We start from the raw sequence: 57,671 nt of genomic DNA, 5'->3' as shown, positions 1-57,671 counted from the left end.
AATTGTATTAATTAGTTTGCTGTTTGGTTCGTTGATCGGTGAATACTTACAAATCGAACGTGCCTTCCACCGATTTGGGGAATGGATAGGCAGTAAAATTAACCGTAAAGATACCGGAAATACACCGAACAAGATTTCAGAAGGCTTTGTAACAGCTACATTAATATTCGGGATTGGGGCCATGGCGATTGTGGGTTCTTTAAATAGTGGCCTTCGTTTAGACCATGAAGTATTACTGACGAAAGGGATTATTGATGGTTTTACAGCGGTTATTTTAACTTCTACGCTTGGGATTGGTGTTTTAATATCTTTCGTTCCTATCGTGCTCTATGAAGGGACAATTACATTATTAGCAACCGTGATTGAAAGGGTTGTACCAGAAGTGATGCTAAATGGCATTGTCGTTGAGCTAACTGCTGTAGGTGGGGTTATTATCATTGCAATTGGATTGAATATGTTGAAGATAATTCAAGTAAGAATTGCAAATCTACTACCAGCAATTATCGTAGTTATTATCTTACAGGCGCTCTATCAAATCTATTAAAATACTGAAACTGGTTATGCAAAATGTGCATGACCGTTTTTTTAGGTTGTCTATTAAAAAAGTGTTATTACTTAATAGAACCAAACTGTCTCGTAACTATCTTTTTAGTAGAGGAGCATATAACTCGCTCCGAAAAATACACTTCGCTTTCCGCGGGCGGCTGATGAGCCTCCGACGCACAGGACGTGACCGCTTTTAGCCGACCTCCCACAGGACAAGGAGCGCTTCGGCAGCATGACATCGTACGAGGAAAAGACGTTTTATCTTTTTCGAGTCTCCGTGTATTTTCTCCGCTAGTATTTGTATTTTAAATTGTGAAATTTATTGCTCATTAATTAATTATATACTCGGATTTTACACATTAAAATGCGAAAAAAACTGCATTTTATCGTGCGATGCTTCGCTGTCGTAGTGTCCTGCGGGAACAGCACGAGATGAACGCAGGGCTAAGTTCACCACGTCCTGTGCGTCGGAAACCCCACAGGAAAAAAGTTAAGGAGGGCCGACTAAATACGGCCTTTGCGGCCAATGTCGGCATACCCCAGTGTTGGGGCAAGGCCGTGACCGCGGAAAGCGAAGTATTCTGCCGAAGCGATGCAGCGAGCTAATTAAGTATAAAGGCAAATATTCACTACTGAACAGTTTAGGTCTACTACGCAAGTTAAAAAGGTAATAGAATGAGGGGAGTGCATTTAAAAATATACTTAAGAAAGTGTTCGTAAATGAGTTGCGCGATTCAATCGAGATAAAACAGCAGGGGTATAAGCCTGATACGTTAACTGTTTATCAATATGCTCCAATACATTTGCAATATTTTTAGCCATATTAACAACAATTGCAAGGCGTGTATTTTGTAAAACTTGATACTCCATAAAGCCACTTACATTTACAACACCAGTAATATTGATGTCCCCAACTTTCGGAAGCGACTTATTTAAGGCTGCACCAGGCTTTAGCGGACCTTCACTTGCAATCACTTGCCCGACAGATTCTGTTTTCCCTAAACTTGCGTCTATTGCAATGATAAAAGCATTACGATGATTCTTTTTAATGCTTTCCATATAATCTACTAGATTCATTGCATGTACAGGATCGTGCAAGGTGCCATAAACTGTCATATGTCTTGGCCTTAATTCAGAAAGAAACGTACCAACGAGCGGTCCAAGTGAGTCACCAGTAGAACGATCTGTACCAATACAAACAACAACGTACTCTTTTGGTGTATCAGGAAGCCACGAAATTAATCTTTCTGTTAACGCATGCCGTGATGCCGGGTCAGTATGTAACATACGAATAGAGTCAAAATTCTTTTTAAATCTGTTCATGAAATTCATAGCTTATCCTCCACATACATATTGATATAAGTATACCGACTTATACGTGCTTTTATACGTGTTAATTTAAAATATTGGGGGATGCAACATGATAAGATCAGGGTTAAAATGGATGTTTTTGATTATCGGGACTACAATAGGGGCGGGTTATGCATCTGGAAGGGAACTGTGGGAGTTTTTCGGCCATGAAAGTGGACTAGCCATATTGTTATTTGTTATTTTCTTTTCTGTTTCATGTTTGGTAATAATGAAAGTGAGTTATCGCAGACAGTCAACAGAATATCGGCCGGTATTACGAGAGGTTGTCGGGAAAAGACTCACACGATTCTATGATTTTATGATTTTTATTTACTTATACACGACTACGATTGTTATGCTATCCGGTAGTGGAGCAACCGGACAAGCGTTTGGTTTACCTTATTGGTGGGGAATTATATTTATCGTGCTCATGCTTATTTTACTGTTTTTGAAGGATATAAGAGGGGTTTTATCTATTAATGAAATCCTCATTCCAGTTTTACTAATCGGGCTACTGTATGTCTTGCTACAATTTACAATAGATGAGGGGTTGGCGTTGTTTTCTCATTGGCATGAACAAAGAAACTGGATGGCGGCATTTCCCTTTACTGCTTTAAACATATTACCACTAGTTGCTGTATTGGGGGCAGTTGGTAATAAGGTGAAATCATTAGGGGAAATATGGATTGCGAGCATCGGTAGTGGTGTGATTCTCGGTGTTATTTCCTATATTTATAATAATAGTTTGATACAAATTGCAGATGAACTGTTATTATATGAAATCCCGTTATTCGCTATTTTGAAAAACTATTCATTTGGTATGCTTACTTTTATGTCCTTATTGTTATGGTTTGCAATATTTACAACGGCTGCTGCGGGTATACTAGGCATTGTGACGAGAATCAAAAGTATCGTTCATTATCCATTGTGGGTAATTGTGAGTGTCATATTGATTTCAATGATACCTTTAACGTTTATTGGGTTTTCCTCACTTATTAGCATTACATATCCGCTTTATGGGATTTTAAATTTATATGTTTTAACGAGGTTGTTGTTGTTCCCGTTATGGTTAAAGAAGACTTAGAAGAAACATGCGATTGTAGTAGAATGGATAGAAATATAGTAAAATGAATGATAGAAGTTACTTAGCGTGTCGTACGTGTCATAAAAATGTAGGAAGGAGAAATAGGAGATTGAAAGAATATGGATTAAATGATGTAGTAGAGATGAAAAAGGCACACCCATGTGGTGAAAATCGATGGAAAATTATTCGAATGGGAATGGATATCCGAATAAAGTGTCTTGGCTGTGATCATAGTGTAATGTTGCCAAGAAAGGAATTTACAAAGAAAATTAAAAAGGTAATCGAAAAAGCTGGAGAAGCAGAGTAATCATGCAAAGCAGTTCTAGCAAATTAGCGATTTAGGATAGAAAGTTAGCGGATAAATGCAAAACAACATACGAATTTATAAAAATAGGCATCGTGATGATGGCTATTTTTCACTTTTACTTGCTTGTCTTATTTTCGTGTAATCTCTATAATAAAGCTATCGATGCATTCATATGAATGGAAATCCTTAAGGAGTGGAATATACATGTCTTTGACAGCAGGAATAGTCGGGCTTCCGAATGTAGGTAAGTCAACTTTATTTAACGCAATTACACAAGCAGGAGCAGAATCAGCAAACTATCCGTTTTGTACGATTGATCCCAACGTTGGTATCGTGGAAGTTCCCGATGATCGCTTAAATAAATTAACAGAATTAGTGCAACCAAAGAAAACAGTCCCAACTGCATTTGAATTTACTGATATAGCAGGAATTGTAAAAGGTGCAAGTAAAGGGGAAGGTCTAGGTAACCAATTTTTATCTCATATTCGTCAAGTTGATGCAATATGCCAAGTTGTTCGTTGTTTTGACGATGAAAATATTACACATGTTTCTGGAAAGATTGACCCGGTTGATGACATTGAAATTATTAATTTAGAATTAATTTTAGCCGACTTAGAAACTGTAAACAAACGTCTACAGCGCGTTGAAAAGCTAGCAAGACAAAAAGATAAAGATGCTGTGCAAGAACATCAAGTGTTAGTCATGATAAAAGAGGCATTAGAAGAAGAAAAACCAGCCCGGTCGTTATCATTCCATGATGAACAACAGAAAATTGTCCGTGGCTTACATTTACTAACTGCAAAGCCTATGTTATATGTTGCTAATGTTGGAGAAGATGAACTTGTAGATTCTGATGCAAATCAACATGTGAAGACCGTAAAGGAGTACGCTTCAAAAGAAGGCTCCGAAGTGATCGTTATTAGTGCAAAAATAGAAGAGGAAATTTCAGAGTTAGACCAAGAAGAAAAGGAAATGTTCCTTGAAGAGTTAGGAATATCAGAGTCGGGTTTAGATCAATTAATTAAAGCTTCTTATAGCTTACTAGGTTTAGGAACGTATTTTACTGCTGGGGTACAAGAAGTTCGTGCCTGGACCTTTAAAAAAGGAATGAAGGCACCACAGGCAGCAGGAATTATCCATACTGACTTTGAACGTGGCTTTATTCGCGCCGAAACCGTATCTTATGACGATTTATTAACAGCAGGTTCTATGGCACAGGCTCGAGATAACGGTAGAGTGAGACTAGAAGGTAAAGATTACATTGTACAAGATGGAGATGTCATTCATTTTCGCTTTAACGTATAACGAAAAGAAGGTCCCTTAAAACACTTGTTATCTAAAAAATATTTTGGTATAATTAACTATCGTGAGTAATTAAACTTTAAATTACTCCTTGCTCTTATAAGGAAATGTTTTCAAAGCAAGCCTTTTTAAACATATTCCGGATAAAAAATAAGAGCCGCTAAGACCAAAAGGAGGTGTAACGGATGAGAAAATACGAAATCATGTATATCATCCGCCCAGATATCGAAGAGGAAGCGCAGACAAGCCTAATTGAGCGTTTCAATAACGTTTTAACTGATAATGGAGCGGAGATTGAAAAAGTAAATGAAATGGGCAAAAAACGCCTAGCATATGAAATTAACAATTACCGTGATGGTTATTATGTTGTAATTAACTTTAGCGCAGACGTAGAAGCTGTAAATGAATTCGACCGTCTAGCTAAATTCTCTAATGACATTATTCGTCACATTGCAATTCGTGAAGATGAACAATAAAAAGGGGTGGTTCTGATGTTAAATCGTGTCGTTTTAGTTGGCAGATTAACGAGGGATCCTGATTTACGTTATACACCTAGTGGCGTTGCAGTAGCCAATTTTACTGTCGCTTGTAATCGACCTTTTACAAATCAACAAGGAAATCGTGAAGCTGACTTTATTAACTGCGTAATTTGGCGCAAACCAGCGGAGAACCTTGCGAATTATATGAAAAAGGGTAGTTTAATCGGTGTTGATGGTCGGATCCAAACACGTTCTTTTGAAGGACAAGATGGGAAAATGGTATATGTTACGGAAGTTGTCGCAGAAAGTGTACAATTTCTAGAATCAAGAGGTTCCTCACAACAGCAACAACAACCAAGAGGTGACCAATTCGCATCAGGATTCCAACAAAATAGAAATCAGAACAACCAACAACAACAACAACAACAAAACAATCCAAATCAATTTGAAGATGATCCATTTAAAAATGATGGTGAGCCAATTGATATTTCGGATGATGATTTACCATTTTAAAAATAAACAATTTGTAAGGAGTGAATAGATTATGGCAGCTCGTCGTGGTGGACGTGGAAGACGTCGTAAAGTGTGTTTCTTTACAGCGAACGGTATAACACACATTGATTATAAAGATGTTGATTTGCTAAAACGTTTCATTTCAGACCGTGGAAAAATTCTTCCTCGTCGTGTAACTGGAACATCAGCTAAATACCAACGTAAATTAACAATTGCAATTAAACGTGCTCGTCAAATGGCATTATTACCATTTGTACAAGAATAATATAAAAAGCCCATCAGATTCAGTTCTTAACTGTATTTGATGGGCTTTTTAATTATCAATACTTATCGCTACCTTATAACACGCTGCTAGTTGAAGTTTCGCTTTATCCCCTCTTTCGCTTAGGATAGATTAAGATAATTTTTACTAATAGGAAAAGGGAATAAGGAATAAATAGCATGAGCCATTGGGTATCCGTTCGATAGAAGGAGCTGAAAATAGCATAAAGTAAAAACGGAATTGTTGTTGTGAATGCTACCATCTTCCATAATAAAGAGAAGATTAACTTCCTTTTTAGTAAGTGGGCTATTCCTTTCCCGACATAAGCAATGAGCGATAATAGTAAAAAGATAATGATGGTAAGTGGTAAGTAAGAGAATATGAAAAAGTAAATAAACTTAAAAACAATATTTAGCTTTCCCTCAAAACCCGACGTCGTTGTAAGTAAATCAATGAGAGGTGGTATGGATACGATAGCGAGTAAAACAAATAAATAGAAGACGACAATATCCATTCCAATTCGATTTAACTGAAAGACTGCACGTTTTGAAGGGATTTTTAAACTGAGTTTAAATGTGTGCCAAAGTTGCATATACTCCATTCCTTTGTTGAGATAATCATGTCATGTAAACTTAATACTATTATATATGATACGTTCATAAAGATGGAGTACAATGACGTGAATACCCACATTCGTAACAGGGTAATTCCGCATTCCTAGGATATGATGGAAATATCAGTGTATGGTAACTTCTTTTAATATCTAATTGAAACATGGTATCATATAATAATGACAAGAAATAATAAAGAGGTGCCAGGGAATGAATCAATCTAGGCAAATAACAGAAGGTGCATTATTTGCAGCACTGTATATAGCTTTATTTGTATTTTTTATGTTTGTCCCGTTTTTATCAACGATTGCGTTAATATTATTACCATTTCCATTTGTCCTATATGCTTCGCGATATAATTGGAAACCCGCACTTTTAATGTTTGCGGTTGTTCTTCTTATCACTATTTTGATAACGCATTTTATTATGATACCGTTAGTTGTAGTTACTGCTTTAGGTGGAATAATGATTGGAGCAGCGATACATCAAAAGGTGTCAGCATATGAAACATGGGCACGGGGAACAGCTGGTTTTGTTGTAGGTTTCTTATTTGCTTATTTATTTGCTGTATTAGTATTTGATGTCAATATTATGAATCAAGTGGATCAATTTGTAAATACTGCAAATGAACAGAGTAAAGCGCTCTTACATCAATTTGGTGTAAGTAATATTGACCAACAAATAGAAATAATTGAAGAGCAAATGATGATTATGAAACACCTGATTCCAATGATGCTAGTTGCAATTTCTATTTTCTTTGCATTTATCGTACAGTGGATCAGTTACAAATTATTAAATAGAATTGAAAAGGCAAATTATCACTTTCCACCTTTTCGAACACTAAGTTTTCCAACGGCTATCGTTTGGGTATATTTTGTTGCATTACTTGTGAGCTTTTTCCAGACAGATAAAGAGGGAGTACTATTTTTAGGAGCGCAAAACATCATGATATTGGCTGGATTACTCATGGCCATACAAGGTTTATCATTTGTGTTCTTTTATTGTTATGAAAAAAAGGTATCAAAGGCAATTCCAATTGTAGTGGTCATTTTGACATTGATCTTCTCGCCATTACTACTTCCTTTCATAAGAATCTTAGGTATAATTGATATAGGTTTTGGCTTAAGAAATCGTATCACAAAAAAATGACAGATTCGTTCTTAAATGGAGAAAGACTTTTAATATAAAGGAATGGCAATGGAATGTATGCACCTTTGAATAGGAGCTGAGCAGGATGTCTGATTTGGAGAAAAAGCCATTATTAAGCAAACATATATGGTTTATTTATATATTTGCACTAATATCCATTGGAATTATTGTTTACTACCATTGGATAATAGGACTTATTTTACTTTTACTTTTAGGTGTGTCCCTTGCATATACAGTCATCAGTGAACGGGCCATTTTTGATGAAACAGAAAAGTACATTACAACTTTGTCTTATCGTATTCGTAGAGTCGGTGAAGAGGCTTTATTAGAAATGCCGATTGGAATCATTTTGTTTAATGAAGAGTACCGAATTGATTGGACGAATTCATTCATGAACCAGTTTATCGAAGAAGAAGGTGCAACATTAGCGGGTAAATCATTGAATGAGTTATCTGAGGCATTAATTCCAGCGATTAATGAAAATAAGGATGATGTATGGATTACACTCGATGGCGAAAGATTTGAAGTGTTAGTTCATAAGGAAGAACGGCTTTTGTACTTATTTGATCGAACAGAACAACATAGAATCCAAACGCTTTATGAAAATGAACAGCCTGTTTTAGCAATTATTTACCTAGATAATTATGATGAAGTAACGCAAAACATGGATGACACATCAAAAAGCCAATTGAACACAGAAATAACATCAGTTTTAAATAGTTGGTCACAAGAGTACGGGCTCTATTTAAAACGTACGTCCTCTGATCGTTTCTTGGCAGTAGGTACGTTCGAAATTCTAAATGAATTAGAAAAAAGTAAATTTAATATATTGGATACAATTCGTGGAATTAATGCGGATCAAAACATTCCAGTCACAATTAGTATTGGGATTGGACTAGGTGATACATCATTGCCTGTTCTAGGAGAATTAGCACAATCTAGTCTTGACCTAGCTTTAGGACGTGGCGGTGATCAAGTTGCCATTAAAGACGATAGTGGAAAAGCCCGTTTCTATGGTGGAAAAACGAATCCAATGGAAAAGCGAACGCGAGTAAGAGCACGTGTAATCTCCCATGCACTAAAAGGCTTAGTTGTAGCTAGTGATAATGTCATTATTATGGGGCATCGTGCACCAGATATGGATGCAATCGGATCTGCAATTGGTATATTAAATATTGCAGAGACGAATGGTGTGAATGGATACATTGTTTTTGATAAAGAAGATAATCTAATGGGTGTTTACCGATTAATGCAGGCACTTAAGAAAAGTCCTGATTTATGGAAACATTTTATATCACCAGATGATGCACTAGAAATAATGACAGAGAAAAGTTTAGTCGTAGTTGTCGATACACATAAGCCTTCAATGGTTGTGGATGGACGTATATTGAAACAAACAGATAATAAAGTAGTCATAGACCATCACCGTCGCGGGGAAGACTTCATAAAAAACCCAACACTTGTTTATATGGAGCCATACGCTTCATCGACTGCCGAACTCGTAACAGAATTAATAGAATACCAACCGAAGAACAAAAAATTATCGATGTTAGAAGCCTCTGCCTTATTGGCAGGAATTACAGTAGATACAAAAAGTTTTACACTTCGTACTGGTTCACGTACATTTGATGCGGCATCTTATTTACGTGCAAAAGGAGCTGATACGGTGCTTGTGCAGCAGTTCCTAAAGGAAGACCTTCATTTATATATAAAACGTAGTAAACTTATTGAACAGGCGAAAATCTATCTCAACAATGTTGCAATTGCTAAAGCACAGGCTGGGGAAACTTATGATTCAGTTTTAATTGCACAAACCGCTGATACGTTATTAACATTAACAGGAATTGAAGCCTCTTTTGTTATTTCGGAACGAGCTGATGGCAAAGTAGGCATTAGTGCCCGCTCGTTAGGTGACATTAATGTGCAGTTAGTAATGGAAAAAATGCAAGGTGGCGGTCATCTGACAAATGCTGCAACACAAATAGAAAAGACAACAGTTGATGCAGCGGAAAAGTGGTTAAAAGATATACTTTCTGAAATGTATGAAGGGAGAGAGCAAAAATGAAAGTAATTTTACTTAAAGATGTAAAAGGCCAAGGTAAAAAAGGTGAGGTAAAAAATGTCTCATTGGGATATGCAAGAAACTATTTATTAAAAAATAATTTAGCTGTTGAAGCAACTCCAGGCAATTTAAAACAGCTTGATGCACAAAAGAGACAGCAAAAGGAACAAGCAAAGGAAGAACAACAACAAGCTGAAATGCTAAAAGAAAAACTGGACAAGATAACCGTCGAGATTAAAGCAAAAGCTGGTGAAGGTCGTTTGTTTGGGTCGATTACGAGTAAACAAATTGCAGAGGCTCTTCAAAAAGAACACGGTATTAAGGTAGATCGTCGCAAACTTGAATTAGAGCAACCAATTAAAGCTTTAGGATACACAAATGTACCAGTCAAATTACATCCTCATGTAACAGGTACAATAAAAGTTCATGTTGTTGAAAAGTAATTTCTACTGTAAAATAGAAAAGAAGAATGATGTAAAATGAAATATGATGTAATTTAAATAGAAGTGGAAAAGATGACGAATTGGGGTGAACGATTCGTCATCTCTATTTTGCTTGTAAAGTGCTTGTTTAACTCCCTCACGTCTTTACTGACAACGTAAGGTTAGGGAGTTTTTGAAAAACCTATCAAGTAGGAAAAATGTCTCGTATTGTCATGAAAGAAGGGGAATTAGCATTGAGTACTATGATAAATGATCGTATACCACCGCATAATATAGAAGCGGAGCAGTCTGTCATTGGTGCAATTTTTCTTGAGCCTGAGGCATTTTCGACTGCATCCCAATTTCTTATGCCAGAGGATTTTTATCGCGCTGGACACCAGAGAATTTTTGAAATCATGTTAAAACTGTCAGACCGCGGAGAACCGATTGATATATTAACAGTTACTTCTGCATTAAAAGATACAAAAAGCTTGGATGAAGCGGGCGGCGTATCTTATTTAACAGAAATAGCCCAAAGTGTTCCGACAGCGGCTAATATCGAATACTACTGTAAAATTGTTGAAGAAAAGGCCTTGCTACGTCGTTTGATTCGAACAGCTACAGATATAGTAACCGTGACGTATGATCGTGAAGATGAAGTAGACGATGTTTTAAATGAAGCGGAAAAAAATATATTAGAAGTCTCGAATAGACAAAACGCTGGTGCATTTAAAGCAATTAAAGATGTATTAATTGAAGTATATGATAATATCGAGACGCTGCATAATCAAAAGTCAGATATAACGGGTATCCCAACTGGCTATCGTGACCTAGATAGAATTACATCTGGTTTTCAGCGAAATGACTTAATTATTGTCGCCGCACGTCCTTCTGTCGGTAAAACAGCATTTGCATTAAATATTGCCCAAAATGTTGCGGTTCACACAGATGAAAATGTTGCTATTTTTAGTCTGGAGATGGGTGCGGAACAGCTTGTACAACGTATGCTATGTGCAGAGGGAAATATTGATGCACAAAGAATGCGTAGCGGTCAGCTTGAATCGGAAGACTGGGGACGACTCACGATGGCGATGGGATCCCTTTCTAACGCAGGTATTTTTATCGATGACTCTGCCGGTATCCGCGTAAGTGAGATTCGCTCAAAATGCCGACGATTAAAACAAGAACACGGGCTTGGAATGATTCTTATTGATTATTTGCAACTAATCCAAGGAAGTGCTAATTCGAAAGATAACCGTCAACAAGAAGTATCGGAAATTTCTCGTTCATTAAAGGCTTTAGCACGTGAGTTAAATATTCCCGTTATTGCATTATCACAGTTATCACGTGGCGTTGAACAACGACAAGATAAACGACCTATGATGTCAGATTTACGTGAATCTGGAAGTATTGAGCAAGATGCGGATATTGTTGGCTTTTTATACCGTGATGACTACTATGATAAGGAATCCGAACAACAAAATATTATTGAAATTATTATTGCAAAACAACGTAATGGTCCAGTTGGTACGGTTGAATTAGCGTTTGTGAAAGAATATAATAAGTTCGTTGACTTAGACCATCGCTATTCAAATAGTGATGTTCCACCAGAACCAGCCCACGCATAATAAGATGATAAGAAACAGTCCATCATGGGCTGTTTTTTTATTGAAGGATATTTTAAACAACTACTTAAAATGTACATGTAAAACACGAACATTAAAACTACATACACCTATAATGTACGTATTTTACGTTGACTTTGTCAAATTCTATTGATAAACTTGTGTATGTAAATCGAAATGTACGAAAAAACACGAATAATAGTGGAGGTGCGTCATGTCCTCAGTAGTAGTTGTTGGTACACAGTGGGGAGATGAAGGAAAGGGGAAAATAACGGACTTTCTTTCTCACCATGCAGAAGTTGTTGCACGTTATCAAGGTGGTAACAATGCAGGTCATACGATAAAATTCGATGGCACGACATATAAATTACATTTAATTCCTTCGGGTATATTTTATTCAGAAAAAACGAGTGTATTAGGAAATGGAATGGTAATAGATCCCAAGGCGTTTGTTGCTGAGATAAAATATTTGCACGAACATGGTGTCTCAACAGAAAACTTACGTGTAAGTAATCGGGCACATGTTATTTTGCCATACCATATTAAACTTGATAAATTGCAAGAAGAAGAAAAAGGTGTAAATAAAATTGGTACTACGAAAAAAGGGATTGGACCTGCCTATATGGATAAAGCGGCGCGTGTTGGTATTCGTGTTGCAGACCTCCTAGATGCAAATATATTCCGGGAGAAACTAGCGCAGAACATAGAGGAAAAAAACCGGTTATTTACAAAATTGTATGATGCAGAACCATTAGAAGTCGATGAAATATTTACCGAGTATTATCGCCATGGGCAAGAAATGAAAAAGTATGTATGTGATACATCTGTTGTGCTAAATGATGCACTTGATGAAGGAAGGCGCGTCTTATTTGAAGGGGCGCAAGGTGTTATGCTTGATATTGACCAAGGAACATATCCCTTTGTTACATCGTCTAATCCAATTGCGGGTGGTGTCACGATTGGGTCTGGCGTTGGTCCAACTAAAATTAATCATGTTGTCGGAGTGACAAAAGCATATACAACTAGAGTAGGAGATGGGCCGTTTATAACGGAGTTGCAAGATGAAATTGGTGATCAAATCCGTGAAGTCGGCCGCGAATATGGTACGACAACTGGACGACCACGCCGTGTAGGTTGGTTTGATAGTGTTGTAGTCCGCCACGCCCGCAGAGTAAGTGGTTTGACAGACCTTGCCGTAACTTTACTCGATGTATTAACAGGAATTGATACATTGAAAATATGTGTCGCATATCGCTATCGAGATGAAGTGTTGGAGGAGTTCCCAGCAAATTTATCTGTTTTAGCACAATGTGAACCTATTTTTGAGGAAATGCCGGGATGGACAGAAGACATCACCAATGTCACGAGTTTACATGAACTTCCGAAAAATGCCCGACATTATGTAGAAAGAATTTCACAACTTACTGGTGTACCATTATCTATCTTTTCAGTAGGCCCAGATCGTACCCAGACGGTTGTTGTAAAAAATGTCTATCGTAAATAGAGCTGATCAAAAGAGTAATTTAGCTTCGTGCTATTTACTCTTTTCTTTATGGAGAGAGATAATACCTTCCGCATAACCCAAATAAAGGGAAATATTCCTATGAAAAACACGTACCTCATCTATTCGGAGATTTCAATCATTATTGTTGCAAAGCCACTAATTTTGCGGGAAAGCATCCATTTATCCTATCAGGCATGGTACTAAAAAATACAGCCTGTATACCAAGACATTTATAGTAAAGTAGGGTAAAATAGACAAAAGGTTAATCAATAATCAATAAGAGATTAGTCAAAATTGGGATTTTATTAGACTCATTTTTAATGCAAATGAGAAAAGGATTGAATTAAACGTTAAAATATAAAGAATAAAAAGGGTGAGTTGACATGGCGCAAAAAATATTAGTCGTCGATGATGAACAACCAATTGCAGATATCTTACGTTTCAACTTAGAAAAAGAGGGTTATGAAGTAGTTTGTGCATATGATGGCGATGAAGCAATTGCATTAGCCGAAAAAGAGAAACCGGATCTTATTTTACTAGATATTATGTTACCTAATAAAGATGGAAATGAAGTGTGTCGTGAAATTCGTAAAACACAAATCATGCCTATTATTATGTTGACTGCAAAGGATTCGGAAATAGACAAAGTATTAGGTTTAGAACTAGGTGCCGATGATTATGTGACAAAGCCTTTTAGTAATCGTGAATTAATTGCACGTGTAAAGGCAAATTTACGTCGCCAACAACATGCACCTGAAGAAACAGATGTAGAAAATAAAGATATAGAAATCGCCAATTTAACAATACATCCAAATGCTTATACGGCTACGAGAGATGGAGAGGAAATTGAGCTTACTCACCGTGAGTTTGAATTACTTCATTACTTGGCACGTCATATTGGTCAAGTGATGACACGGGAACATTTATTAGAGACAGTATGGGGATATGATTACTTTGGTGATGTCCGTACAGTTGATGTAACGGTGAGAAGATTGAGGGAAAAAATTGAGGAGAATCCAAGTAACCCGGTGTGGATAGTAACCCGCCGTGGTGTAGGTTATTATTTACGAAATCCAGAGCAGGAGTAGTTTCCCATGGGCAAAATTGGTTTTTTTCGTTCCATTCAATTAAAGTTCATTATTATTTACATTTTGCTATTATTAGTTGCAATCCAAGTGATTGGTGCTTATTTTGCAAGTGAATTTGATAAGGAATTGTTTTCAAACTTTAAATCTAGTATCAATGATCGAATAGAGTTATTAAGTTATAATTTGGAACAAGCATTTAATAAAGAACGTTCAGAGGATGATCAAGGCCCTACTTTAATCCAAGATGTACAAACAATCATCTCAGATATTGATGCAAAAGATTTAACAACACTTCAAGTTGTAAATGATCAAAGACGGGTACTTGGCACGAATGATACGTTAAACATGGATATTATCGGGAAGAAGACAGTTCAGGATTATGTTCAAAAGGCATTAAACGGTGAATCCCCTGAACGGCAATTCTTTGATCAGAAGACAGAAAACCGTTTATATGTCCGAGCAGTACCAATTAAAAATAACCAAGGTAGTATAGTTGGTGCAATATATATTGAGGCATCTGTCGAAGGTGTCTATGATCAATTACAAAATGTAAATGAAATATTTTTTAAAGGATCTATTTTAGCGATTGCAGTTTCCGCCTTTTTAGGAATTTTAGTTGCCCGTACAATTACAAAGCCAATTAAAGAAATGCGTCGTCAAGCCCAAACCATTGCGAGGGGTGACTTTTCCCAAAAGGTTAACGTGTATGGAACGGACGAAATTGGACAACTTGCTGTTTCATTTAATGATATGAATGATCGACTACGACATTCTTATGCGACGATTGAAAAAGAACAGCGTAAGTTAAGTTCCATATTACTGAACATGTCAGATGGTGTCATTGCCACTGACGCTGCTGGATTGGTTACATTAATGAATGACGCAGCGGGGATTATGTTGAACAAAAACCCTGAAGAAAGTAATGGCGAATTATTGTTGAACTTATTACGACTTGATGAAAAACATTTTGATATATCGCGACTCCCTGAGAGTGGCTCGATGATTATTGACTTTGGAACAGATGAAGAAGAATTTTTAATCCGTGCTAATTTTTCAACGATCTCAGATGAAGAAGATGATATTACTGGGTTTATCACAGTTTTAAGTGATGTTACGGAACAGGAAAAACTAGAAAGAGATCGGCGGGAATTTGTATCAAATGTGTCACATGAGTTACGGACACCGCTCACAACAATGCGCAGTTATTTAGAAGCTTTAACAGATGGAGCATGGGAAGATAAGCAAATTGCACCTCGCTTTTTAAATGTTGCCCAAAATGAAACAGAACGTATGATACGAATGGTAAACGACTTATTACAGTTATCAAAAATGGATAATAAGGACTTTATGTTGCAACGAGAACGAGTCGAGTTTATTAGTTATTTCCATCACGTAATCGATCGCTTTCAAATGAACATACCCGAACATATCTCATTTACCCGTGACCTTCAAAGTGGCAAATCATTTGTTTGGATTGATAAAGATAAACTTATGCAAGTGCTCGATAATATCATTTCAAATGCAATAAAATACTCTCCTGAGGGAGGGACAATACGTTTTAAAGTTGCGAAACAACGTAATCAAATTTTAGTTAGCATTTCCGATGAAGGCATGGGAATCCCGTATGATAAAGTAGATAAAATTTTTGAAAGGTTTTATCGTGCAGATAAAGCAAGAAGTCGTAAATTAGGCGGTTCTGGCCTTGGATTAGCAATTTCAAAGGAACTTGTCGAGGCACATCATGGACGCATTTGGGCTAGAAGTGGAGAAGGAAAAGGGACGACAATTTTCTTTACACTCCCGCTAATGGGTAGAAGGCGGAGGGAAGGCAAATGAAAATTGAAGTAGTAAAAACGTATATTTTAGTTGTTTTAGTCGCGATTAGCCTCATATTAACATTTACAATTTGGACGTATAAGCCGAACTTTGACGCAATCATTGATCCGAAAGATAAATATATTAATGAAGAAGAGTTTCATCTTGATGGTGAAGTGCAAACAAAAAAGGACATTATTACTCCGGAGTCCATTATCTTTCAAAATGCAGGAAAATACTTTGGTTTTATAAATCCAAATGAACAGAATAAATTGTATGAAGATATGCAGACATGGGCGATTTATGATTTTAAATTAGATGAATCACATCGCATTCCTGACGATAACTTTCAAGTAGAATTACGTTTCCCAGACACATTACCAATGGAAGTGTTGCCCTCTGTCTTTTCCTTTAATGAGGAACCAGAATCTTTGCCAAGTTGGTCTTTCAGACGTGTCATGATTACATTTAATGATAGTAAATCGATTATGTATTTTCACTTTTTATCAATTGACGGGCAACGGCAGGCTACTGCAACAGTAAATAATGTAACAAAATATGATCTATTAAAAAGTTACGCAACAAATATAGATGACTTTGAGGAATATACCGTTTTTGAAGATGCAAAAACACCAATATTTATTCCAAAGCATGAAAAGGATGCAGTCCGACGTTCATTTACAATTAATATGATGAATCCTAAAAAGCTTGTCAATGCAATGTTTTATGACCCATCATTAGTAAGCCGTAATCTCTCCAATGAGGATATTGCATATTACACAGATGGCAAAAGGCAAATGCTTGTTAGCCCTGATAGACGTTATATGGAGTTTACGGACCCGATTCAAGAAGATGAGATTGGGTTGTTACGACCTTTAGACGTAATTGATAAAAGTCTAGCAAATATCAATGAACATAAGGGTTGGACAAACATTTACAAGTTAGATGAATTGGATATGCAAAAAAATAGAATAAAGTATTTGATGTATTACGCGGGATATCCCGTATTTAATACGAGTCTTACTGCTATTGAACAAGTGTGGCAAGGCCAAAGCTTATTTCAATATAAACGACCATTATTTAAACTTAATAATTCAATTGTAGGAGAACCAGTGACATTACCTTCTGGTCAAAAGGTAAAGCAATATTTAAAAGGCCGTACAAAATATAAATTAGATCAGATTGAAGATATTCGGATTGGGTATGGTGTTTCATATGAAGACAATGCTTCTTATATTATGATTTTAGACCCGGCATGGTTTATCAAATATAACGGAAATTGGATAGCCATCAATCCAGATGAAACCGCTGATAGTAGAGGGGTGAGCTAGGATGCAATGGAGTCAAATAAAATCATTATTTATCATATGCTTCCTAGTACTAGATATTTTCTTAGTCATTCAGTTTCTTGAAAAACAAGAATCATCCGATATTGGCCTTTTAGAACGACAAGATGTTACAGTTGAACAGCAATTAGCTGATGAGAATATTAAAATTAAAAAGCAGCCAAGTGAATTACCTGATGAGTCGTTTATATCTGTTAAACAACGGAAGTTTGAGAAAGAAGATATAGAGCTACTATTAACGAAGGATAATCAAGATGCTGCAATATTAAATGATAATTTAATTGTTTCAGAGCTAAAGAAACCAATTAAATTAGCGAAAGATACTTCAGATGAACAAATAATGGAAGTGATGAGTTCATTCATCATGCATTACCAATCATACCAATTCGGTGAATGGGACAAGGATAACCGTGTTATTTATCTTTTTCAAGTAACCAATCAACGCCCTGTTTACTTTAACAAAAGCGGCATCGTTATTTTGTATATGAATGAGGATAATGAAATTACTTCTTACACACAGACGATGTTAGATGAACCAGAAACGAATAAAGATAAAAAGTCTTTAATTAAGCCGACAGATGCAGTTTGGAAACTTTATGAAAATAACCGATTAAAAACGGGTGAAGAAATAACAGATATGCGAGTAGGCTACCATACGGTTGTGCCATTAGAAAGTGGTGTTCAAGTATTTGTTCCAACATGGAATGTAACTGTAAATAATGAACAACATTATTTTGTAAATGCGATTGAAGGAATGGTTTTTCCAGGAAATCAACTGGAGTTTTTAAAAGATGCCATCAAGACGAATTTAGATAAGATTATCATGCTGCAAGGTAACGATAAATTAAAAGATACGTTAATCGAGCAGCTGGAGGATAAATTGGAACAAATTAATCGGAGTGACATATCATGAGTTTGCGTTTTAGTGTATTAGCATCAGGAAGTTCAGGAAATGCCTTCTATATTGAATCAGATCGGGAAAGATTACTAGTTGACGCCGGATTAAGTGGGAAGCAATTAGAAAGTCTGTTTGCACAAGTACAGGCTAATCCGGCCTCTCTAGGTGGCATATTAGTAACACATGAACATAGTGACCATATAAAAGGTTTAGGCGTTCTGGCACGGAAATACAAATTACCCATTTATGCGAATGAGAAAACTTGGCAAGCAATGGATGGCATGATTGGTAAAATCCCAGTAGATCAGAAGTTTGTGTTTCCAATGGAATCCGTGCAAACCTTTGGTGACATTGATGTGGAATCATTTGGCGTTTCACACGATGCAGCTGAGCCAATGTTTTATACATTCCATCATGACAACCAAAAGGTCGCACTTGTAACAGACTTGGGCTATGTATCCGAACGTATTAAAAAGACAATCGAAGGGGCCGATGCATATATATTTGAGGCGAATCACGATGTAGAAATGTTACGGATGAGCCGGTATCCTTGGAATGTTAAAAGGCGTATTTTAGGCGACTCTGGTCACGTTTCAAATGAAGATTGTGGGCTTGCCCTCTCGGATATTATTAGTAATCGGACAAAAAGAATTTATTTGGCGCATTTAAGTAAAGAAAATAATATGAAAGACTTAGCGCGAATGTCTGTCGATCAAGTTTTAAAGGAACGTGGTATCGACATCGCATTGCACGATACAGATCCAAATCAGGCAACACCAATGTTCGAAGTGGGGTAAAATTTATTTCTAGTCTTCTCGTTAAACATTCATAGAAAGTAGGTCGGTGGGAATAATAAGTTCATATTTGCCTCTATGTGCAATCATACCTGAATAGGAGTGGTAAAATGGGGTATTATGATGATCATTATCCACCGAACCCACATCGGAAGAAAAGTAAGAGTCATGTGGTGCTGACATTAATAGCGGGAGTAATTTTAGGTGTATTGTTCGCGACAATCGTTTTGCCTAATTTAAAAAACCGTGGGCCAAATGTTGTGGATGATGCACAACAGAACGGTGTTACATCACAAAAGGGTACTTCTGAAAATATTAATGTTGATGTGACATCACAAATTACGTCTATTGTTGCAGATGTTGCACCAACTGTAGTTGGAATATCCAACCTACAGCGAAGTAATAATTTGTGGGATCCACAACAAGAAGCAAGTGAAGCTGCTTCTGGGTCCGGGGTAATTTATAAAAAGGATAATAAATATGCCTATATCGTCACGAATTATCATGTTATTTCGGGTGCAGATGAAATTGAAGTTATTTTAAATGACAATACGAGCTTAAAGGCGAATTTATTAGGTGGAGATATATTTTCTGATTTGGCAGTATTGCAAGTGGATGAAAAGAAGATTGACCATGTCATTGAAATGGGATCTTCAGATGATGTCAAAGTTGGTGAACCTGTTATTGCCGTTGGAAATCCTTTAGGTTTAATGTTTGCAGGTTCTGTAACACAAGGTATCATAAGCGGAAAGCAAAGAACCATTCCACAAGATTTTAACAATGATGGACGGGTGGATTGGCAAGCTGAAGTTATTCAAACAGACGCAGCCATTAACCCAGGAAATAGCGGTGGCGCGCTCATTAATATTTCAGGAAAACTTATCGGGATAAATTCAATGAAAATTAATGAGGCGGCAGTAGAAGGAATAGGCTTTTCCATTCCGATTGACACTGCATATCCGATTATCAGTGAATTAGAGAAGACTGGGAAAGTCGTACGACCATATTTAGGTGTGGAAATATACTCACTGCAAGAAGTACCACGTCAAGAATGGAAAAATACATTAAACTTACCAAAACAAATAGATGGTGGTGTCTATGTTTGGAGTGTTGAACCATTTTCACCAGCTGATAAGGCAGGTATGAAGCGATTAGACGTCATTACATCACTCGATGGAAAAGATGTAAACGATATGATTGATCTGCGAAAGATCTTATATCAGGAAAAAAAGATTGGGGATACATTAGATGTCATCTATTATCGTGATGGTAAAAAGCATGAAGCAAAAATTAAATTAGGAAAACAAGAATAAAAACAAGCTATCATCTCGCATGGAAGAGAGGTGATAGCTTATTTTTCATGACTTCTCTGTTTGATGTTGTGTATAAGGTGAAAATAAAAAGCTTTTAATCGGCATAGTTATCCCCAATTATAAAATGTTATGCACATTATGTGGATGCTTTTAAAGGGAAATCAATATTTAGTAGGGAACTTTTATTCGGACACAAAATAATAGAGAACATTTGTGCATATGTGGATAACTTTGTGCATAACTCAGTAATTCTCCATGAAAGTTACTAAAAAATTAGGTTGCTGCATTTCTACGTGGTAAATGGCCGCCAATTAATAATAAGAGGATGAGCATGATCATGTCTAAACGAGCGTCAAAAGCAAATTGTAGCATTCCTTGTTTCAATAAAATGGGGACCTTCGTTAAATAGAGCGCACCAATCATGATGATGATTAAAGGAACAGTAGCCTTTTTAATATGCATATTCGCTATAATGAGTGCTCCACAGCCAATTTCTAAAATTGCTACGATAAAAAGGGTTGTAGCTGGAAAGGGTATGCCATAGTTTGCAAACATCATTTTAAAATCACTTATTAAGAATTTCATGATACTAGATGTAATAAATACGTAGCCAATTGCGTAACGTACCCAGCGATCTAACATATTCTTCTTCTCCCCCCTATTTTTTCTCTTTTTACATGTTTATGCTACGGCTTGACCAATCTTGCTAACTAATTTATATGCTAGTACTTATAATTTTCCTTATAAAATGTAAGCCTGTATAGTAGAGGTTAATAATGAAAAGCTGTTTTCAAAAAGAATGTTGCTTTTAACAAAATAGAACCAAACTGTTTTGCGTGTTAGGTTGTCTTTCGCTACGGACCGTTGCTTTTCGCGGGCAACGCTTCAACTTCCGACGTACAGGAAGTACTAGTGCAGGTTTGCAACAAGACGTTGCGCAATTAACCTGCCTTGCCCCAGTGTTGGGGCAGGAGGCTGAGTCCGTGCCCGCGGAAAGCGAAGTATTCTGCTGGAGCGATGTTAGTGAGGATAGTTTTCACGACTGAACAGTTTTGGTCTACTATGGAGGTTAAGGTGCAGCTAATAATATGAAAAGAGCATCAAAGAAAAAGATGAGACATAAAGGAAGTGCAGGTTAGATGATTAAAAGATTTTTTTCTTACTATAAGCCGCATCGTCGCTTATTTATTATTGACTTTTCATGTGCGGTTTTTGTGGCCTTACTAGAATTAGCCTTTCCAGTTGCAGTACAACATTTTATCGACGATCTACTGCCAGGAAACAATTGGAGTGTGATTATAACAGTAAGTATTTTGTTGCTATTTGTTTATTTGCTCAGTACATTCATGCAATATGTGGTGACATATTGGGGACATAAGCTTGGAACAAATATAGAAACAGATATGCGACAAGAACTTTTTGGTCATGTTCAAAAACAATCCTTTCGATTTTTTGATAATACAAAGACAGGACATATTATGAGTCGTATATCAAATGACCTTTTCGATATTGGTGAATTAGCGCATCACGGACCAGAGGATTTCTTTATCGCCATTATGACCTTCTTTGGTGCGTTTCTCATTATGTTTAATATTAATGCACATCTTGCGATTATTATTTTATGTACCGTTCCAATCCTAATCGCTTTGATTTCGTATAGTAATATCAAAATGAACGCAGCATGGAAAAACATGTATGAAAATATTGCAGAGGTTAATGCCCGTGTTGAAGATTCTGTTTCTGGAGCACGTGTCGTCCAGTCATTTACAAACGAAGATCATGAGATGGCACAGTTTACAAAAAATAATTATAAATATAGAACAGCAAAATTACGCGCATATCGTGTTATGGCTTTTGTTAATTCCAATATTTATATGTTGATGCGTTTAATGGTGCTCGTCGTATTAATTGTCGGAGCTTGGTTAACGTATTCCAATATTTTGTCATATGGGGAATTAGTGTTCTTTGTACTTATAACAAACGTATTATTTAAACCAATAGAAAAAATAAGTGCATTGTTAGAACTCTATCCAAAAGGTATGGCTGGCTTTAAACGATTTACGGAAATGCTAGATGTTGACCCAGATATTGTTGATGATAAAGATGCCATTGATGTACCAGACTTAAAAGGTTTTATATCATTCCATAAAGTAACATTTGGTTATGAAAAGACACAAGGACCGATATTAAAAGCAATGAGCTTTAATATGAAAGCCGGTGAGACGGTTGCCCTTGTTGGGCCATCTGGAGCAGGTAAAACGACGATATCTTCCTTAATTCCACGTTTTTATGATATCGATAGCGGTCAAATTACGATTGATGGCATTGATATTCGCAAAATAAAGAAGCAATCATTACGGAGTCAAATTGGAATTGTGCAACAAGATGTGTTTTTATTTACGGGGACATTACGAGAAAATATTGCGTATGGTAAATTGGATGCAACGGATGAGGAAATTAGACTGGCAGCCAAGCGTGCGCATTTGGAAGAATTTATTGAAGAGTTACCACATGGATATGATACGCAAGTTGGTGAACGAGGATTAAAATTATCTGGCGGACAAAAACAACGCATTGCAATTGCCCGGATGTTTCTAAAAAATCCACCAATCTTAATTCTTGATGAAGCGACATCTGCTCTAGATACTGAAACGGAAAGCATTATTCAACAGGCATTAAGCGAACTAGCGAAGGACCGAACGACCATTGTCATTGCACACCGCCTCGCAACGATAAAAAGTGCAGATCGCATTATGGTCATCACAAAAGAAGGTATCGCTGAAGAAGGTAACCATGATGATTTAATTAAACGCGATGGGATTTTCGCTCATTTGCATAAGGTACAAACGATATAAAATGCTATGCCACTATATGTTTATTCATTGGAAAGGGGATTCTCCTTTGTGATAAGGAGATTCTCTTTTTTTTGTTAAAAATACGTTATAGAAAGGCGTCATGAAGATTGATGCAAATGTAATCAATGGATAGTGGATAACAGCAATCATAACATGTAGGAAAAAGATAAAAGTCCTAGTTAATCTTTGTTCTCGATATGTAAAAGTCGAGAGGGAATTTGAAGATTTCTGTCGTTATTTCCCGGGTAATGAAATCTCATATAGAAGAAAAAGTATAAAAAAAATAAAAAAGTCCATTAAAATCCTTTATTTTTAGTATTTTTTTTATCATAATAAGTCTTGTGGATTTTTTTAAAAGGAGTGGTTGTTTGAAGAAAGTACTTATTTTGGGAACGCTTGTTAGTTCCATCCTTGTAGGGTGTATGGATAAAGAGGTGGAGAAAAGCGATGTCCAAAATAATATTGTCGGAAATAAATCTAGTGTAAGTGAAGCTAAAGATGTGCAAGTTAAAAGTAAAGGTACAGAAACATTAATAGAATACCCGATGTTAGAAGCGAATATTGACACATCTCTCTATGACACACAAGTTGTTGAAGATAATAAAAATAAACGAATTATTTTGTTTAAAGATCAAGAAACAGGGGAGATGGAATATAAAAGTATCTTCGCGAAAAGGGAAAAAAGACTTAAAATTTTATCGACACAAGATGGATTGATTTTTAATGAAATTATTATGTAGTATCTCAAGTTCGTCAGGATGAAATTGGCAAAATTTCGCCATAATTAAAGGAAAAGGCTTAATTGTAGGTTTCATACGGTATGATAGTTTTATTTCTGTTGGGTAAACTATTTACAACATGTCATTTTAAAATAATCTTTGGAAGCTAGGCATGAAATAGGTGTATAATTTTAATTGTACTTAGAGAGGTTATTCAATATATATCGAAGTTTTTCAATAAAATGGAGGGCTACATATGTTTAAAAAGAAGCCGGATAAGTTTGCGTCATACCTCGTTGATTTTGCTAATCACTTGCACGAAACAGCGAAGTACTTTGTTCAGTTTAAAATTAATGATAAGGAAACCTTGCATGAGTTTGCGATGACGATTAAGACATATGAGTCAGAAGCTGATGAAAAAGTGCATGCTATTATTCGTGATTTGAACCAAGCATTTATTACCCCAATTGAACGTGAAGATATTTTACAGTTAGCGATGCGTTTAGATGATATTATCGACGGCATGGAAGAGCTAACTGCACTTATGGATGTGTACCAGATCATCAATTCCAATCACTATATCGACCAGTTTACGGAATACATATATAAATGTTCCGAGGAAATCGTCACATCCATTCAAATGATTGCGGATGGTAAATTAAGTAATATTGAGCCACATGTTATACGCATTAAAGATCATGAAAGTAAATGTGATATTATTTATCTGGAAGCTTTGCGCAGCTTATTTCAAGATGAACAAGCTAATCCTTTACAAGTAATTAAGTACAAGGAAATTTATGAAGTGTTAGAAGAAATTGCTGATCATTGTCAAGACGTAGCAAGTACACTACAAAGCATTATTATGAAAAATGCATAACGAAGGGATAATTTATGGATAGTTTACTCGTCATTGTCATATTAATCGTTGTAGCAGCACTCATTTTTGATTTTATAAATGGATTCCATGATACCGCAAATGCCATTGCAACGTCTGTCTCAACAAAGGCGCTAACACCTAGAAGAGCAATTATGCTTGCTGCTGTTATGAACTTTCTAGGAGCGATAACTTTTACAGGTGTTGCCAAAACAATTACAAGTGGAATTGTTAATCCATTTGATTTAAACAATGGAACAACTGTTATTTTAGCAGCCCTACTTGCTGCAATTGCTTGGAATTTGATTACATGGTATTTTGGAATACCAAGTAGTTCTTCACATGCTATTATTGGAGCCATTACTGGTGGAGTCATCGTTTCTGCTGGGTTTGGCGCTGTTCAATATAAAGGATTTATCTCCATATTAGAAGGTCTATTTCTTTCACCAGTTATTGCCTTCATTGCCGGTTATATTATTTATTCCATCATAAAAATGATATTTAAAAATAGTAATTTAGCAAAAACAAATAAACGTTTTCGAATGGTTCAAGTGTTAACTGCCGCTGTTCAATCTTATTCCCATGGTACAAACGATGCACAAAAATCAATGGGGATTATTACGATGGCATTAATTGTTGGAGGCTTCCACGCAACGGATGACGTGCCGTTTTGGGTACAAATCGCTTGTGCCACCGCCATGGCTTTAGGAACATCGATTGGTGGTTGGAGAATTATCAAAACGGTAGGCGGAAAAATAATGAAAATCCGCCCAGTTAATGGTGTAGCAGCAGATTTAACTGGAGCAACAGTTATTTTCGGCGCAACGTTATTTCATTTACCTGTTAGTACAACACATGTTATTTCTTCCGCCATTTTAGGTGTTGGTTCCTCTCACCGAGTGAAAGGTGTAAACTGGGGAGTAGCGAAGCGGATGGTTGTTACTTGGGTGATAACATTACCGATTTCCGCTACACTTGGAGGATTGTTTTATTTATTGCTAAACTTATTTTTATAATCTACTTCTTGATTTACCATTTAGCAAAATAGGAACATGAATTTAAAATAAATGTATAAAAAAAGATTATCCAGGTCATACTATGACTATTAATCTTCCCCTTTATGGAACAGATCTTGATTAATCAGGGTCTGTTCTTTTTATTTTGTATAAAATTCTTAAGAAAGCCCCGTCATATTTTAAATGACCCTTTTGAACAACTCCATAAAACTGTATAATGAAAGCAAATAATATATGTTACAAAAAGGTGTGTGTGAAGCTTCATGAAAAGGAAATTGGCTATTATATGTAGTGTGATGATTTTTGCTGGACTCAGTATTTTTTTATTTCAAGCTACGGTAGGTAAAAAAGGTGCTGCAGACGCTACTGCAACGCGGTCTATTTTTTCAACGAAACAAGAAAAGTTTATTTCAGAAAAGGATATGCAGCAAATGGTTGAAAAGACTACCACACCACTTGCCACTGCAACGCCAACAACGGCAAAACTGAAAAATGATCAGGAACTCGATCGCAAATTAAAGGAGGTTATCGCTTCCGGTCCTTTACAAGGTGCCAGTGTTGGTGTAAGTGTACGTGATGCAAAAGATGGGACATTAATTTACTCACATCATGGAGATACAAATTTTCAACCAGCTTCCAATATGAAGTTGCTTACTGGTGCTGCTGCGCTTGAAACATTGGGTGGAGATTATACATTTGAAACGGAAATTTTAACGGACGGAAAAATAGATGGAAACGTATTGGAAGGAAATTTATACATAAAGGGAAAAGGTGATCCAACCTTATTAAAGGAGAATCTTGATACGTTTGCAAAACAATTACACGAAAAAGGGATTCAAAAAGTAACTGGTCATCTCATTGGTGATGATACGTGGTATGATGATGAGCGATATTCACAGGATTTAAACTGGTCGGATGAATTTAATTATACAGGTGCAGCTGTATCGGCGTTGACGATGTCACCGAATGATGATTATGACACAGGCTCGATTATTGTGACAGTGAAGGCCAATGAAAAGGTAGGTCAAGCACCTCATATAGAAATTCAACCAAAAAATGATTATGTAAAAGTCATCAATCATGCAAAAACTGTACGGAAAGGCGAATTAAATCAAGTAACGATAGAACGTGAACATGGCACAAATAATTTAATAATAGACGGGGCCATTCCAAGTGGTTCTTCTAAAGAAGTATGGCGTGCGGTTTGGGAACCAACAGATTTTACTTTGTATATGTTGCAAGCATCATTAACGGAACACGGTATCAAGATATCTTCGGAAGTGAAACGTAAGAAAACACCAAAGGATGCGACAGTGCTTGTAACACATGAATCTATGCCATTGGAAAAAATACTGATTCCTTTTATGAAGCTGAGTAATAACGGACATGCGGAGATGCTTGTAAAGGAAATGGGGAGATTTGCTAAAGGAGAAGGAAGTTGGGATAAGGGCTTGGAAGTGATGGCAGACCAACTGAAAGGTTTAGGAATGGATAAAGGGCGTTTCCTATTACGGGACGGATCGGGCATGTCACATAAAGATATTGTTCAACCAAACGAACTGACAGCATTATTATACAATGTACAAAGTAAAGTGTGGTTTCCAGCATATGAAGCCTCACAGCCCGTTGCAGGTGAACATGAGCGATTAGTAGGGGGAACATTAAGTTATCGCTTAACAGATGACCTAACAAAAGGAAAAGTGAAAGCAAAAACAGGCTCATTAACAGGCGTAAATACGTTATCTGGATATATGACAACCAAAAACGGAAAGAACCTCATCTTCTCCATCATGATCAACAATTATATCGACGGCCACATCACAGACTACATCGACACCATAGTCAAAATCCTAGCCGAATGAAACATGGGGACGGTTCTCCTGTTTCACTTTGCAGCTGAAACAGGAGGGTGATTCTCGTGCTTGATACATGGGGACGGTTCTGATGTTTCACTTTGTGAGTGAAACAAGGGGGGGAACATGGAGACGGCACCCTGTTTCATCATGGTTTTATAGTTCATTTTTCCTTTTCTCATCAAATTCTCATTTTATTCTCAGACTGTTTTAATGGTGCTATCTTATGATGGAATTAATTACAAAAGACAGAGGAGATTAACCAACATGAGAACAATTATTATTACAGTAGCGAGTGTACTTGTTATAGTAGGTGGTGCGATTGGAGTAAGCGCACTGCAGCATCATCAAGATGAACAGGAAGACCTAAACGTTTCGAATAAAGAAGGAGAAGTTCAGAAACAAGAACCAGTAAATAATGATGTTCAAGAAAGTAGTCAAGAGAGTGAACTAGAAAAGCTCCCTGAATGGAATGACCTTCGTACATATGTAGATGTCGACAATTTTGTAGTAAAGGTTGTCGAGGATCATGATAACAAGCGGATTATTGTGATGGAAGATGAGAATGGCCAAGCTCAATTTAAAAGCATTTTTGTAAAAAGACAAAATCACTTAAAAATCATTGATTTAAACGGTGGACTTATATATAGCGGAAAAATTTCATCTGAGAAAGTTACAGATGATGCAACAGAAAGTGATGCACAAAGCCAATCAACCACGGCGGACGATTCTGATGTAAGCACATTACCGGAGTATAAGAACTTAACTAAAAACGTAGATATTGCGGGATTAAAAATCACAGTGGTAGAAGATAATGCAAATAAACGTGTAATGGTTTTAAAAGATGAAAACGGTCATGAACAGTACAAAAGTATATTTGTAAAAAAACAAAACATACAAAAGATCATTGATTATAAAGGCGGTTTAATTTTTAACGGAAGCCTGTAAATAGAATTTCAAAGTTTGGATCCAAAACCCATCCTGCCGTGGTACAGCACCAGTACCTTGGCAGGATGGGCTTTTTAATGGATAAGATAGGAATCGTAACTTACCCCCTTGGTAGTTTGTGATGAAGATGAAACAGAAGAACCGTCCCCATGTGTCAAATTCTCATGGATTTCTCATTTCTTTCACAGTGTATTTTAAAAAAGTTGTTTTATGATGTAGTTAATCAAACAAGAGGAGATGGACAAACATGAAGACAGTTATTTTATCAGCAGCAAGTGCATTATTATTAGCAGGAGGATTTACAGGTGTTAGCACAGTACATCATAACCAGGGGCATTACACACCAGTTATGACACTTTCACAAACGGAGCAGGATGTAACTACCTTACCTGAGTGGAATAATTTAACAAACTATGTGGACGTTACAAAATATAAAGCAAAGGTTGTGGAAAATAATGTAGGCAACCGTGTGATTGTATTAAAAGATAAAAATGGCCATGATCAATTTAAAAGTATTTTTGTAAAAAGACAAAGCATCCAAAAAATCATCGACTACAAAGGTGGTTTAGTATTTAATGGAACTTTAACTTCCAATGGTAAAGCAAAAGCAACTGTAAAAAATGAAAAGAAAACAAACGTGTCAAAAAAGGCAACTACAAATACGACACAACAAAAAGTAACCCAAAAGGCGAAAAGTGAGAAAGTAACAAAGAAATCACAGAAGCAAACTACAACAACAAATATTAGCAAATTCACTGAGTATCAAAACATTAAAAAACATGTAAATGTAGCTAAGTATCAAGCAAAGGTAGTAGAAGACAATGCAAATAAACGCATCATTGTATTAAAAGATAAAAAAGGCCATGTACAATATAAGAGCATTTTTGTAAAAAGACAAGGTATACATAAAATTGTGAACGTTAAAGGGGGCTTGGTATATAAAGGTACTTTGACATCTAAAGGTACAATTAAAGTAAAAGCAAATACAAAAACACAAGTGTCAAAAAAGGCAACTACAAAAACAACACAACAAAAAGTAACCCAAAAGGCGAAAAGTGAGAAAGTAACAAAAAAATCACAAAAACAAACTACAGCAACAAATATTAGTAAATTACCTGAGTATCAAAACTTAAAAAAACATGTGAATGTAGCTAAGTATCAAGTAAAAGTAGTAGAAGACAATGCAAATAAACGCGTCATTGTTTTAAAAGATAAAAAAGGTCGCGCACAATATAAAAGTATTTTTGTAAAAAGACAAAGTATCCAAAAAATCATCAATTTAAAAGGAGGATTAGTCTTTAACGGAAGCTTATAAGAGGAAAGTTCAAAGAGGTCTATACGGTTCTGAAGATCCATCTTTTGAACAAACTAAAAGCAGTAAACTAACTTTTTCAAAAAAATAATCCCTGAGTCAAAACCCATTCTCAAAACATGAGGATGGGTTTTATTAATTTAAATTTTTAACGGGAGTTTTGCCTGGATTTTAAAACAATAAGGGAATCATGTAATATAGAGATAATGATATGGAGATAAACGAATAGAGGAGGTCACTTCATTGGAATTCAGGCAATTACTATATTTTGTGGAAGTAGCACAGCATAAAAGTATTACAAAGGCAGCGGAACAATTGCATATCTCGCAGCCTGCGTTGAGTAAGTCTATTATGGCTTTGGAGGAGGAGTTAGGTACCACATTGCTCATACGAACAAATAAGACAAGCCATTTAACAGATGCGGGCAATGTAGTATTAGAGTATGCTCGAAAAATGACAGGATTAATTGATGAAATGAAATTGACGTTGAGTGATTTGACTAATCTATCTATTGGCCAACTTAATATTGGATTGCCACCTTTTATTGGGAGTTTATTTTTCCCACGTGTAATGGCAAAGTTTCACAAAGCTTATCCTAATATTAAACTAGATATTACGGAGTATGGCGGTGCGCGGATCGTAAAGAGTGTGGAAGAGGAAGAATTTGAACTTGGTGTAGCGGTATTGCCTGTTGATGAGGAAATATTTCACACATATCCAATTGTTGAGGAAGAAATGATGCTACTTGTTCATCAAGATCATCCTTTGGCTTCACGTAAAGAAGTAGATATAAAGGATTTAAAGGACGAGGTATTTATTTTTTACCATGAAGAATTTGCGTTGAACCAAATTATTCGCAACCACTTTTTTATTACAGCTGGATTTGAGCCTAATATATTATTTAAAAGTTCCCAGTGGGATTTGATGTCTGAAATGGTTGCTGCAAATTTAGGATTATCGATTTTGCCACGGTCGATCTGTAACCGACTATTTACAAAGGATACGAATATTATTAGATTGAAACCGACGATTATGTGGAGACTGGCTGTGATCACTAAAAAGGGCCGTTATATTTCAAATGCAGGTAGAGCCTTCATTGATTTTATTTTGAAAGACCCATTATAACGAAAAGTTATGAAAACCATTCCAGATATGTATTTTACGAATGGTGGAAAATGCCGTAATATGATTCTTAGACATATATTTTATAAAAATCAGTTATGAAGAAGGAAGTCTTTTAGGTGAAAAAGCTAGGAATCATTATTATACAAGTTTTATTTTTGCATGTTTTTCTCTTTTTAGGCATGGCGTTAAAGCATGTTTTATCATTACCAATCCCAGGATCGATGTTTGGATTGCTGTTATTATTTCTAGCCCTAAGCTTTCGAATTGTTAAAATTGAGTGGGTGGAGCAGGGAGCCAGTTGGTTAATGGCAGAGCTATTGCTATTCTTTGTTCCGTCGGCTGTAGGAATTGTGAATTACCAACAAATCATGAGTATGCAGGGACTGGAAATTGTTTTACTCATTACAATTAGTACCATTATCGTAATGGGATTAACTGGCCTAACTGCAGATAAGATAGCTGCTAGAAAAGGGAGTCGATCTTAAATGATGGTAATTGTGTTTACAATCGTTACTTATCTTATCTATGTTGCATCGAAAAAGGTGTATAAGAAAGTAACATTTCCGTTATTTCATCCATTATTACTCTCGCCTATTTTGTTAATTGTATTGATTTTATTGATGCATGTTTCAGCAGATCAGTATTTACAAGATTCAAAATGGCTATCCCATATGTTAGGGCCTGCTACTGTTGCCTTTGCTGTCCCCATTTATAAAAATATGGCCGTTGTAAGAAAAAATATGGGGATAATTTTGATTAGCATCACGACGGGAACACTAGTGGCGATTTTTTCAACATTAGCATTATCCAAGTTGATTCATTTAAATTATGATTTTGTTACTTCTATTTTGCCAAGGTCAATTACAACTCCAATCGCGATAGAAGTGTCAAAGGAAATTGGCGGGTTACCAACATTGACGACAGTCTTTGTTATCATAACAGGGGTTGTTGGTGGTGTCGTAGGACCAAGTGTACTTAGATGGCTTTCCATTAAAACGCCTATTGCCAAAGGACTTGCACTCGGAATGGGCGCACACGGAGTCGGCACGAACAAAGCAATGGAATATGGTAAACAAGAAGCAACCTTCTCCTCATTAGCAATGATCTTCGCAGCATTCATTACACTTATTTGGGGCGTACTATTAATCCCACATTTGTGATTTGAAACAGAGGTGAAACAGAGGGACGGTTCTCGTGCATCATCAAAATGAAGCATGAGAACCGTCCCTCTGTTTTGCTAAAATGAAGCGGAGGAGCTGTTTCTGCGCTTCCCCTCGCTTCATTAAATTTATATAAACAAACCAACAATAGTTGCTGAAAAGGCGGATGCTAATGATGCTACAAAGAGCAGTTTTAATCCGAATGAGGAGATTTCCTTTGCCTTTTGACCGTTTAATGCTTGTACGGATCCAGCAATAATACCGATACTAGAGAAGTTACTAAATGATACAAGATATGTCGAGATGATTGCTTGTCCTTTTGGAGATAGATGATTGGCAATGTCTTGTAAGGATAGCATCCCAACAAATTCGTTTGTTACCAATTTCGTCCCCATTAATCCCCCTACTTGCATAATATCATGAATTGGTGTGCCCATGATGAAGGCAATCGGTGCAAATACATAACCTAAAATAGTTTGTAAATCTACTCCCGCAAGGCCGTTTAGTACAGCATTAACTAAGGCGATCAAGCCAACATATGCAATCAATTGGGATGCAACAATAAGTGCAATCTTTCCACCATCTAAAGCACCATTAGAAATTGCATCAAACACATTTCGCGTCTGTACAATCCCTTTTATGTCTACTTGTTCATCATCTTTCTCCACTTTTACAGGGAAAATCGTAGAAGACATGATAAGTGCACTAAACATATTGAGTACCATAGCTGTGAACACAAACTTTGGTGGAATCATGGCGATGTAGCTACCGACAATGGAAGCAGATACAGAACCCATCGCAGAAGTCGATATAATGAATAGTCTATTTCTGTTTAAGGTAGCTAACTGATTTTTTATCATCAGGAATACTTCACTCTGTCCAAAAAAGACAGAACCTACCGCAACGAATGATTCAACTTTTGGAAGTCCGGTTATTTTAGAAAGCCCTCCCCCTACCCATTTAATCAATAAAGGTAAGACTTTGATATGTGTTAAAACAGAAAGAATCGTCGAAGTAAATACGATGATAAGGAGTACGTTAATAAAGAAAGGAGCCTGTCCTTCTGGAATCCAGCCCCCGACTACAAAGTCAACTCCCTCTAAGCCAAACTCAACAAGTTTAGTAAACACATTTCCAATGGAATTAAGAACCCTCAACCCAATATTCGTGTTTAACATAAGAAATGTAAGGACTATTTGCATACCAAACATAATACCAATTGCCCTAAAATTTATGTTTTTCCGGTCCTTCGACATAGCCCAAGCTATTCCAAGAAAAACTAACAAGCCAAGTATACCAATTAAGAACTGCATAAAAAAATTCCCTTCTGCCTAATCTAAGATGTTTTTTATTTCACAATGAATTATTGTATCAGCGCCAAGAAGAATAATCAATGAGTGAAACATGGGTGAAACATGGGGACGGTTCTTCTGCGTCATTTTCATCAACCAAAATAGCAGAGGAAATATGAAACGGGAGAACCGTCCCTGCGTTTCATCCCACCTGTCTCCTATTCCACGTGTTTCAGCCAAGAAAGAGTGAAACAGCAGAACCGTCCCCATGTTTCAAAAGGAGTATTTTTCGTGTATGAGGTTCGTTGCGGCAGTATATGTATCTCCATGATAGGATAGGCGGAAATATAGTGATTTTAGAAATGCTGTGACATTTAATCTTTGATGATAAGTTGTAGTTTGTGCAGGTTGAGAATCCAGCATATCATGAATCTTTTCCACCATGCTCATTATCCAATCAATCATTAGTTGTTCTTTTAAATTTCTACTTATGAGTGCATCTACTGCAAAGAGTAGCCGATTATCCTCTTCGTCTTTATATTGCCCATCTTTAAATAAACAAGCCATCATCGTATCAAGACAGTTATTGGCATTTTCCATATCAAAAACAGGATGATTGATCGCTGCAGCTAAATAATCAGCCCCATGTGCAATGCTATGTGCCCAGCCCTTTTCCTCCACATATCCACGTGTATCTTGTTCTTCGTTTAAATAATTAATACTACATGCAATAGCATGCTTTATTTCTACAATAGGTAAATCCAATTTCTCCCGATCGTGATTCAATAGCAATGCCAACACTAAGGCTGAAAAAGAACGTGTAAACACAGAATCTGTTTTCGATTCCCCAATGCGATAAAAAAGGTAATCGTCAGTCACACATTTTTGTAATAAATAGGTCCGCTGTTCTATCGTGAAAAAGTCATGATAGATTAGGTTACCGAAAGTCGTATAAATTAATTCATCCCGTAACACAGGGTCAGTCGAACCAATATTTTGTAGCATGTCTTCGATTAACACATCTAGATTTAACTGTTGGATTTGTTTGTGATCATGAAAGTTTAATGATTGTAATGTCGCTTTTAAATTAGTCATATTCTTTTCCTTTTTAGATTTTTTATGTTTTCAATGAAGTCATCTATTTCACCGTTAACATGTGTTACGCCGTCTATATAATAAAACGTACTAGCATGTGCAGGTGTAATTTCATCCGCAGCATAGATGAAAATCTGCTTGTGCAGTGCAATAGCCATACCAAGCTCAATATGACTCCCCTTTCCAGCTGGAAGCATCATAATGAAAAGCTCACTGTCTGCTACCGCCTGCTTTTCAATCCGTCCAATCCTTTTAAGCGTTGAAACATCTACCGCCCGTTCATTTTCTGTCCAGTCATACGTATGAACGAATCCTGATTCTTGTAATGCCGTACTTACATACCGAACGTTCGCTTTATTAGCAAAGCTAGAGGCAATGTAAAACCTCATGACTCCACCCCTCTTCGCAAATCCTCCCACTCACTCGCAAGCATGCCATATACAACATGATCAACGTAATGATTGTACAGCCATTCTGCTTGGCGAACTTGCCCTTCCTTTGTGAATCCGAGTCGTTCTGGTATCGCACGACTTTTTTTATTTTCATAGGCAGCACGAATATCGACACGATTTAATTGTAATTGTTTAAATGCGTAGTCTGTTAAAGCACTTGCAACTCTCGTCATAATACCTAAACCTTGGTATTTCACATCAAGCCAATAACCAATGAACCCAATCCGATTGCGCCAATCAAATCCATTAAATCCAGCAACTCCGACAAGCTTATCTTTATAAAAAATCCCCGCAGTTAGTCCAGTCTGTTCTGCATAAATATGAAAGGAATTCTCAATAAATTGCTTGGAATCAGCAACAGTTTTCGTTTCATCCACCCACGGTAACCATTCCTTTAAATAATGTCGCGACCGATCGGTTATCGTAAATAAACGCTCTGCCTCACCCGTCATCAACATGCGCAGTAAGACTTCCTCATCCACCTCGTAAATAAACATCTCATCCCAGCTCTCTGTAAAATGTATTTAGAATAGTTTATCATACATCCGCTCATAAGGTGACCCACAAAACAAAGTAGACATTTCAATTACGATGAACTTGCAATCCTCATAGGCAAAAAATAAAAAAACTCCTATTACTACTTGTTCATTGTAGAAAGTAGTAATAAGAGCCATTCATTTAAATATTTAATATCCTTGCATCGTTTGATTTAAATCATCTGCCAAATTAGATAGCTTCGTACCTGCCTCGCCAACTTCTTTTAATATACTTGTGAAATTGACCATATCTTGGTTACTTCGTTCGTTTTGTTCTTTGCTAGTAGTACTAGCATGAAGAATCTCATCAAAGCTTTTCGCAGTGTCCTGGACATTTTTATTTGCCGATAATGTATTGGATTTCACTTCATCGATTTGTTTTACGACATCTTCAATTTGTTTTGTTGTGGAGATAATCAATTCTGTAATATTACTAGAAGATGACTTTGTTTGTTCAGCAAGCTTCCTAACTTCATCCGCAACAACAGAAAATCCTTTGCCATGTTCCCCCGCCCTTGCAGCTTCAATCGCAGCATTAAGGGCTAAAAGATTTGTCTGTTCTGCAACAGAAGTAATCATCGCGACAATATCACCAATTTTTCTAGAGTTTACCTCTAATGAATTAATGCTCGTTTGAATTTCATCTACACTATCTTTTAATGATTCTGTATGCTGAATGACTTGATCTAATTGTTTTCTTCCAGTCGTGGAAGTTTCCGATGTCGCAATGGAGGATTGTAACCCCTTACTTAAATCAGATTGCATGGACTCAGAACGTAGTACGACATCCGCCACAGAAGCCCCTACTTCCTCTGACATCGCAGCTAGATCTTGTGTAATCGCACCAATTGTTTTCTTAATCCCTTGTTTCGCTTGCAATTCTTGTTGGGTAATTGCTTCATTTTGTAGTTCTTGTAAACTGGATAAACAAAGTTGCATCTCTAAATTAAAGATTTTGGTTGTAGCTTTAGAAGCGAGTAAAAAGCTATCGATATCATCTTTATATGTATCTTTTAAAATATCTAATATGTTGTTTACAAACGCCTGATTTGTACAAAGGTACCATCTAACCTCGACACCAGTTGTAAGATAATAGTTACTTAGCTGATATCTTCTCTGGGCAAACTGATCATCAATGATACCATCAAAAAATCCCACAACATATTGTTGGCTACCTTCCAAGTCAATTCCTATAGGCGTCATGTCTACAACACTTCTAATACCAGGGAAACGGTTGTTGTAGACAGGATTATATATATCCGCAATATGATCTTGAATAAGTGGCTGTATAACTTTTGCTACAGCTAAATCATCCACTGTTAGATCAATGAAGGATAACTGTTGTAACAAATTTTTATCATGTTTCACATCAATTTTTACATGTGGAAGTTGCTTTTTAGCCTCTTCCCTTAAACTACTTTCTATTTTATCTTTTCTTGCAAATATACTCATCAATAACTCTCCTCGGTAAAATTATGGAATGAACAAAATAAATTACAGTATATACTTATTATTATCGGTAAAATGAGGTAGAATCTTAAATGGTTATAAATGGATGAGGGAAACCGACGATGGGGATAAAAAGAGACAACTTTGAATAAATTCCTTCACCATGTGTAGATATAAGATAAAATGAAACAATAAATTTAAATGACAAAGAAGGACAAACAACGATGAAAATACAAATTATCACAGTTGGAAAATTAAAAGAGAAATATTTAAAACAAGGCATGGAAGAGTATGTGAAGCGGTTGAATGCCTATGTAAATATGCAAGTCATGGAAGTACCAGATGAAAAGGCACCAGAAAATTTAAGTAAGGCAGAAGAAATCGAAGTAAAACGTAAGGAAGGTGAAAAAATCCTCGCCCACATCCATCCAGATACATATGTTATTACATTAGAAATCAAAGGAAACATGATCACATCCGAACAACTTGCAGCAAAAATCGACGACCTCGCAACATATGGAAAAGGTAAAATCGCCTTTGTAATCGGCGGGTCATTAGGGTTGAGTGAAGCCGTCATGAAGCGGAGCAACTATGCATTGTCGTTTTCCAAGATGACATTTCCACATCAGCTGATGCGATTGGTGTTGGTAGAGCAGGTGTATCGGGCGTTTCGGATTATGAGGGGGGAACCGTACCACAAATAGAGGCAAAAATCGTTGAAGATAATGTGGTAATTCTTTATCGGAAGCGGGTATTGAAAATGTATGTTCATTATCCGTTTCACGATATAACAAGTGGATTAATGTAAAAGTTTTCGATATGTGTAGTTCTGAAAAATTAAATTCAAGTTCTAGGTAATTTATACTTTTTGATTTGTCATTTTGTTTAATTGTAATATTATCAATTAACAACTGTAGCAATTGATAATAATTCTTTTGATTGTACAATAGAAAATCTAAGTTTTGCTCCCAATAACGTTAATATTGCCAAAGGTCAAACGTATGATATTGAAAGGGTTGAAGCGATTCCAATAGTTGCGATTAATATGTATAAAGATTTTGAAACAGGAAAATATCAAATTACTGTTGGTTTTAATAATTGGGTGGTTAAGAAAACAGAAGATGGATTAACTCCAATGAATGCAATCCGGCTAGTTTACGTGGATGATTACGGACGCACATTTATGGATGCACAAGATATCTTATACGAACTCACGACGAATGGTATTATTAATCCAAAAAAATTAAACCATATATACATGGAAGAAGAACCAACAGTACTATATGAATTTAAATAAGGAGAAATTAGGACTGGTGTAATTGAAGTTGGTGGTAAGATGCATATAATACTTGATGAACACACTCGCCTTATAAAAGTTGCTCCTAATAAAAACCTTTACGAAAGGGAATTTTAAATTCCTAATTGCCAGATTATATTTTTGACTTCTTTACATGTACATTACTGGGTGGTTTGCAATAACTGGGAGCATTCTAATTGAATAGTATGTTGCATTGGTGAAAAGGGTGGAAAAGGAAGTAAAATCTTTTAGACCAGTTTGAGGGGATGGTAGGAAAATGCTTAAAAAAACTAACATAAACAATGGTTTAATTACTTTGAGTCACAATGATTATGGATATCAAGAGGTAATCGATGATTTCACCTCTGCAAAGGAAATCATTATTGTTACTTTTAATATTTCTAAAAATGATACACGATTATTAGACGAATTGAAAATGTTAGATGAGAATGTATCGGTGACATTTATAACGAATTTACCGCAAAGACATGAAAAGTATTTTAGAAGTAATCAAATGAAGACACCAGCTGATCGGGCTTTAGAAAATATTAAAGACTATTTTAATCAATTAGATCGTGATAACTATAATTGTGATTTAACGGTCTATTTCTGTTATGAAAATCATTCTAAAATTATTATGACTGAAAATATAGCATATATTGGTTCAGGTAACTTCTCTGATGAAAGTAAAAATAATGTGGAAGCAGGAATTATACTTACCGATTACGAAGATATAAAAGCTGTAAAAAAGCAATTAATACCAGAAATCATAAGTTGTTCTATTAGATATACAACTTCTTTTTATACCATTTATATGGAATATGTAGCAGATTGGTTAGTTGAATGTAACGATTTCTTTGATCATTTAGATATGGGTATTTTTACATATGCTGAAGTTAGATATGCACTTGAGAAAATGGTTCTCGACTTAACCAATGCATCCATATCCCTTGAAAAATTAAATAGATTTACAGAAATGATAAATGAGGCTAAAGATTTAATACAAGTTATGGTCCTTAATGAGTTTGATCAATATATAGATATAGGTATAGTTCATAGAATAAACAAATTACTAATCTTACTAGATACCCAAGTTCAAAAATTAGAAGGTTTGTTGGAGGAATTATCCAGTTTTGACTTTCAAGAATTGCAAATTAATTATGCACAAAAAATGCATGAGTACCATTCAGGAGATCCCGATGATTTAAATTATGCTTTTGAAGAAGGACAGCGGAAAGCCCATGAAGATTTTCAGGAAATAACTGAGCGATTTATCGGTTTAGATGGATATTTTGAAAGAATCCAAATTAGAATACCAAAGTTAATACAGTTGTTAGTTAATGAAATCGAAAATATTACTGATATCCTAAAAAGTGAAAGCATATATGAAAACCGTTCATCTATAAATAATACAAATAAAGAATTTTAAAACCTAACATCTGTGCAATGTTAGGTTTTCTGCATTAATCTCAAGATTATATTTATTTATTTTCTATTAATTCATGGGACTTTTCTTACAATACTTTATATCCTCTATTAAACACGTAGTTACTTCGAGAGGCTTGATACACAACGATGTTTTCAAACCCTGTTCTACTGCCATTTTTAAAACACTTATTTATGATTAATTGATTATGATTAGTATTCGTGGTGCAAAATACATTTAACTTCTTATAAATCTTGTGATAGACATTGGTTCTTCTTCTAATCTCTTTTATATATTCAGGATTTAGAGAGCGATTGCTATCAATTTCATTACCACTTTTAATAAAAATGGTAGGAAGATGAGCCTTATTTGTTGGAATTTGGCTATCAGTAATTTCATAGGTATCAACCAGTACCAAATTCAACTCATTTGATGGATTATCCATATTCTTTTCGATGACATTAATTGATTGAACCTTTTCTTCTACGTCACTATCAACAATCACTTCAGGGAAAATATCCTTGAATAGTAATTTGTACTGTAGATACATTGGTACTCTTACTAAGCTAACCTTCCCATAGCCAAGTATTTTGCTGGCCAACCAATAAACCCATATCGGATACTCGCTATATTTGTTACCAGTGTTAAATAATTTGTCCTTATTTGCTTTTGTTCTCCAAATATAAATAATTATAGATAATACAACCCCGCCAATAATAGAAATTACTCGTTCATTATTAATAATATTTTTTATCATTTCATCAAAATTTGATGTATCCATACCTATCAGGGAGAGAATTCCATAAGCAATCTCTTGAAGTGGGTAAAAGATACTTACTATTGCTGGTAACAAGATTAATAAACATTGAAATATGACCTTATTCACTATCGATATCACTCCTTCATATTAATTTATCATTATGCATAAGGTATTAATTTTCGCATACGTTTCTGCATTTGATTTTCTTTCCACTTATCGTAATAAAGAGAAATAATATCTTTATCTATAGAAAATTCCTTCCGAGTCATCACCTCTCTATATTCAACTATTTTTTTATGGAAAGAACATTTTGTTACTATGCGTTTACAACCACACGGGCATTTCTTCTTATTACCTCTATTTGGTTTTTGACTTAATATATCTAGTAAGTTAATTACCTGATCAATATATTTAAGTTCAAAAACTTCCACATAATCCTGAATAATACCATCTATACCGTGGTATAACTCGCCAAATACAAATTTTTCCTCACCTTGAAGTCTAAGTGAAATTGCATAGAAGTATGGAACCACACATGAATGAATAAAGCCATCTAAAGTAGGGTTGTCCTTAATACGCTTCTTCAAGCTCATTGGTGATCCTAAACATAGAGATGAATCGGGATACGCATGATAATCCAACGTTTTGGGAAATCTTTCTCCAATTTCGTAGACAGTCGGAATCTCTTTAGGGTAACTTTTAGGAATCACAATCCTAATTGAAAACTCGTCCTTTATATTTCCGTAGGAGTCATTCTTTATATCGAAAGCCAAAGTCCCTTTAACAACATACTCTTCGTTATTTGAAGGTGCTAAAGACATTTGAGGGTTGCTTTCTAAAAAACCTTCTAAATCTTTAATGTTAATATGCATCACCCCAAGGCTTTGGTGGATTTATTGGTAAGCTTGTGACATTTCTCTGCTTATTACCATTAAGATTGTATGTCTTATTTAATAAGCTGTTATCTATATTCAAGGAGAATTTATTACTTAATATTAAACTAGCTGTTTCATAACTTTCCGTTTTTAATAAGTTGTTAAAATCAACTTTCGCTTGTAATAACCAGTTTTTGAAATTCCCTTCTAAATCTAATTTTTTCCCTGCCAACGTATCCCATCTGTCTGTAAAGTCCTCATTGGGATTTACAGGGTTAGGAACTCTGGGAGTACTAGGGTTAATATATGTTGGCATATTTTCCAATAGATTTATCAATGCTTCTCCTAAATTCAATTCTCCATTATAGGCTCTAGCCGCCAAAGTGGTTATAATAATAGAAATCGGCTTACTATCATCATCTCCAAACATATTATCACGATGTCTCTTTAACAATTGAATACATCTTTGAAGAATGGTTTTTCTGCTATAAATTGGAACAGGCGTTATGGAAGAACGATTGTATATTCCGAAGTCGCCCATTGTCATGCGACTCTCAAACCATTTCAAATATCCTTCTGGATTACTAATATTCCAGTCTTGCGAGATAATGGAGTAATTATCAAGTCGATCATCAGTAATGTTTATAGCAGCGTCAACCACAGATTTGTTTAAGGATTCTTCATAATTGAAAACATCTTCTAATTGTTTTTTGTAGACCGATTGGATATCAATATTTAATGGTATACATGGAACTATATCTAAATGAAATTTAATTTCGTCCATATACTCCAATCTCCAACAGCGGTGCTTCTCTTCTAGTTCCTGCTTGATCCCCTTCGCTACACGATAGCTTTCTAGTTCAGTACCGATCATTTCTTTTAATTGTTCCTGTGTAAACAAAGATTTAAAATTAGGGACATTGATTTTACAACCCATGTCTAAATCATATTCTTCTTGTTCGCTAATTGGCTTTATAGTAGTACCTAATGCAAAAGATCCTTGAGGAAATATGTTTATATCTACATCTTTAAAAGTACTATTTTCTCTATTAAACCACTCTCCCAATGACTTATATCTTTGAATGGTTTTTTCAACAACATACTCAGGTAAATCTAGTTGCTCAATCATTTCTTCTAAAATACCTTTTTTATATATTGTTTTAGGCATTACAAATCCCCTTTCGTATTGTTTATCAATTGGTTGATGTTACTAATCATCGCACTAAATATAGTAACATAGAATATTTGTTCCTACAACATATTGTGTTATTGGTAGTCTATTAAAAAGAATAGCGTATATCAGTAGGTGACTTTTTAAGAGGCGTATTATTATTTCCTCGTTATTAAATTCGAAAACAACATTCTTTATTGGACGGTCCCTAGGTTAGGTTTTGCCGGATATCGTGGCTTTCCGTATAAATTATATTCTTCACCATTAGAACAAGTCCACATCTTCTATTGCTGATTGATTTTCTGATTAAAATAAAATTTATAAAAACAACGTTTAGAGAACATTGTATTGACTATCATAGTGCTGTAACCTATGGTAACGCTGAAAATAAATTTCGTTTTCGTCCAGATGCTAAGATTAAATTAGAGAATAATAGGACTTACACGATTGAAATTGATAGAGGTAGCGAAATTCATGAACAGTTTTGTGAAAAATTCAGAGCGTACCGACATTATTTTGAAACAGCAAAACAAAGTGAATTAGATGTTAGGCTTGCCGGAGTTATTTTTATCGGGGGAAGATAAAAATAAAAAACATGACATGAAACGTAGATAGAAGACTATCACAAAGTTAATCCCATTATGACAACTGTCGGTGATATTAATAAAACAATATGTAGTATCTTTGCATGTGTATAGTGTAAATTGTAAAATGAATATATGGGACAATAGTTATTCGGATGAATTATTGTATTTTCCAAATAGTCTTCTAGGACCAAGGTTTTCCCCATTTCTGAAGTAACAAATAAAATGGGTATAAGAGCGTTTATTTTATATGGAAAACTCTTATTAATGATATATGAGACACGTTGAATAAGAATGTATGTATAAACAGGGAGGAAAAGAAATGATTACATCAGATGATATTAAAAGAAGATTATGGGATGGCGCTAATGACCTTAGGGGATCAATGGATGCCAGCCGTTATAAAGATTATATGTTAGGTTTAATGTTCTATAAATTCCTTAGTGATAAAACACTTGAAACATTTACTGAAAAAAGTGGTGCTAAAGGGAATGAGGAAGAAATTGTCCAAGCCTATGAAGAGGCTTACGAAAGTTATGGGGACAATCTTATCAATATGATACAAAACGTCCTTGGATATTATGTCTTACCGAAATACTTATACCAGACGTGGTTAAAAGATATTCGTGAAGGTACATTTGAATTAGAGAAGGTAACAGAGAGCTTACAGAACTTTGAACGTACGGTAGCCACAACTGGAGATATCGATGACTTTAAAGGTCTTTTTTCTAGTTCTACGATTGATTTAACAGACACTGCGTTAGGAAGTAACTTGAACGCTCGAAGTAAAAACATTCGTAAGTTAATTGAGTTATTCGCCGATTTAGATATGGTTGCACTTCAAAAAGGTGATGTGTTAGGAGATGCTTACGAATATTTAATCGGCCAGTTTGCGATGGAGTCGGGAAAAAAGGCTGGAGAGTTCTATACGCCCCGTCAAGTAAGTGAAGTCATGGCACAAATTGTTGCTAAAACTACGGAGGTAAAATCGATTTATGACCCTACTGTTGGATCGGGTTCATTACTTTTAACGGTTAGTCGATATTTAACAGAAGATAACCGAAAGGAACTCCATTATTATGGGCAAGAAAAAAATACAGCTACATATAACTTAACACGAATGAATTTATTACTACACGGTGTTCGACCGGAAAAAATGACTGTGAATAATGGTGATACACTAGGGCAAGATTGGCCTGAAGATCCGGAACGTCCCAATGAGGGTGTTCAGTTTGATGCGGTCGTGATGAATCCACCTTACTCAGTTAAAAATTGGAATCAAGAAGACATAAAAGTAACAGACCCACGCTTTGAAGTTGCTGGAGTTTTACCACCAGACTCTAAAGGTGATTATGCATTTTTATTACATGGTTTATTCCACTTAGGTCAAGAAGGTACGATGGCAATTGTTCTTCCACATGGTGTGCTATTCCGTGGAGGGGCAGAAGGGGAAATTCGTAAACGACTATTAGAGAAAAACTATATCGATACAGTCATTGGCCTACCGGATAAACTGTTTACGAATACAGGCATTCCTGTAACTGTAATGATTTTGAAAAAGAACCGAAAGCTAGATGACCCTGTTCTTATGATTGATGCTTCTAAATCCTTCGTAAAAGAAGGAAAACAGCACGTCTTACAAGAAAAGGATATAGCTAAAATTGTGGATACGTATATTGAACGAGAAAATGAACTGGGCTACAGTTATCAAGCAACAAAAAAAGACATTATAGAAAATGAATATAATTTAAATATTCCACGTTATATTGAAGCGGTAGAAGAAGATATAGCGCATGATGTGGATGCGCATTTATATGGTGGCATCCCATTAAACCAAATAAAAAAACTAACAGTGTTACACGATATGGCAAAAGATGTTTTATACGATGGATTTACTGAAGTACGCCCAGGTTATGCAGAATTAACACAATCAGTTAAAGACTTAACAGAAGAAGTATTAACACATGAAAACGTACAAAAACAAATTAAAGCACTAACAGAGGTAACAAAGTCCTATATGGATACATATTGGGAAAAGTTAAAAACGGTGGCTGATGTGAATGATATTGAACCGTTAAAAGAAGAAATGCTATCGGAAATTAAAAAGCTATTAACACAATTTAATCACGTTAATACGTATGATGGTTATCAAATTATTGCGGAGTTATGGGAAAACATTCTTTCCGAAGATACGGAGAAAATTGCGATTAGCGACTTTTACACAGTTGGAAAAACACGCGAAGCAAATATGGTTACAAAAGGTTCTGGTAAAACGAAGCGAATAGAACAAGATGGTTGGGTTGGAGCAATTGTGCCGAATGAACTTATATTAAAGGAGCTCTATACAGTAGAACTACATGATGTGGAAACACAAAAAGATGCTTTAGCAGCTATTAATGATGAAATAAATGAACTCGTTGAAGCAGCAAAGATAGAAGAAAGTGAAGAGGCGCAAATCTTAGGCGATGCATTGAATGCTAGAGAAGACGACTTTACTATATCAGCAGTTAGAGCTGAAATAAGGAAAGTTGCAAAAGATACAGATGAATATACCTTATTGGAAAAGGTAAGAAAACTATTAGATGAAAAATCATCTTTAAACAAATCAATTAAAGAAAAAGAAAAAGCATTAAATGAACAAGTCGAAGAAAGAATTGAAAAATTAATGAATGAAGAAATCAATCAACTCATGTATAAAAAGTGGTTTGGTTCATTAATAGACAATATCACAAAACTTGTAGAAGTACCGCTTAAAAATGAACTGGATACTTTGAAAGAATTAAAGGAAAGATATGCTGATACGCTAGAAAACATTGAAGCAGAAAGTAAATCAATAGAAGCGCAATTTGAAGCGATGCTATCAGAACTGGTGGTGACAGAATGATAGGAGGAAAAAAATTGGTCCCTAAAAGGCGATTTATAGAATTTTTAAATAAAGGTCATTGGAAACAGTCTAGTATGAGAGAGGTAGTAGATGTGTACGATGGTACTCATCAAACTCCAAAATATAAAGAGAGTGGTATCATGTTTCTATCGGTGGAAAATATTCACTCACTCACATCTAATAAATATATATCACATGAAGATTTTAAACGTGACTTCGAGATATTCCCCGAAGCGGGTGATATATTAATGACACGGATAGGAGATATTGGTACAGCTAATGTTGTAGAATCTAATGAATATAAAGCATATTATGTTAGTCTGGCCTTGTTGAAAAAAGGAAAATTGGATCCTTATTTCTTGAAAGAAAGCATACATTCAGCAACTGTAAAAAGAGAATTATGGCATAGAACTCTACACATAGCATTTCCAAAAAAGATTAATATGGATGAAATAGGAAAAGTATTGATAAACTATCCATGTACTTTAGAGCAACAAAAAATCGGTGAGTTTTTTAAGGTTCTAGATGAAAGAATTGCAAATCAAGAACGGAAGATTGCTAAAGTAGAAGCATTAAAGTCTGCATATTTAACCGAAATGTTCCCACAAGAAGGAGAAAACGTACCGAAAAGAAGGTTTAAAGGGTTTAAAGGAGGATGGAAAGTACATACATTAGGAGAATTAGCTAGTATAAACACTGGTGATAGTGATGTTAAGGACTCTATTTCTAACGGAGTATATCCATTTTTTATAAGATCTAAAAATATCTCAAGAAGTGATACTTACTCTTTTGATGGAGAAGCTATTCTGATTCCTGGGGAAGGAAAATTAGGTGATATTTTCCACTATTATAATGGCAAATTTAATTATCATCAAAGAGTATATAAAATATCAGACTTTAATGAAGATGTAAATGGTAGATTCATTTATTATACAATGAATCATACATTTAAAAAGCATGCATTAAAAGAAACAGTTAAAGCAACTGTTGATTCATTAAGGCTCCCTACATTGACCAGTTATCGATTGTTATTACCAACTGTTCAAGAGCAACAAAAAATCAGTGAATTTTTCAAAAACTTAGATGATCAAATTAGAACTGAAGAAAAAAAACTAGAAAAGCTAAAGAAAATGAAAGAGGCTTATTTAGAAGAAATGTTTGTGTAGAGAGGAGGTTATGCTATGAGTAATGGGCGAAAGAATGCGGCGGAAAGGGCTTTTCAAGATAAGTTCGTTACGAAATTACAGCAATATAAATGGAAAGCACCAGATTTTCTTAATGGTAATAAACAAAAGGTAACGGTACAAGATTTAGTCAATTTTTGGCGTAAGGAACTGAACCGAATGAATGCGGATGTCTTAGAAAGTGTTCCTTTAACAGATAATGAATTTGCTCAAGTGATGGCAAAAGTATCGCAAATTGAAAACAGTTATGAAGCAGCAAAGTTATTAGCAATGGAACAATCGACTGGGAAAATTGATGGCATTTATCGAGATTCTCATCCAGATGTAACACGCGAACAAATTACATTGACCATCTTTAAAAAAGCGCAGGTGCGTGGTGGAGATTCAAGTTATAATATCGCAAGAGAAGTAGAAACACCGAACGGAAATCGTTTTGATATCGTTTTACTCATTAATGGTCTACCACTCATTAACATTGAACAAAAGCGTACAGATAAGTCGTTAGAAGAAGCATTTAATCAGTTTAAACGTTATTATGCAGATGGTGAATATGTAAATAATTTTATGGCATTTTCGCAGATGATGGTGATGACATCTGAAGTAGCTACACGTTACTTTGCAACACCAAAATCAATTCAAGCGTTTAATCCAAGCTTTGTTTTCCATTGGGCAGACAAATATAATCAATCGATTAATCATTGGGAAGATGTCGTTGGTTACTTCTTAATGATTCCAATGGCACACCAAATGGTTGGCGATTATTTAGTTATTGATGAAGCAAGAGAAGAGGAAAATCGTAAACATATGTTATTACGCCCTTATCAAGTACATGCTTTGCAAGCTATCGAAGGTGCTGCACTAGGGTGGGATAATGATGATAAAATTCCTCGTGGTGGATTTGTTTGGCATACAACAGGTTCTGGTAAAACGATCACGAGTTTTAAAACAGCCTTATTTTTATCAACTAGAGCAGGATTTGATAACGTTGTTTTCTTAGTAGACCGGAAGGAACTCGACAGTCGTACGAGTGATAATTTCAAAGCGTATGCACAATACGAATCAGTAACCGTTGATGATACAGCACATACCTATCAGTTACGTAGACTTTTATCATCTGCTAGTGCAGGTATCGTTGTAACGACAACGTTTAAATTAAATAATCTTGTGAAAGATCTAGTTGAAGCGAAGGATGAAAATTTAGCAAATAAGAAAATCGTCTTTATTATTGATGAAGCTCATCGAACGACAATGGGTGACATGATGGTAACCATTAAAAATTACTTCCGGAAAAATGGTCTGTTTTATGGCTTTACTGGGACACCCTTATTTGACGAAAATAAGATTAAAGGTATGGTCAATGAGAAGAGTGAACTTATCGATACAACAGAAAAGCTTTTCGGACCACTATTGCATCAATATACGATAGATGAAGCAATTGCAGATAAAAACGTATTAGGATTTCATGTTGACTACATAAATACCGGAGAGTTTGAAAGTTACGATACGTTACGTGAGCAAATTGTTGATTATAGACTAGCTGAACAACCAGACATGCCAAAAAGAAAACTAGAAAGACAAGTATATGAACTTTCTGAGTTGGAAGTAGAAAAAGAAGCAAAAAAACGCAAACTAATGTTTTATCATGATGAAACACATATTCCGAGAGTAGTTGAGGAAATATTAAACAACTGGGAATACCAATCACAACGTAAATTCTTCAATGCTATTTTAACGGTTGCATTTAAACATCGAGTAATAGCTTACTATGAAGAGTTTAAAAAGCAATTAGCCAAACGAGATGATATTGCGATTAACGTGGCGATGACATTTAGTTTTGGAACAGACGCAGATAAAGAACCTACCGACCCAGAATTAATTAAAACGATGTTCAAAGATTATGCAGCTTTCACTGGAATTGAATATGCTTACGGTGATAAACGACGAGGAGAAGATGCATATTATGAAGATGTCGTTGAACGAGCAACACGCGGTGGAAGTGGTCGGAATCCGAAGAATATTGACCTTGTTATTGTTGCGGATCAGTTACTAACGGGTTATGATTCTAAATTTATTAACACGTTATATGTGGACCGTTCACTTGCACTACAAGGATTAATTCAAGCCTATTCACGCACAAACCGAATTTATGGGAAAGAAAAGGAATTTGGTACGATTATCAACTTCCAGTACCCAAGAATAACGGGAGAAACAGTAAATGAAGCACTCATTTTATACGGAAGTGGCGGAAAGAGTAGTAAGGCAATTGTAGAACCTTATCCTGTAGCAGTAGATGAATTTGTAAAATCCTCACAAGAAGTGATACAGATATTACAAGACCCAACGGCATGGCAAACCTTAGAAAAAGATGAAGCGGCAAAGGAAACCTTTGTAAAGGCTTTTAAAAAGGCAAACGCCCAATTAAATACGATTCAGCAATATTATGAATTTGCCTGGGTAGATGAAGCATTCGGTATAACAGAACATGAATGGATGCGTTATGTTGGTGCATATCGAAATGTAACAAGAGATGATAATCAGGACGATGATCCAGTAGACTTACCAGTATTACCATTAGGTGAAGCAAAACTAGCTGGTACACAAACAATTGATGCATATTATATTATTCAATTAATCGGGGATAAAGCCACTTCGACAAATGGAAAACAAATAGTGGATGCGGAAACATTACGGATTGTTTACCAACATATTGAAGAATTAAGTAATATGGGTGATTTTGAACAAGCAGAGCTACTGAAGCAATTTGTAGAAGATGAATTAGAACCTGGCAATATATCAAGTAATGTGAACTTTGATGAAGCGTATGAAGAATGGAAGCGAAGCAAATTAAAAGATGAAATTTATAAAGTGTCCCGGGAGTGGGGACTTAATGAAATGATTTTTGAGAAATCGGTAGAAACCTATTCAACAGCAAATCCAAAGGAAATTCCTTATATCGATGAATTAACAAGTAATGTTGATTATGATTCGATTGATAACCCAAAAACTAGTAACTTATTGGAACATAATATGGAGCTCATGAAAGTACTACCAGAGATTGTACCGAAAATTAAGAGGAAGTATAAATAGAAAGAGAGGTTCTTGTTACAATTCATAAAGTAGATGCAGGGACAGGTAAATGTTTCAATAAGTTTGTATATAACAATGTAGGACAAGTGCCCTGTCTCTATCGACGCGTTTCAGCCTTTTTACGAAGCAACAATGCTAAAAGAAGAAGTAAACCTAAATTTAATTTACGATACGCATAGTAAAGTAAATTACGTAAATTTGCTTTGTACATGATGATATTACTTAAGTGATGAAAATTGTGAAACAAGTACAAAAGAAATAAGACTAAAAGTTTATTAGATTGCTTGTCGGATTTATTCAAACGCGTCATCCGGCGTTACGGACATTTACCAGAAGATACCCAATATGAATTCAGAATGACATCACGTAACTTCGGTAAATAGTATTAACTTTGTCGCATAGTTAGATCGCACATTTGATATAGAGCTACTAGAGGAAAACATTTACACAAGCTATTTATTGAAGTTTATCCCTAAAGAAAAGCGTGAAAAGGTGGATATTGCAGATAAAGTAAAACTTGAATATTATTAGCTGCAAAAGGATTTTGAAGGCGAAATAATGCTTGTTGCTGAAAATGAAGAGGGTGGGGAATTAAAGCACCCTGAAGAATTTAATGCTAACGTAAAGCCAGTAGAAGAACGTGATTCCTTAGAAGAGATTATCCATCGAATTAGCGAACGGTTCCCAGATGAATTTTCACCACAAGATCGAGTAATTGTTGATACATTGCACAAGGCATTTACTCAAGAAGTGGATGCAAAAATAGTAAATATGGCTAGAAATAATAGCCAAGAAATGTTTGAAAATAGCTTGTTTAAGGATGTATTTCTTGATTGAGTAATGGATGAGTACACGACGAATTCAGAAGCCTATTAAAGATTGATTGGATCTGACGATTCTTACTTTAAAACTGTCTATGCATTTATTGCTGCGGATGTTTATAAGACTTTGCGGTCGGAAGTGTAAGATAGCATCTTGTGGAGTTAATGATAGAGTATACTAAGGTAAGGGATTAGGTACAGCAAGAATCAAAGATGAATATAGTTTATAACAGCAGATGTCAGTCATTTATAGTAAAGGTTACGTGAAGGAACCTTTATTGGATGATTGACATTTTTATTTTGTGAATGAGTTATTGTCTTGAATTTTAAAAATACCAATCCAGTCTTGGGATAATTCACACAAGTTACCCTGAATTCATCCTTACTATCTAGAATGGAGGTTTTTGTAATGGGAAAGAATTTATCAGCTGTCGCCATTGAATTATTAAAAGAGGCACTATGCAGTATATACTGGTACAAAAATAATTTGAGGAGCTTTTTGAGTAATTGTATAAATGATACTAATGTTATTAATCGTCCAGATTGGAATGGTTATAAAAGACAAATAGTCTCGGATATCATTAATGAGCTATGTAGTAATCAGGAACGATACTTAGGCGATATCAGAAGACTTATACATGAAGTAATCAAGATGGAAAGTTTTCATCATCTTGAACAAGTTGAAGATGGAAAAAGGAAGGTAGAAAGAGCAAAGCAAGCTGTTGCTGATCTTAAAAGGGTAGTAGAAGACCAGACACAGAAAATAAAAGAAGAGGAAGAAATTAAAAGAAAAAGATTGGAGAACTTAAAGAAAATCAGATCAAGCCAAGCTGTATTAAGTAAACTGGATGAAATTAAGATAAATTATTTTAGACTTGTTACTTCTAAGGAATATCAAAAAAGGGGATTTGAACTAGAGAAGGTTCTATACGACTTATTTGAACTATTTGATTTAGATCCTAAGGCTTCATTTAGAAATATGGGTGAACAAATTGATGGGGCCTTTTCTCTAGAAGGTACTGATTATTTGTTTGAAGCGAAATGGACGAGTCAATTATCAGGTACTTCAGATTTAGATAGTTTTTCAGGCAAAATTAATAGAAAACTGGATAATACCTTGGGGTTATTCTTATCTATAAATGGATTTTCTGAAGACGCTGTTAGAATACATTCCGTTAGTCGCAGTACTATACTGTTAATGGATGGTTCCGATCTAATGGCTGTACTAGAAAATCAAATAGATTTTTTGTCTCTAATTATAAGAAAGCGGAGACATGCAGCACAGACAGGGAATATATACCTAAAAAATAGTGAGATATTGAATTATTATTAGGAAATATTTTAAATAACTACGGCTCTTTGGTCTGTTCAAGCACAGAGATAAATTAGTACATATATTTATTATTTTCTAGGATTGGAGTACAGTTGATGATTAACAATTTGAACTTAGAGATTATCAATAATAGGGTGGTTAATTATGATGGAATCTAAAAAGACGGTTGGGGAAATTATAGATGAATTATATAATCTATGGCAGGTACATTCTACAAATTGGCCAAATGATAACAACCCATCTCATTTAGAATTTGAACTAAGAGGTTTCAATCCAAATTCCAATGAGCAAATTCAATTAGTGGCTGAGTTATGTTATATTGTACAATCTGGTGCGTGGGAAACATCGTATAGTGCTTTAAAGAAGATGTTGCCAGATCAAGATTTTGAATTTACTACACTTGGAGAAATTAAGAACTATTTTTCGGGAAGAGATTATTCAAGTGATGAAGAAACTCTAAGAGAGTTTATAAAGAATCAACGTAATCCTTTTATACTAGAATTAATATCCCATGTAATGTTAAAATCCATAGAAAACAAAGAAGCATTAGATCCCTTCTCACTTTCATTACAAGGAATACACTATATGCATTTAAGTTCAAAAAAGCAGGGATTAGATTTAGCTGCAATTGCAAAGGATAACTCAAATGAGCAATATTATTTAGTTATTGGTGAATCAAAAAATAGAAAAAGTCCCTCGGAGGGTACAGCAGAAGCACTTGGAGCATTTAAGGAATATGATTCTGGAAAAAAGTGGCCTGATATAAGACAAGTTATGCGTACTGTAGCTAATAGTTTTGAGAGTGTTGAGGGACAATTGAGTGCTTCAATTTCAAAACATATATTATGGAAACAAAAAGTTATATACCGTTTGACAATCGAACATCGAAGTAAAAGACCAAAAAAGGGATCCCAGTTTAGAGAATTTGGAAATAGTACGCCAAATGTTCGTCATACAAAGTTTCGTCAGTGTGAGGCTATTTCTACAAAGAGATTAGATGATTTTTATGAGAGCGTTTCACAAAAGGTTGTTAGTTTTATAGAAAGTAAGGAAAGGGAATTAAATTCTTATGCTTGATAGATATGCTAAGGAAAAATACGAGGTAGCAGCAGAGTTATTAGATGAAATAAATGGTGAAGATATAAGGTTACTATTACTTCAAATTACAATAGAAGTATCTAAAAGGAATCTTTTAGAAGAAGAAAAACAATTGTCAAGCAAGGAATATGATACAACGACCTTAAAGAGATTAGCAGAATCATTATTATTTAGAATAGTATTTGACAAAGGTCTTTCTAAAGATCAAAAAGAAGCTGCATCTTTGGTCTGCGCCTATGCGTATGAAACATTATGTCCTCCACTATCCGTTGAAACAGATAGTGGATTAGAGAACTATGGATTCTTGAATAGGATTATCTCCTCTTTATTATATTATATAGCAGGCTATGATCCTAATGCGAAATCGATTTCAAATCAGCTAGATAGTTATATATCGAATATAAATGATATGAAAAGCCTCGAAAATATTGCAGTAAAACAATTGTATAATTTTACAAAATTATCAATGGGCCAAGTAAAAGCACATATACAGCCACCAAATATTTCTAATATCAGTGGGTTTAATTCATTAGATGAGCATTGTAGACAAGCTTGTTTATATCACTTAATCAAATGTTTAAATGAATTATCTGAAGAACTTTGTTATGTACATCCAGTATGGAATCGTAATATAAAAATAAATCTAGAGGATTTAATTATTAATTCGAGAGATTGTGGACAAGATACTATAATGCTTCTAGCATCTCTTTTACTATTATTTGAGGATTTATTAAAAGATAGGGCAATATCTACTCTAAAAAGTCCAACCATGTGTAATCCTAATGTGTGGAGCATCCATATGAAGAGATATATAGAAGAGGGAGTCTATTTTATTTGGCCACCACATAGAGATGCTCTATTTAAGGGTTTATTAGATGAAAATACAAATAATATAATAGCAATTCCAACAGGCACGGGTAAAAGTTTAATTGCTGAGCATAAGATTATTTCATATTTACAAACAGGATCTGTAATTCTTTATCTTGCACCTACACTAGCTTTATGTAGACAGATTAATAGAAACATGGAAAAGATTATGGATATACATAACAATGGTAAAGGTAATAGTCTTGTAATAGATGATATAAATGAGTTAGACGAAGATAGAATTTCTGATTCTGAAGAAGATTTAATCTTAGTTATGACACCCGAAAAATGTGTAACATTGATTGCCAATAATCCAGATATGGTGAAGAAATGTAGTCTTTGCATTGTTGATGAATTCCACACTATTTATCATGGCTCTAGAGGTGCGCTTTTGGATTTATTATTAAGTCGAATATCTCAAATTTCTAAAACAACATTTTTAATTATGTCAGCAATTATTGAAAATTCCCCGAAACTCGTAAGTTGGTTGAAAAAACTTAATGGATATAAGATTGGTATTACAGATACTAAATGGAGACCAGCAAGGACATTAAGAGGTTTTGTAAGCCATCCTGAAGAAGAAATAATAAGAGCAAAGAGGGAAGCAGAGAAGAACGGAAAAAAGACATATAAAACCAAATTAAAAACTAATTTGTATTTTTGTGTACAAGATATATGGTCGGACAATAAAAGACAAGCGTATCCCTTTGATCTACCTATAGAAATGGAAGTAAGGTTTAAAAAGGTACTTGATAAATATTACGGAATTGAAAAATGGAGAGTGGAAGGATACGGTAATGATGTTTCCCGACAACTGGGAAACTATTTATCCTCCTGTAATATGCCAGTCTTAATTTTTTCTCAAGGCACAAGGCACTTATTATCAGAAATAGATAAACATCTAAAATTAGGAACCTTTTCACAAAACTTATCAGAGCTTACTAAAGCCTACCTTATTTTGGCAAAAGAGGAACTTGGATACGAGTCAGAACTAGTATTGGGTCTAAAAAATGGTATAGGAATTCATACCCAAGCGTTGCTAGATGAAGAGCAATTGGCTGTAGAAGACTTTTTTAGAAAAAGTTCGAACGGTGTATTAAGTGCAACAGGAACAATATCCCAAGGATTGAATTTAGCTGCAGCAGCAGTAATTATAAATACAACAAAACAATACTCTGAGGAAGAGTCTAAATCTATGTCAAAAACTGAAGTAATCAATATGATTGGAAGAGCTGGTAGACCCGGATTTGGTTTACAGTCATTAGGAATAATTGTTCCGCAATATCCTTCTACAACTACTGAAAGTCATTTTAATCTAGATTCTGATTCAACTATATATCTTGAAAGAGTAGACGGAGTAGAAGAAACTACTTCAGGATTGCTGAATGTAATTAATGACATTACTCAAAAAGAGATTAATGATGAGGGTATTGATGATAATTTTACTTTAATAACTAATGTAGCAGGTGGTTCATCAATTAAATTGAGAAGAGATATGTTAAATAAAACATTAGCTACTCAATTTTTAGAGGATAAAACGTTTGAAGAAGCACTGGATAAATGGAATAACTGGTTAACTACAACTAGATCAGAGGAGAAGGAATTGATTTTGAATGCAGCCGTTAAATCATCTAATAAATCTAGTGTTATAGAAGCTATATATAAGACAATTGATCAAGATGAGATTATTAGTATGCTTAAAGGTAAACATGAAGATAGGGTGTGGATTGATTGGTTATTAAACTGCCTAAATAAACTTGATACTCGATTTATACAAGAAAACATACATGAGTTGTTTACTTCAAGTACTGTAATGATTGAATTTATGAAAGGATGGATAACTGGATATACAATATTAGATTTAGCAAAAATATTAAATAATAGTGGTATCGGCACACTAAATGAAAGTAAGCTAAGTCGGAGTAATAGAACGAGTATTGCTAAAGCAGTCAAGATTATTAAAGAAGGTATTAGAAATATTAGTCATATTACTAATGCATATATAACAATTGTAGACTTGTCTTTAAATTTTGACGAGAGCGAAAGAATCGAGTTTCCTAGTAACTTTTTAGCACTGTCTAACTTTCTGAGGTATGGAGTATCAAGTGAGAAAGCAATAGCTTTAAGGAAGTTAAATTACCCAAGACATATATGCAATAGGTTATCTGGGGTCATACCTGAATACCATTCGTTAAATTCAATAATAAAAACGTGGAAGTCAAGAGGGCAAATAGATGAATTAAAATTGGATGAAAAAGTGGAGCAAGCTTTGATTACGATTTTAAACTAGTCTTTATAGAAGTTGGAGTTATAAAAATTTATGCAGTAGATTACTCTAAAAAAGTATTTAATATACTGAGTTGATTGTTTATTAAAGGTATTTGAATTTCATTACTTTTTAGGTAACTAGTGTTTCCTCTCATGTTATGAAATCAGCATCGGGAGTTTCCCAATGCTGATTTTTGCCTCTTAAATCACCACGGTGAGCCGTACCATAAGTAACATTTAAATTTAATTTCACACTAAATAAGGAGGGGAATCCACTATGCCATCTATCAAAAGTATAAACAAAGCGTTTGGGGAACCGGAATTTAAGGGAATGGCTTTAGACGCTTATCTTACTAGTCAACTTTCTAGTGGTATGTCAACATTAAGCTGAACAAATTTTTTAAGGAACACATACCCTTTTATGGTGTTCAAAGTATTAACGCTCAGTTGTAAAATAGTACGTGCTGTTTGTCACTTGACATGGAGCCTCTGCGGGCAAGATAATGAGCCAGGAAGCCAGATTTATTAAAGAATCTGGCTCAGCCACCAAGGCGGCTATCATGCCCGCCTCTCCACGTAAAGTGAGCGTTTCTCTACTTAATCCTACTCATTTCTGCTTGGTGCTTGCGCTTATATTCGTTAGGAGTAAGATAGTCCAGAGATCCATGAATTCGAATGTTATTAAACCAATTTACGTAATCAAACAGCTCTAGATCAAGTTTCTGCTGACTTTCGAAAACTCTACCACTAACGAATTCAGTTTTAATAGTCTTGAATGTTGCCTCGGCAACCGCATTGTCATATGGTGTTCCTTTTTCACTTAGGGATCTTTCAATACCAAATGTTTCTAGTGCCTCGTC

At 35.3% G+C, this 57,671-nt stretch carries 51 protein-coding genes (1 of these 51 running past the window's edge); 39 read left to right on the top strand and 12 right to left on the bottom strand.

Going from position 1 to position 57,671, the window contains the following annotated elements:
* Window positions 1-544, top strand: the 3' portion of a protein-coding gene (locus ACFFIS_RS06200; protein ID WP_390186632.1) for a DUF554 domain-containing protein. It extends 170 nt beyond the left edge of the window; the window shows 544 of its 714 coding nt (coding positions 171-714); the start codon falls outside the window, past its left edge; it ends in the stop codon at window positions 542-544.
* 704 nt (window positions 545-1,248) lie between these two features.
* Here ACFFIS_RS06200 and yyaC read toward each other — a convergent pair.
* Entirely contained in the window at window positions 1,249-1,878 is a 630-nt protein-coding gene (gene yyaC / locus ACFFIS_RS06195) for a spore protease YyaC (RefSeq protein WP_390186631.1), read from the bottom strand.
* Window positions 1,879-1,966: 88 nt separating this feature from the next.
* Between yyaC and ACFFIS_RS06190 the strand changes: the two genes are divergently transcribed.
* From ACFFIS_RS06190 to rpsR, 6 genes are all read left to right on the top strand, one after another.
* Window positions 1,967-2,980 (top strand): YkvI family membrane protein, encoded by a 1,014-nt coding sequence (locus tag ACFFIS_RS06190; protein ID WP_390186629.1) that lies wholly within the window; start codon window positions 1,967-1,969, stop codon window positions 2,978-2,980.
* A 109-nt stretch (window positions 2,981-3,089) separates the two neighbouring features.
* Entirely contained in the window at window positions 3,090-3,287 is a 198-nt protein-coding gene (locus ACFFIS_RS06185; RefSeq protein WP_320380782.1) for a DUF951 domain-containing protein, read from the top strand.
* A 204-nt stretch (window positions 3,288-3,491) separates the two neighbouring features.
* Complete coding sequence (ychF, locus tag ACFFIS_RS06180) at window positions 3,492-4,592, top strand: redox-regulated ATPase YchF (RefSeq protein ID WP_320380781.1); 1,101 nt, start codon at window positions 3,492-3,494, stop codon at window positions 4,590-4,592.
* A gap of 182 nt (window positions 4,593-4,774) precedes the next feature.
* Window positions 4,775-5,065, top strand: a complete 291-nt coding sequence (gene rpsF, locus ACFFIS_RS06175; protein ID WP_320380780.1) for a 30S ribosomal protein S6 — start codon at window positions 4,775-4,777, stop codon at window positions 5,063-5,065.
* Window positions 5,066-5,080: 15 nt separating this feature from the next.
* Window positions 5,081-5,581, top strand: coding sequence for a single-stranded DNA-binding protein (gene ssb / locus ACFFIS_RS06170; RefSeq protein ID WP_390186625.1), 501 nt, complete (start codon window positions 5,081-5,083; stop codon window positions 5,579-5,581).
* 31 nt (window positions 5,582-5,612) lie between these two features.
* Window positions 5,613-5,846 carry a 30S ribosomal protein S18 gene (rpsR, locus tag ACFFIS_RS06165; RefSeq protein ID WP_320380779.1) on the top strand — a complete coding sequence of 78 codons (234 nt, stop codon included), beginning with the start codon at window positions 5,613-5,615 and terminating at the stop codon, window positions 5,844-5,846.
* Between the two features lie 103 nt (window positions 5,847-5,949).
* On the opposite strand, the gene ACFFIS_RS06160 is transcribed toward rpsR, so the two are convergent.
* Entirely contained in the window at window positions 5,950-6,435 is a 486-nt protein-coding gene (locus ACFFIS_RS06160) for a hypothetical protein (RefSeq protein WP_390186624.1), read from the bottom strand.
* Between the two features lie 229 nt (window positions 6,436-6,664).
* Between ACFFIS_RS06160 and ACFFIS_RS06155 the strand changes: the two genes are divergently transcribed.
* The 11 genes from ACFFIS_RS06155 (at window position 6,665) to ACFFIS_RS06105 (ending at window position 20,470) form a co-directional block, all read left to right on the top strand.
* Window positions 6,665-7,603: a YybS family protein gene (locus ACFFIS_RS06155; protein ID WP_390186623.1), complete on the top strand. Its 939-nt coding sequence runs from the start codon at window positions 6,665-6,667 to the stop codon at window positions 7,601-7,603.
* A gap of 85 nt (window positions 7,604-7,688) precedes the next feature.
* Window positions 7,689-9,668 (top strand): DHH family phosphoesterase, encoded by a 1,980-nt coding sequence (locus tag ACFFIS_RS06150; RefSeq protein WP_390186622.1) that lies wholly within the window; start codon window positions 7,689-7,691, stop codon window positions 9,666-9,668.
* Window positions 9,665-10,108: a 50S ribosomal protein L9 gene (gene rplI / locus ACFFIS_RS06145; protein WP_320380775.1), complete on the top strand. Its 444-nt coding sequence runs from the start codon at window positions 9,665-9,667 to the stop codon at window positions 10,106-10,108. The genes ACFFIS_RS06150 and rplI overlap by 4 nt, the downstream gene beginning before the upstream one ends.
* 233 nt (window positions 10,109-10,341) lie before the next feature.
* On the top strand, window positions 10,342-11,715 hold the full coding sequence (dnaB, locus tag ACFFIS_RS06140; protein ID WP_390186620.1) for a replicative DNA helicase: 1,374 nt from the start codon (window positions 10,342-10,344) through the stop codon (window positions 11,713-11,715).
* A gap of 211 nt (window positions 11,716-11,926) precedes the next feature.
* The gene (locus ACFFIS_RS06135; RefSeq protein WP_390186619.1) at window positions 11,927-13,216 is read left to right on the top strand and encodes an adenylosuccinate synthase; all 1,290 of its coding nucleotides are present in this window, start codon (window positions 11,927-11,929) and stop codon (window positions 13,214-13,216) included.
* A gap of 383 nt (window positions 13,217-13,599) precedes the next feature.
* Window positions 13,600-14,304: a response regulator YycF gene (gene yycF, locus ACFFIS_RS06130; RefSeq protein ID WP_390186618.1), complete on the top strand. Its 705-nt coding sequence runs from the start codon at window positions 13,600-13,602 to the stop codon at window positions 14,302-14,304.
* Window positions 14,305-14,310: 6 nt separating this feature from the next.
* Window positions 14,311-16,140, top strand: coding sequence for a cell wall metabolism sensor histidine kinase WalK (gene walK, locus ACFFIS_RS06125; RefSeq protein ID WP_390186616.1), 1,830 nt, complete (start codon window positions 14,311-14,313; stop codon window positions 16,138-16,140).
* Window positions 16,137-17,450: a YycH family regulatory protein gene (locus ACFFIS_RS06120; RefSeq protein WP_320380770.1), complete on the top strand. Its 1,314-nt coding sequence runs from the start codon at window positions 16,137-16,139 to the stop codon at window positions 17,448-17,450. Before walK ends, ACFFIS_RS06120 begins: the two co-directional genes overlap by 4 nt.
* Window position 17,451: 1 nt before the next feature.
* Window positions 17,452-18,378 (top strand): two-component system regulatory protein YycI, encoded by a 927-nt coding sequence (locus ACFFIS_RS06115; RefSeq protein WP_320380769.1) that lies wholly within the window; start codon window positions 17,452-17,454, stop codon window positions 18,376-18,378.
* Window positions 18,375-19,160 (top strand): MBL fold metallo-hydrolase, encoded by a 786-nt coding sequence (locus tag ACFFIS_RS06110; protein WP_390186613.1) that lies wholly within the window; start codon window positions 18,375-18,377, stop codon window positions 19,158-19,160. The genes ACFFIS_RS06115 and ACFFIS_RS06110 overlap by 4 nt, the downstream gene beginning before the upstream one ends.
* Window positions 19,161-19,267: 107 nt before the next feature.
* The gene (locus ACFFIS_RS06105; protein WP_320380768.1) at window positions 19,268-20,470 is read left to right on the top strand and encodes a S1C family serine protease; all 1,203 of its coding nucleotides are present in this window, start codon (window positions 19,268-19,270) and stop codon (window positions 20,468-20,470) included.
* 273 nt (window positions 20,471-20,743) lie between these two features.
* Here ACFFIS_RS06105 and ACFFIS_RS06100 read toward each other — a convergent pair whose 3' ends face one another.
* The gene (locus ACFFIS_RS06100; protein WP_390186611.1) at window positions 20,744-21,112 is read right to left on the bottom strand and encodes a DoxX family protein; all 369 of its coding nucleotides are present in this window, start codon (window positions 21,110-21,112) and stop codon (window positions 20,744-20,746) included.
* 497 nt (window positions 21,113-21,609) lie between these two features.
* On the opposite strand from ACFFIS_RS06100, the gene ACFFIS_RS06095 reads away from it, so the two are divergent.
* From ACFFIS_RS06095 to ACFFIS_RS06050, 10 genes are all read left to right on the top strand, one after another.
* Window positions 21,610-23,325, top strand: coding sequence for an ABC transporter ATP-binding protein (locus tag ACFFIS_RS06095; RefSeq protein WP_390186610.1), 1,716 nt, complete (start codon window positions 21,610-21,612; stop codon window positions 23,323-23,325).
* Window positions 23,326-23,693: 368 nt separating this feature from the next.
* A complete protein-coding gene (locus ACFFIS_RS06090; RefSeq protein WP_320380766.1) occupies window positions 23,694-24,065 on the top strand; it encodes a hypothetical protein in 372 nt (123 codons plus the stop codon).
* A gap of 235 nt (window positions 24,066-24,300) precedes the next feature.
* Window positions 24,301-24,921 (top strand): DUF47 domain-containing protein, encoded by a 621-nt coding sequence (locus ACFFIS_RS06085; RefSeq protein ID WP_320380764.1) that lies wholly within the window; start codon window positions 24,301-24,303, stop codon window positions 24,919-24,921.
* A gap of 14 nt (window positions 24,922-24,935) precedes the next feature.
* Window positions 24,936-25,934, top strand: coding sequence for an inorganic phosphate transporter (locus ACFFIS_RS06080; RefSeq protein ID WP_320380763.1), 999 nt, complete (start codon window positions 24,936-24,938; stop codon window positions 25,932-25,934).
* A gap of 263 nt (window positions 25,935-26,197) precedes the next feature.
* Window positions 26,198-27,796 (top strand): D-alanyl-D-alanine carboxypeptidase/D-alanyl-D-alanine endopeptidase, encoded by a 1,599-nt coding sequence (dacB, locus tag ACFFIS_RS06075; protein WP_390186609.1) that lies wholly within the window; start codon window positions 26,198-26,200, stop codon window positions 27,794-27,796.
* A 258-nt stretch (window positions 27,797-28,054) separates the two neighbouring features.
* On the top strand, window positions 28,055-28,735 hold the full coding sequence (locus ACFFIS_RS06070) for a hypothetical protein (RefSeq protein WP_390186607.1): 681 nt from the start codon (window positions 28,055-28,057) through the stop codon (window positions 28,733-28,735).
* Window positions 28,736-28,982: 247 nt separating this feature from the next.
* Window positions 28,983-30,050 carry a hypothetical protein gene (locus ACFFIS_RS06065; protein ID WP_390186605.1) on the top strand — a complete coding sequence of 356 codons (1,068 nt, stop codon included), beginning with the start codon at window positions 28,983-28,985 and terminating at the stop codon, window positions 30,048-30,050.
* Between the two features lie 240 nt (window positions 30,051-30,290).
* Window positions 30,291-31,172: a LysR family transcriptional regulator gene (locus ACFFIS_RS06060; RefSeq protein WP_320380755.1), complete on the top strand. Its 882-nt coding sequence runs from the start codon at window positions 30,291-30,293 to the stop codon at window positions 31,170-31,172.
* A gap of 116 nt (window positions 31,173-31,288) precedes the next feature.
* Window positions 31,289-31,657 carry a CidA/LrgA family protein gene (locus tag ACFFIS_RS06055; RefSeq protein ID WP_320380754.1) on the top strand — a complete coding sequence of 123 codons (369 nt, stop codon included), beginning with the start codon at window positions 31,289-31,291 and terminating at the stop codon, window positions 31,655-31,657.
* Window positions 31,658-32,332 carry an LrgB family protein gene (locus ACFFIS_RS06050; protein ID WP_320380753.1) on the top strand — a complete coding sequence of 225 codons (675 nt, stop codon included), beginning with the start codon at window positions 31,658-31,660 and terminating at the stop codon, window positions 32,330-32,332.
* A gap of 128 nt (window positions 32,333-32,460) precedes the next feature.
* Here the strand turns inward: ACFFIS_RS06050 and ACFFIS_RS06045 are convergent, their stop codons facing one another.
* The 5 genes from ACFFIS_RS06045 to ACFFIS_RS06025 form a co-directional block, all read right to left on the bottom strand.
* Window positions 32,461-33,645 carry a NupC/NupG family nucleoside CNT transporter gene (locus ACFFIS_RS06045; protein ID WP_320380752.1) on the bottom strand — a complete coding sequence of 395 codons (1,185 nt, stop codon included), beginning with the start codon at window positions 33,643-33,645 and terminating at the stop codon, window positions 32,461-32,463.
* A 252-nt stretch (window positions 33,646-33,897) separates the two neighbouring features.
* The gene (locus ACFFIS_RS06040; protein WP_390186603.1) at window positions 33,898-34,719 is read right to left on the bottom strand and encodes a DUF2785 domain-containing protein; all 822 of its coding nucleotides are present in this window, start codon (window positions 34,717-34,719) and stop codon (window positions 33,898-33,900) included.
* Window positions 34,716-35,108, bottom strand: a complete 393-nt coding sequence (locus tag ACFFIS_RS06035) for a nucleoside 2-deoxyribosyltransferase (protein WP_320380750.1) — start codon at window positions 35,106-35,108, stop codon at window positions 34,716-34,718. The genes ACFFIS_RS06040 and ACFFIS_RS06035 overlap by 4 nt, the downstream gene beginning before the upstream one ends.
* Window positions 35,105-35,668, bottom strand: coding sequence for a GNAT family N-acetyltransferase (locus ACFFIS_RS06030; RefSeq protein ID WP_320380749.1), 564 nt, complete (start codon window positions 35,666-35,668; stop codon window positions 35,105-35,107). Before ACFFIS_RS06030 ends, ACFFIS_RS06035 begins: the two co-directional genes overlap by 4 nt.
* Window positions 35,669-35,857: 189 nt before the next feature.
* Window positions 35,858-37,159 carry a globin-coupled sensor protein gene (locus ACFFIS_RS06025; RefSeq protein WP_320380748.1) on the bottom strand — a complete coding sequence of 434 codons (1,302 nt, stop codon included), beginning with the start codon at window positions 37,157-37,159 and terminating at the stop codon, window positions 35,858-35,860.
* Window positions 37,160-37,380: 221 nt separating this feature from the next.
* Here ACFFIS_RS06025 and rlmH point away from each other — a divergent pair, with 221 nt between their 5' ends.
* From rlmH to ACFFIS_RS06010, 3 genes are all read left to right on the top strand, one after another.
* A complete protein-coding gene (rlmH, locus tag ACFFIS_RS06020) occupies window positions 37,381-37,860 on the top strand; it encodes a 23S rRNA (pseudouridine(1915)-N(3))-methyltransferase RlmH (RefSeq protein ID WP_390186601.1) in 480 nt (159 codons plus the stop codon).
* Between the two features lie 341 nt (window positions 37,861-38,201).
* Window positions 38,202-38,453: a hypothetical protein gene (locus ACFFIS_RS06015; protein ID WP_390186600.1), complete on the top strand. Its 252-nt coding sequence runs from the start codon at window positions 38,202-38,204 to the stop codon at window positions 38,451-38,453.
* A gap of 277 nt (window positions 38,454-38,730) precedes the next feature.
* Window positions 38,731-39,882, top strand: a complete 1,152-nt coding sequence (locus ACFFIS_RS06010; RefSeq protein ID WP_390186599.1) for a phospholipase D-like domain-containing protein — start codon at window positions 38,731-38,733, stop codon at window positions 39,880-39,882.
* Window positions 39,883-39,967: 85 nt separating this feature from the next.
* Here the strand turns inward: ACFFIS_RS06010 and ACFFIS_RS06005 are convergent, their stop codons facing one another.
* Genes ACFFIS_RS06005 through ACFFIS_RS05995 form a run of 3 tightly spaced genes read right to left on the bottom strand, consistent with a single transcriptional unit; the run spans window position 39,968 to window position 42,682 of the window.
* The gene (locus tag ACFFIS_RS06005; RefSeq protein WP_320380743.1) at window positions 39,968-40,765 is read right to left on the bottom strand and encodes a hypothetical protein; all 798 of its coding nucleotides are present in this window, start codon (window positions 40,763-40,765) and stop codon (window positions 39,968-39,970) included.
* A 32-nt stretch (window positions 40,766-40,797) separates the two neighbouring features.
* Window positions 40,798-41,511, bottom strand: a complete 714-nt coding sequence (locus ACFFIS_RS06000) for a hypothetical protein (RefSeq protein ID WP_320380742.1) — start codon at window positions 41,509-41,511, stop codon at window positions 40,798-40,800.
* Window positions 41,501-42,682 carry a nucleotidyltransferase domain-containing protein gene (locus ACFFIS_RS05995; RefSeq protein WP_390186598.1) on the bottom strand — a complete coding sequence of 394 codons (1,182 nt, stop codon included), beginning with the start codon at window positions 42,680-42,682 and terminating at the stop codon, window positions 41,501-41,503. Before ACFFIS_RS05995 ends, ACFFIS_RS06000 begins: the two co-directional genes overlap by 11 nt.
* Before the next feature lie 290 nt (window positions 42,683-42,972).
* Here ACFFIS_RS05995 and ACFFIS_RS05990 point away from each other — a divergent pair, with 290 nt between their 5' ends.
* From ACFFIS_RS05990 to ACFFIS_RS05955, 8 genes are all read left to right on the top strand, one after another.
* A complete protein-coding gene (locus tag ACFFIS_RS05990) occupies window positions 42,973-43,269 on the top strand; it encodes a replication-relaxation family protein (RefSeq protein ID WP_512700592.1) in 297 nt (98 codons plus the stop codon).
* Window positions 43,270-43,591: 322 nt separating this feature from the next.
* Window positions 43,592-46,153 carry a type I restriction-modification system subunit M gene (locus tag ACFFIS_RS05985; RefSeq protein WP_320380739.1) on the top strand — a complete coding sequence of 854 codons (2,562 nt, stop codon included), beginning with the start codon at window positions 43,592-43,594 and terminating at the stop codon, window positions 46,151-46,153.
* Complete coding sequence (locus ACFFIS_RS05980) at window positions 46,150-47,319, top strand: restriction endonuclease subunit S (protein ID WP_390186596.1); 1,170 nt, start codon at window positions 46,150-46,152, stop codon at window positions 47,317-47,319. The genes ACFFIS_RS05985 and ACFFIS_RS05980 overlap by 4 nt, the downstream gene beginning before the upstream one ends.
* A 15-nt stretch (window positions 47,320-47,334) precedes the next feature.
* On the top strand, window positions 47,335-50,424 hold the full coding sequence (locus ACFFIS_RS05975; RefSeq protein WP_390186594.1) for a type I restriction endonuclease subunit R: 3,090 nt from the start codon (window positions 47,335-47,337) through the stop codon (window positions 50,422-50,424).
* 558 nt (window positions 50,425-50,982) lie between these two features.
* Entirely contained in the window at window positions 50,983-51,261 is a 279-nt protein-coding gene (locus tag ACFFIS_RS05970) for a hypothetical protein (protein ID WP_390186592.1), read from the top strand.
* A gap of 393 nt (window positions 51,262-51,654) precedes the next feature.
* Window positions 51,655-52,578, top strand: a complete 924-nt coding sequence (locus tag ACFFIS_RS05965; protein WP_390186591.1) for a hypothetical protein — start codon at window positions 51,655-51,657, stop codon at window positions 52,576-52,578.
* Window positions 52,579-52,725: 147 nt separating this feature from the next.
* Window positions 52,726-53,655, top strand: coding sequence for a hypothetical protein (locus ACFFIS_RS05960; protein WP_390186589.1), 930 nt, complete (start codon window positions 52,726-52,728; stop codon window positions 53,653-53,655).
* Entirely contained in the window at window positions 53,648-56,833 is a 3,186-nt protein-coding gene (locus ACFFIS_RS05955; protein ID WP_390186587.1) for a DEAD/DEAH box helicase, read from the top strand. The genes ACFFIS_RS05960 and ACFFIS_RS05955 overlap by 8 nt, the downstream gene beginning before the upstream one ends.
* Before the next feature lie 571 nt (window positions 56,834-57,404).
* On the opposite strand, the gene ACFFIS_RS05950 is transcribed toward ACFFIS_RS05955, so the two are convergent.
* Window positions 57,405-57,671: IS3 family transposase (locus tag ACFFIS_RS05950; RefSeq protein WP_390186585.1), on the bottom strand; the 267-nt coding region annotated here is incomplete at its 5' end.

The organism is Paracerasibacillus soli, from assembly GCF_042432965.1.
GTDB classification, from domain to species: Bacteria; Bacillota; Bacilli; order Bacillales; family Amphibacillaceae; genus Paracerasibacillus; species Paracerasibacillus soli.
The sequence above is the reverse complement of the archived record's forward strand: the minus strand, read 5'-3'. Positions and strand labels throughout refer to the sequence as shown.

Bases quoted from the DNA above. Each gene is read 5' to 3' on its own strand.
- yyaC (WP_390186631.1), bottom strand. From the start codon at position 1,878: ATGAATTTCATGAACAGATTTAAAAAGAATTTTGACTCTATTCGTATG.
- ACFFIS_RS06190 (WP_390186629.1), top strand. From the start codon at position 1,967: ATGATAAGATCAGGGTTAAAATGGATGTTTTTGATTATCGGGACTACA.
- ychF (WP_320380781.1), top strand. From the start codon at position 3,492: ATGTCTTTGACAGCAGGAATAGTCGGGCTTCCGAATGTAGGTAAGTCA.
- rpsF (WP_320380780.1), top strand. From the start codon at position 4,775: ATGAGAAAATACGAAATCATGTATATCATCCGCCCAGATATCGAAGAG.
- ssb (WP_390186625.1), top strand. From the start codon at position 5,081: ATGTTAAATCGTGTCGTTTTAGTTGGCAGATTAACGAGGGATCCTGAT.
- rpsR (WP_320380779.1), top strand. From the start codon at position 5,613: ATGGCAGCTCGTCGTGGTGGACGTGGAAGACGTCGTAAAGTGTGTTTC.
- ACFFIS_RS06160 (WP_390186624.1), bottom strand. From the start codon at position 6,435: ATGCAACTTTGGCACACATTTAAACTCAGTTTAAAAATCCCTTCAAAA.
- ACFFIS_RS06155 (WP_390186623.1), top strand. From the start codon at position 6,665: ATGAATCAATCTAGGCAAATAACAGAAGGTGCATTATTTGCAGCACTG.
- ACFFIS_RS06150 (WP_390186622.1), top strand. From the start codon at position 7,689: ATGTCTGATTTGGAGAAAAAGCCATTATTAAGCAAACATATATGGTTT.
- rplI (WP_320380775.1), top strand. From the start codon at position 9,665: ATGAAAGTAATTTTACTTAAAGATGTAAAAGGCCAAGGTAAAAAAGGT.
- ACFFIS_RS06135 (WP_390186619.1), top strand. From the start codon at position 11,927: ATGTCCTCAGTAGTAGTTGTTGGTACACAGTGGGGAGATGAAGGAAAG.
- yycF (WP_390186618.1), top strand. From the start codon at position 13,600: ATGGCGCAAAAAATATTAGTCGTCGATGATGAACAACCAATTGCAGAT.
- walK (WP_390186616.1), top strand. From the start codon at position 14,311: ATGGGCAAAATTGGTTTTTTTCGTTCCATTCAATTAAAGTTCATTATT.
- ACFFIS_RS06120 (WP_320380770.1), top strand. From the start codon at position 16,137: ATGAAAATTGAAGTAGTAAAAACGTATATTTTAGTTGTTTTAGTCGCG.
- ACFFIS_RS06115 (WP_320380769.1), top strand. From the start codon at position 17,452: ATGCAATGGAGTCAAATAAAATCATTATTTATCATATGCTTCCTAGTA.
- ACFFIS_RS06110 (WP_390186613.1), top strand. From the start codon at position 18,375: ATGAGTTTGCGTTTTAGTGTATTAGCATCAGGAAGTTCAGGAAATGCC.
- ACFFIS_RS06105 (WP_320380768.1), top strand. From the start codon at position 19,268: ATGGGGTATTATGATGATCATTATCCACCGAACCCACATCGGAAGAAA.
- ACFFIS_RS06100 (WP_390186611.1), bottom strand. From the start codon at position 21,112: ATGTTAGATCGCTGGGTACGTTACGCAATTGGCTACGTATTTATTACA.
- ACFFIS_RS06095 (WP_390186610.1), top strand. From the start codon at position 21,610: ATGATTAAAAGATTTTTTTCTTACTATAAGCCGCATCGTCGCTTATTT.
- ACFFIS_RS06085 (WP_320380764.1), top strand. From the start codon at position 24,301: ATGTTTAAAAAGAAGCCGGATAAGTTTGCGTCATACCTCGTTGATTTT.
- ACFFIS_RS06080 (WP_320380763.1), top strand. From the start codon at position 24,936: ATGGATAGTTTACTCGTCATTGTCATATTAATCGTTGTAGCAGCACTC.
- dacB (WP_390186609.1), top strand. From the start codon at position 26,198: ATGAAAAGGAAATTGGCTATTATATGTAGTGTGATGATTTTTGCTGGA.
- ACFFIS_RS06070 (WP_390186607.1), top strand. From the start codon at position 28,055: ATGAGAACAATTATTATTACAGTAGCGAGTGTACTTGTTATAGTAGGT.
- ACFFIS_RS06065 (WP_390186605.1), top strand. From the start codon at position 28,983: ATGAAGACAGTTATTTTATCAGCAGCAAGTGCATTATTATTAGCAGGA.
- ACFFIS_RS06050 (WP_320380753.1), top strand. From the start codon at position 31,658: ATGATGGTAATTGTGTTTACAATCGTTACTTATCTTATCTATGTTGCA.
- ACFFIS_RS06045 (WP_320380752.1), bottom strand. From the start codon at position 33,645: ATGCAGTTCTTAATTGGTATACTTGGCTTGTTAGTTTTTCTTGGAATA.
- ACFFIS_RS06040 (WP_390186603.1), bottom strand. From the start codon at position 34,719: ATGACTAATTTAAAAGCGACATTACAATCATTAAACTTTCATGATCAC.
- ACFFIS_RS06035 (WP_320380750.1), bottom strand. From the start codon at position 35,108: ATGAGGTTTTACATTGCCTCTAGCTTTGCTAATAAAGCGAACGTTCGG.
- ACFFIS_RS06030 (WP_320380749.1), bottom strand. From the start codon at position 35,668: ATGTTTATTTACGAGGTGGATGAGGAAGTCTTACTGCGCATGTTGATG.
- ACFFIS_RS06025 (WP_320380748.1), bottom strand. From the start codon at position 37,159: ATGAGTATATTTGCAAGAAAAGATAAAATAGAAAGTAGTTTAAGGGAA.
- rlmH (WP_390186601.1), top strand. From the start codon at position 37,381: ATGAAAATACAAATTATCACAGTTGGAAAATTAAAAGAGAAATATTTA.
- ACFFIS_RS06015 (WP_390186600.1), top strand. From the start codon at position 38,202: ATGTATAAAGATTTTGAAACAGGAAAATATCAAATTACTGTTGGTTTT.
- ACFFIS_RS06010 (WP_390186599.1), top strand. From the start codon at position 38,731: ATGCTTAAAAAAACTAACATAAACAATGGTTTAATTACTTTGAGTCAC.
- ACFFIS_RS06000 (WP_320380742.1), bottom strand. From the start codon at position 41,511: ATGCATATTAACATTAAAGATTTAGAAGGTTTTTTAGAAAGCAACCCT.
- ACFFIS_RS05995 (WP_390186598.1), bottom strand. From the start codon at position 42,682: ATGCCTAAAACAATATATAAAAAAGGTATTTTAGAAGAAATGATTGAG.
- ACFFIS_RS05985 (WP_320380739.1), top strand. From the start codon at position 43,592: ATGATTACATCAGATGATATTAAAAGAAGATTATGGGATGGCGCTAAT.
- ACFFIS_RS05980 (WP_390186596.1), top strand. From the start codon at position 46,150: ATGATAGGAGGAAAAAAATTGGTCCCTAAAAGGCGATTTATAGAATTT.
- ACFFIS_RS05975 (WP_390186594.1), top strand. From the start codon at position 47,335: ATGAGTAATGGGCGAAAGAATGCGGCGGAAAGGGCTTTTCAAGATAAG.
- ACFFIS_RS05970 (WP_390186592.1), top strand. From the start codon at position 50,983: ATGCTTGTTGCTGAAAATGAAGAGGGTGGGGAATTAAAGCACCCTGAA.
- ACFFIS_RS05965 (WP_390186591.1), top strand. From the start codon at position 51,655: ATGGGAAAGAATTTATCAGCTGTCGCCATTGAATTATTAAAAGAGGCA.
- ACFFIS_RS05960 (WP_390186589.1), top strand. From the start codon at position 52,726: ATGGAATCTAAAAAGACGGTTGGGGAAATTATAGATGAATTATATAAT.
- ACFFIS_RS05955 (WP_390186587.1), top strand. From the start codon at position 53,648: ATGCTTGATAGATATGCTAAGGAAAAATACGAGGTAGCAGCAGAGTTA.